This is a genomic window from Paenarthrobacter sp. NCHU4564 (assembly GCF_052156435.1).
Classification (GTDB): Bacteria; Actinomycetota; Actinomycetes; order Actinomycetales; family Micrococcaceae; genus Arthrobacter.
Genome location: NZ_JBQLIS010000021.1, coordinates 1 through 56,927 on the forward strand (window position 1 = coordinate 1; position 56,927 = coordinate 56,927).

At 64.9% G+C, this 56,927-nt stretch carries 51 protein-coding genes and 1 pseudogene (1 of these 52 running past the window's edge); 30 read left to right on the forward strand and 22 right to left on the reverse strand.

Features of this window, described 5'->3' with window-relative positions:
* Positions 1-159 precede the first annotated feature (159 nt).
* Positions 160-615: a type II 3-dehydroquinate dehydratase gene (gene aroQ / locus ACSVIE_RS17575; protein ID WP_426003979.1), complete on the forward strand. Its 456-nt coding sequence runs from the start codon at positions 160-162 to the stop codon at positions 613-615.
* Positions 616-735: 120 nt separating this feature from the next.
* Here the strand turns inward: aroQ and ACSVIE_RS17580 are convergent, their stop codons facing one another.
* The 4 genes from ACSVIE_RS17580 to ACSVIE_RS17595 all read right to left on the reverse strand — a co-directional run bounded on the left by ACSVIE_RS17580 (position 736) and on the right by ACSVIE_RS17595 (position 6,269).
* Positions 736-2,907, reverse strand: coding sequence for an alpha-galactosidase (locus tag ACSVIE_RS17580; RefSeq protein WP_442424684.1), 2,172 nt, complete (start codon positions 2,905-2,907; stop codon positions 736-738).
* Positions 2,908-2,992: 85 nt separating this feature from the next.
* A complete protein-coding gene (locus ACSVIE_RS17585; protein WP_442424685.1) occupies positions 2,993-4,333 on the reverse strand; it encodes an ABC transporter substrate-binding protein in 1,341 nt (446 codons plus the stop codon).
* Positions 4,334-4,363: 30 nt separating this feature from the next.
* On the reverse strand, positions 4,364-5,278 hold the full coding sequence (locus tag ACSVIE_RS17590; protein WP_426003975.1) for a carbohydrate ABC transporter permease: 915 nt from the start codon (positions 5,276-5,278) through the stop codon (positions 4,364-4,366).
* 28 nt (positions 5,279-5,306) lie between these two features.
* Positions 5,307-6,269, reverse strand: a complete 963-nt coding sequence (locus ACSVIE_RS17595; protein ID WP_426003974.1) for a carbohydrate ABC transporter permease — start codon at positions 6,267-6,269, stop codon at positions 5,307-5,309.
* Between the two features lie 199 nt (positions 6,270-6,468).
* Here ACSVIE_RS17595 and ACSVIE_RS17600 point away from each other — a divergent pair, with 199 nt between their 5' ends.
* Entirely contained in the window at positions 6,469-7,668 is a 1,200-nt protein-coding gene (locus ACSVIE_RS17600) for a Gfo/Idh/MocA family protein (RefSeq protein ID WP_442424686.1), read from the forward strand.
* A 14-nt stretch (positions 7,669-7,682) separates the two neighbouring features.
* Positions 7,683-8,702: a LacI family DNA-binding transcriptional regulator gene (locus ACSVIE_RS17605; protein WP_426003971.1), complete on the forward strand. Its 1,020-nt coding sequence runs from the start codon at positions 7,683-7,685 to the stop codon at positions 8,700-8,702.
* Positions 8,703-9,010: 308 nt separating this feature from the next.
* On the opposite strand, the gene ACSVIE_RS17610 is transcribed toward ACSVIE_RS17605, so the two are convergent.
* The 4 genes from ACSVIE_RS17610 to acs all read right to left on the reverse strand — a co-directional run bounded on the left by ACSVIE_RS17610 (position 9,011) and on the right by acs (position 14,220).
* Positions 9,011-10,375: an FtsX-like permease family protein gene (locus ACSVIE_RS17610; RefSeq protein ID WP_426003970.1), complete on the reverse strand. Its 1,365-nt coding sequence runs from the start codon at positions 10,373-10,375 to the stop codon at positions 9,011-9,013.
* Entirely contained in the window at positions 10,368-11,108 is a 741-nt protein-coding gene (locus ACSVIE_RS17615) for an ABC transporter ATP-binding protein (RefSeq protein ID WP_426003969.1), read from the reverse strand. Before ACSVIE_RS17615 ends, ACSVIE_RS17610 begins: the two co-directional genes overlap by 8 nt.
* A gap of 142 nt (positions 11,109-11,250) precedes the next feature.
* Positions 11,251-12,042 carry a DeoR/GlpR family DNA-binding transcription regulator gene (locus ACSVIE_RS17620; RefSeq protein WP_426003968.1) on the reverse strand — a complete coding sequence of 264 codons (792 nt, stop codon included), beginning with the start codon at positions 12,040-12,042 and terminating at the stop codon, positions 11,251-11,253.
* Between the two features lie 135 nt (positions 12,043-12,177).
* Entirely contained in the window at positions 12,178-14,220 is a 2,043-nt protein-coding gene (gene acs / locus ACSVIE_RS17625; RefSeq protein WP_442424712.1) for an acetate--CoA ligase, read from the reverse strand.
* Positions 14,221-14,689: 469 nt separating this feature from the next.
* Between acs and ACSVIE_RS17630 the strand changes: the two genes are divergently transcribed.
* Genes ACSVIE_RS17630 through ACSVIE_RS17640 form a run of 3 tightly spaced genes read left to right on the forward strand, consistent with a single transcriptional unit; the run spans position 14,690 to position 17,560 of the window.
* The gene (locus tag ACSVIE_RS17630; RefSeq protein WP_442424687.1) at positions 14,690-16,081 is read left to right on the forward strand and encodes a hypothetical protein; all 1,392 of its coding nucleotides are present in this window, start codon (positions 14,690-14,692) and stop codon (positions 16,079-16,081) included.
* A 10-nt stretch (positions 16,082-16,091) separates the two neighbouring features.
* Positions 16,092-16,886: an endonuclease III gene (gene nth, locus ACSVIE_RS17635; RefSeq protein WP_426003966.1), complete on the forward strand. Its 795-nt coding sequence runs from the start codon at positions 16,092-16,094 to the stop codon at positions 16,884-16,886.
* Positions 16,883-17,560, forward strand: coding sequence for an NUDIX hydrolase (locus ACSVIE_RS17640; RefSeq protein WP_426003964.1), 678 nt, complete (start codon positions 16,883-16,885; stop codon positions 17,558-17,560). The genes nth and ACSVIE_RS17640 overlap by 4 nt, the downstream gene beginning before the upstream one ends.
* Before the next feature lie 2 nt (positions 17,561-17,562).
* Here the strand turns inward: ACSVIE_RS17640 and ACSVIE_RS17645 are convergent, their stop codons facing one another.
* Both ACSVIE_RS17645 and ACSVIE_RS17650 read right to left on the reverse strand, forming a co-directional pair.
* Positions 17,563-18,456, reverse strand: a complete 894-nt coding sequence (locus ACSVIE_RS17645) for a CHAD domain-containing protein (protein ID WP_442424688.1) — start codon at positions 18,454-18,456, stop codon at positions 17,563-17,565.
* A gap of 54 nt (positions 18,457-18,510) precedes the next feature.
* Complete coding sequence (locus ACSVIE_RS17650) at positions 18,511-20,199, reverse strand: bifunctional 3'-5' exonuclease/DNA polymerase (protein ID WP_442424713.1); 1,689 nt, start codon at positions 20,197-20,199, stop codon at positions 18,511-18,513.
* Between the two features lie 131 nt (positions 20,200-20,330).
* On the opposite strand from ACSVIE_RS17650, the gene ssd reads away from it, so the two are divergent.
* From ssd to ACSVIE_RS17685, 7 genes and pseudogenes are all read left to right on the forward strand, one after another.
* Positions 20,331-21,449 carry a septum site-determining protein Ssd gene (ssd, locus tag ACSVIE_RS17655; RefSeq protein WP_442424689.1) on the forward strand — a complete coding sequence of 373 codons (1,119 nt, stop codon included), beginning with the start codon at positions 20,331-20,333 and terminating at the stop codon, positions 21,447-21,449.
* Entirely contained in the window at positions 21,446-22,741 is a 1,296-nt protein-coding gene (locus ACSVIE_RS17660; protein ID WP_442424690.1) for a TadA family conjugal transfer-associated ATPase, read from the forward strand. Before ssd ends, ACSVIE_RS17660 begins: the two co-directional genes overlap by 4 nt.
* Entirely contained in the window at positions 22,738-23,511 is a 774-nt protein-coding gene (locus ACSVIE_RS17665; RefSeq protein ID WP_442424691.1) for a type II secretion system F family protein, read from the forward strand. Before ACSVIE_RS17660 ends, ACSVIE_RS17665 begins: the two co-directional genes overlap by 4 nt.
* Entirely contained in the window at positions 23,508-24,125 is a 618-nt protein-coding gene (locus tag ACSVIE_RS17670; RefSeq protein WP_426003959.1) for a type II secretion system F family protein, read from the forward strand. The genes ACSVIE_RS17665 and ACSVIE_RS17670 overlap by 4 nt, the downstream gene beginning before the upstream one ends.
* Positions 24,126-24,389: 264 nt before the next feature.
* A pseudogene (locus tag ACSVIE_RS17675) lies at positions 24,390-24,539 on the forward strand (DUF4244 domain-containing protein); the annotation flags it as partial.
* Positions 24,536-24,934 (forward strand): TadE family type IV pilus minor pilin, encoded by a 399-nt coding sequence (locus tag ACSVIE_RS17680; RefSeq protein WP_442424692.1) that lies wholly within the window; start codon positions 24,536-24,538, stop codon positions 24,932-24,934. The pseudogene ACSVIE_RS17675 and the gene ACSVIE_RS17680, both read left to right, overlap by 4 nt.
* Positions 24,931-25,344: an Rv3654c family TadE-like protein gene (locus ACSVIE_RS17685; protein WP_442424693.1), complete on the forward strand. Its 414-nt coding sequence runs from the start codon at positions 24,931-24,933 to the stop codon at positions 25,342-25,344. The genes ACSVIE_RS17680 and ACSVIE_RS17685 overlap by 4 nt, the downstream gene beginning before the upstream one ends.
* Positions 25,345-25,414: 70 nt before the next feature.
* Here the strand turns inward: ACSVIE_RS17685 and ACSVIE_RS17690 are convergent, their stop codons facing one another.
* Both ACSVIE_RS17690 and ACSVIE_RS17695 read right to left on the reverse strand, forming a co-directional pair.
* Positions 25,415-27,757 carry a DEAD/DEAH box helicase gene (locus tag ACSVIE_RS17690; protein ID WP_442424694.1) on the reverse strand — a complete coding sequence of 781 codons (2,343 nt, stop codon included), beginning with the start codon at positions 27,755-27,757 and terminating at the stop codon, positions 25,415-25,417.
* 80 nt (positions 27,758-27,837) lie between these two features.
* On the reverse strand, positions 27,838-28,533 hold the full coding sequence (locus ACSVIE_RS17695; protein ID WP_426003955.1) for a GNAT family N-acetyltransferase: 696 nt from the start codon (positions 28,531-28,533) through the stop codon (positions 27,838-27,840).
* Between the two features lie 149 nt (positions 28,534-28,682).
* On the opposite strand from ACSVIE_RS17695, the gene trhO reads away from it, so the two are divergent.
* Positions 28,683-29,579: an oxygen-dependent tRNA uridine(34) hydroxylase TrhO gene (gene trhO / locus ACSVIE_RS17700; protein WP_442424695.1), complete on the forward strand. Its 897-nt coding sequence runs from the start codon at positions 28,683-28,685 to the stop codon at positions 29,577-29,579.
* 42 nt (positions 29,580-29,621) lie between these two features.
* Here trhO and ACSVIE_RS17705 read toward each other — a convergent pair whose 3' ends face one another.
* Complete coding sequence (locus ACSVIE_RS17705; protein ID WP_426003953.1) at positions 29,622-30,155, reverse strand: hypothetical protein; 534 nt, start codon at positions 30,153-30,155, stop codon at positions 29,622-29,624.
* 44 nt (positions 30,156-30,199) lie between these two features.
* Positions 30,200-30,646, reverse strand: coding sequence for a hypothetical protein (locus ACSVIE_RS17710; protein ID WP_426003952.1), 447 nt, complete (start codon positions 30,644-30,646; stop codon positions 30,200-30,202).
* Positions 30,647-30,737: 91 nt separating this feature from the next.
* On the opposite strand from ACSVIE_RS17710, the gene ACSVIE_RS17715 reads away from it, so the two are divergent.
* The 7 genes from ACSVIE_RS17715 to proC all read left to right on the forward strand — a co-directional run bounded on the left by ACSVIE_RS17715 (position 30,738) and on the right by proC (position 39,631).
* Positions 30,738-32,384 carry a DUF7059 domain-containing protein gene (locus ACSVIE_RS17715; protein ID WP_442424696.1) on the forward strand — a complete coding sequence of 549 codons (1,647 nt, stop codon included), beginning with the start codon at positions 30,738-30,740 and terminating at the stop codon, positions 32,382-32,384.
* 68 nt (positions 32,385-32,452) lie between these two features.
* Positions 32,453-33,091 carry an ArsR/SmtB family transcription factor gene (locus ACSVIE_RS17720; RefSeq protein WP_426003950.1) on the forward strand — a complete coding sequence of 213 codons (639 nt, stop codon included), beginning with the start codon at positions 32,453-32,455 and terminating at the stop codon, positions 33,089-33,091.
* 99 nt (positions 33,092-33,190) lie between these two features.
* Positions 33,191-35,914: a type I DNA topoisomerase gene (gene topA / locus ACSVIE_RS17725; protein ID WP_426003949.1), complete on the forward strand. Its 2,724-nt coding sequence runs from the start codon at positions 33,191-33,193 to the stop codon at positions 35,912-35,914.
* Between the two features lie 86 nt (positions 35,915-36,000).
* The gene (locus ACSVIE_RS17730) at positions 36,001-36,435 is read left to right on the forward strand and encodes an SseB family protein (protein WP_426003948.1); all 435 of its coding nucleotides are present in this window, start codon (positions 36,001-36,003) and stop codon (positions 36,433-36,435) included.
* 89 nt (positions 36,436-36,524) lie between these two features.
* A complete protein-coding gene (locus ACSVIE_RS17735; protein WP_442424697.1) occupies positions 36,525-37,667 on the forward strand; it encodes a Ppx/GppA phosphatase family protein in 1,143 nt (380 codons plus the stop codon).
* Between the two features lies 1 nt (position 37,668).
* On the forward strand, positions 37,669-38,502 hold the full coding sequence (locus tag ACSVIE_RS17740; RefSeq protein WP_426003946.1) for a sugar phosphate isomerase/epimerase family protein: 834 nt from the start codon (positions 37,669-37,671) through the stop codon (positions 38,500-38,502).
* Between the two features lie 298 nt (positions 38,503-38,800).
* The gene (gene proC, locus ACSVIE_RS17745; RefSeq protein WP_426003945.1) at positions 38,801-39,631 is read left to right on the forward strand and encodes a pyrroline-5-carboxylate reductase; all 831 of its coding nucleotides are present in this window, start codon (positions 38,801-38,803) and stop codon (positions 39,629-39,631) included.
* A gap of 12 nt (positions 39,632-39,643) precedes the next feature.
* On the opposite strand, the gene ACSVIE_RS17750 is transcribed toward proC, so the two are convergent.
* The 3 genes from ACSVIE_RS17750 to ACSVIE_RS17760 are packed head-to-tail and all read right to left on the reverse strand — an operon-like array spanning position 39,644 to position 41,941.
* Positions 39,644-40,282 carry a potassium channel family protein gene (locus tag ACSVIE_RS17750; RefSeq protein WP_364164415.1) on the reverse strand — a complete coding sequence of 213 codons (639 nt, stop codon included), beginning with the start codon at positions 40,280-40,282 and terminating at the stop codon, positions 39,644-39,646.
* 43 nt (positions 40,283-40,325) lie between these two features.
* On the reverse strand, positions 40,326-41,759 hold the full coding sequence (locus ACSVIE_RS17755) for a TrkH family potassium uptake protein (RefSeq protein WP_426003944.1): 1,434 nt from the start codon (positions 41,757-41,759) through the stop codon (positions 40,326-40,328).
* Between the two features lie 44 nt (positions 41,760-41,803).
* On the reverse strand, positions 41,804-41,941 hold the full coding sequence (locus tag ACSVIE_RS17760; protein WP_426007640.1) for a hypothetical protein: 138 nt from the start codon (positions 41,939-41,941) through the stop codon (positions 41,804-41,806).
* On the opposite strand from ACSVIE_RS17760, the gene ACSVIE_RS17765 reads away from it, so the two are divergent.
* On the forward strand, positions 41,880-43,088 hold the full coding sequence (locus tag ACSVIE_RS17765; RefSeq protein ID WP_426007599.1) for an acetoin utilization protein AcuC: 1,209 nt from the start codon (positions 41,880-41,882) through the stop codon (positions 43,086-43,088). The two genes, ACSVIE_RS17760 and ACSVIE_RS17765, sit on opposite strands and share 62 nt — an antisense overlap.
* Before the next feature lie 4 nt (positions 43,089-43,092).
* On the opposite strand, the gene ACSVIE_RS17770 is transcribed toward ACSVIE_RS17765, so the two are convergent.
* Positions 43,093-43,563: a hypothetical protein gene (locus ACSVIE_RS17770; protein WP_426003943.1), complete on the reverse strand. Its 471-nt coding sequence runs from the start codon at positions 43,561-43,563 to the stop codon at positions 43,093-43,095.
* Positions 43,564-43,721: 158 nt separating this feature from the next.
* Here ACSVIE_RS17770 and ACSVIE_RS17775 point away from each other — a divergent pair, with 158 nt between their 5' ends.
* Entirely contained in the window at positions 43,722-44,270 is a 549-nt protein-coding gene (locus ACSVIE_RS17775; protein WP_442424698.1) for an ArsR/SmtB family transcription factor, read from the forward strand.
* Between the two features lie 203 nt (positions 44,271-44,473).
* Positions 44,474-45,811, forward strand: a complete 1,338-nt coding sequence (gene gdhA / locus ACSVIE_RS17780) for an NADP-specific glutamate dehydrogenase (RefSeq protein ID WP_442424699.1) — start codon at positions 44,474-44,476, stop codon at positions 45,809-45,811.
* Between the two features lie 77 nt (positions 45,812-45,888).
* Here the strand turns inward: gdhA and ACSVIE_RS17785 are convergent, their stop codons facing one another.
* A complete protein-coding gene (locus tag ACSVIE_RS17785) occupies positions 45,889-47,220 on the reverse strand; it encodes an alpha-hydroxy acid oxidase (protein ID WP_442424700.1) in 1,332 nt (443 codons plus the stop codon).
* Between the two features lie 77 nt (positions 47,221-47,297).
* Between ACSVIE_RS17785 and ACSVIE_RS17790 the strand changes: the two genes are divergently transcribed.
* Entirely contained in the window at positions 47,298-47,996 is a 699-nt protein-coding gene (locus ACSVIE_RS17790; protein ID WP_426003938.1) for a FadR/GntR family transcriptional regulator, read from the forward strand.
* A gap of 55 nt (positions 47,997-48,051) precedes the next feature.
* Here ACSVIE_RS17790 and ACSVIE_RS17795 read toward each other — a convergent pair whose 3' ends face one another.
* Entirely contained in the window at positions 48,052-49,080 is a 1,029-nt protein-coding gene (locus ACSVIE_RS17795) for a LacI family DNA-binding transcriptional regulator (protein ID WP_442424701.1), read from the reverse strand.
* 180 nt (positions 49,081-49,260) lie between these two features.
* Between ACSVIE_RS17795 and ACSVIE_RS17800 the strand changes: the two genes are divergently transcribed.
* The 5 genes from ACSVIE_RS17800 to ACSVIE_RS17820 are packed head-to-tail and all read left to right on the forward strand — an operon-like array spanning position 49,261 to position 55,138.
* Entirely contained in the window at positions 49,261-50,670 is a 1,410-nt protein-coding gene (locus ACSVIE_RS17800; RefSeq protein ID WP_442424702.1) for a Gfo/Idh/MocA family protein, read from the forward strand.
* Positions 50,671-50,699: 29 nt separating this feature from the next.
* The gene (locus ACSVIE_RS17805) at positions 50,700-51,686 is read left to right on the forward strand and encodes an NAD-dependent epimerase/dehydratase family protein (protein WP_442424703.1); all 987 of its coding nucleotides are present in this window, start codon (positions 50,700-50,702) and stop codon (positions 51,684-51,686) included.
* A complete protein-coding gene (locus ACSVIE_RS17810; RefSeq protein WP_442424704.1) occupies positions 51,683-52,588 on the forward strand; it encodes a 5-dehydro-4-deoxyglucarate dehydratase in 906 nt (301 codons plus the stop codon). The genes ACSVIE_RS17805 and ACSVIE_RS17810 overlap by 4 nt, the downstream gene beginning before the upstream one ends.
* Positions 52,588-53,706: a mandelate racemase/muconate lactonizing enzyme family protein gene (locus ACSVIE_RS17815; RefSeq protein WP_442424705.1), complete on the forward strand. Its 1,119-nt coding sequence runs from the start codon at positions 52,588-52,590 to the stop codon at positions 53,704-53,706. Before ACSVIE_RS17810 ends, ACSVIE_RS17815 begins: the two co-directional genes overlap by 1 nt.
* Entirely contained in the window at positions 53,687-55,138 is a 1,452-nt protein-coding gene (locus ACSVIE_RS17820) for an aldehyde dehydrogenase (NADP(+)) (protein ID WP_442424706.1), read from the forward strand. Before ACSVIE_RS17815 ends, ACSVIE_RS17820 begins: the two co-directional genes overlap by 20 nt.
* Before the next feature lie 150 nt (positions 55,139-55,288).
* Here ACSVIE_RS17820 and ACSVIE_RS17825 read toward each other — a convergent pair whose 3' ends face one another.
* Positions 55,289-56,404, reverse strand: a complete 1,116-nt coding sequence (locus ACSVIE_RS17825; RefSeq protein WP_442424707.1) for a M24 family metallopeptidase — start codon at positions 56,402-56,404, stop codon at positions 55,289-55,291.
* Positions 56,401-56,927, reverse strand: the 3' portion of a protein-coding gene (locus ACSVIE_RS17830; RefSeq protein ID WP_442424708.1) for a DUF6807 family protein. 1,504 nt of this gene lie beyond the right edge of the window; only the last 527 of its 2,031 coding nucleotides appear in the window; its start codon lies off the right edge, out of view; it ends in the stop codon at positions 56,401-56,403. The genes ACSVIE_RS17825 and ACSVIE_RS17830 overlap by 4 nt, the downstream gene beginning before the upstream one ends.

Here is a 56,927-nt window from a genome sequence, read left to right on the forward strand (position 1 = left end):
CCATGCTCCGCGACAGCACCCTCTACCAACCAAAACACCCATCAACAGCTTGACGAAAAACATAGGGGCACTCTCACATCATGGGCGTTTTCCGGCGTTCCTCGCTCACGTTCCGGGCACAATTCACGGACGCTGACTCACGGCTATAGATTTGAAGCCATGAGTGAAGCCAACGACGCTGCCCGTGGAACCATCCTTGTCATCAATGGACCCAACCTGAACCTTCTGGGCACCCGTGAGCCGGAGAAATACGGGACGTCCACTTTGGCCGACGTTGAGCAGTTGGCGCTGTCTGCCGCTGAGTCACACGGCTTTACGGTGGACTGCGTCCAGTCGAACCACGAGGGCGACCTCCTGGACGCGATCCACGCAGCGCGAGGCACCGCCGTCGGTATCGTCATCAACGCCGGTGCCTTCACGCATACGTCCGTGGCACTCCGGGATGCCCTTGCAGCGGTCCAGCTTCCCGCCGTCGAGGTCCATATCACCAACGTCCACCAGCGCGAGGAATTCCGCCACCACTCCTACCTGTCGGGGGTGTGCCAGGCGATCATCGTGGGCGCAGGAGTGCTGGGCTACAAGCTGGCTATTGATTACCTCGCGGACGCGCTCTGACGCTTGGCGTTTGGTGAGAGAGCGTCCGCCTAAAGCGGGCGTTTGGTGAGAGAGCGTCCGCCTAAAGCGTGCTTTTGGTGAGAGAGCGTCCGCCTAAAGCGTGCTTTTGGTGAGAGAGCGTCAGAGGGCTGTGACGCGGAGCAGGATGGCGTGTTCGGGCTGGAGGACAGGCATCGGCAGGCCGACCTCACCGAGGAACCGCCCGGACGCCTGGGCGCCGGAAGCCAGCCACGGCGCGGGCTGTGCTTCCATGAACGCGTGCCCGTAATCAGCATCCGCGGGACGGGGGAACAGCAACTCCACCCTGTAGTTCCGGCCAGCCTCGAGCCCGGGGATTGCCACCCTGCCCGGCATCTCCGCGAACCCCGTCCGGGTCCTGACCACAGCGAACAGCGCCGCCGTGGCACTATCCGCGGCACCGCCGTCGTGGTCTGCGGCAACGACGCCGTGCACCATCAGGGACTCATCGGGGACATCGGCCCGGACCATCCGTCCACTGTGGATGAGTTCCCGGTGTTCCTTGTACAGGGCAATGAAACGCTTGAGTTCCTGCCGTTCCGCCCCGGTTACCGTGCGGACATCCCACTCCATCCCGAAGTGCCCGAACAACGCAGTGATCGCCCGGAAGGACAGGTCATGGGTGCGGGCCGTGGTGTGGGACGTCGACGGACCGATGTGCGCGCCCACCAGCTCCGGAGGCACCACCATGCCCGTCCACCGCTGGATGGTCTGCCGTTCCAGGGCGTCGTTGCAGTCGGAGGCCCAGATGCGGTCCGTTCGTTCAAGGATGCCCAGGTCCACGCGGGCGCCGCCGGAGGAGCAGCTTTCAATTTCCACGGAGGGGTGGGCAGCCCGTAGCGCGTCGAACAGACGATAGGCGGCCAGGGTTTGCTGATGCACCGACGCGCGGCCGGCGTGGCCGTGCTCCAGCAGGTCCCTGTTTTGGTCCCACTTGAGGTAGCTGATGTTGTTATCGCGGAGCAAAGCGTCGATACGGTCGAACACGTACTGCCAGGCGGCGGGGTTCACCAGATCGATCACATGCTGGTGCCGCCACTCCAGGGGCAGCCGTCCGCCATCCTTGGGGGACCGGGCCGCGGGGCGCACGATCCATTCGGGGTGCTCCCGGGCAATGTCCGAGTCGAGGTTCACCATCTCCGGTTCCACCCACAGGCCAAAATCCATGCCGCGGGACGTTACCGCTTCGATGAGCGGAGTCAGGCCCCCAGGCCATAGTGTCCCGTCCACATACCAGTCACCCAGCCCGGCGTGGTCGTCACGTCGCCCGCGGAACCAGCCGTCGTCGAGCACGAAACGCTCAACCCCAAGATCCGCAGCGGACTCGGCCAGTTCGACCAACGTTTCCAGGTTGTGGTCGAAGTACACGGCTTCCCAGGTATTGAGGACCACCGGGCGGGGTCCGGAGACGTGATGAGGGCGGGAACGGAACCAGCTGTAGAACGCCTCGCTGATTCCGTCCAGTCCCCGGTCCGAGTAAGCGGCGAACAACGTGGGAGTCTGGTACGTTTCCCCGGGCTGCAGCACCACTTCCGCAGGACCCAGGAGCTCCGAACCGCCGAGCACGGTCCTGCCGTCAGCCAGTCGGTCGGCGAACTGCTCATGGTTTCCGCTCCAGGCCAGATGGGTCGCCCAGACCTTGCCGTGCCGGTTGCCGAAACCCGCAGTACCGGCGGCCAGCAACAGGGACGAATCGTGCCCCGTGCGGCCGTGACGCCCGGTGCGTACCCACGTTCCCTGCTGGATCGCCCTCCGCTGGGGGTGGCGCTCACGGCACCAGCGCCCGGTCAGGTCCAGGAGTTCGACCGCGTCCGGCGCCACCGGAAGCATGGTCGCCAACTCATCCACGTGGAAAGGCGACGTGCCGTGGTTGGTGAGTTCGTGGCGCAGTTCCAGCAGCCCGCCGGGATGCAAGGTGAGGTGGCTCGCGACGGTGATACCGGCGTCGGGATCCGTTTGAATCACGACGGCGGTGCGTCCGTCCGCGTCAGCGCTCACCGCGCTCAGGCGGACAGAGAAGTCGAGGCCTGCCACGCCGTCGGTGATCCGGTGCCCACGAAGCCCGGGCCGCCCCTGCCATGCCGATGATGCCTGGGGGAGGAGCCCGGTGGGGACGTTGGCGTCGATCGAGGACGGCGGGATGGGCTCGTTCAGGAGGGACAGGTCCGGGAGGGTATCGCCCAGGTCGGCTCCCCAGTGGACAATCTCAGCCTCTCCGCGGTGGGTGCTGATGACCAGGCTGGTGCCGGCGGAACGGAGGTGGAGCGGGTTCATGCGTGAAGTCTCATTTCCAAAAATTGTGGGGCCCGCTCTCCGCGCATAGCGAGGGAAATAACGCGCAAAGCGGGCCCCGCAAGGGTTACTTGAAGAGGTTGTTGACCTGGTTGTTGGCTTCCGTCAGCGAGGACGCGGGCTTCTTGCCGGAGAGCACGGCATCCATGGCCGGCTTCATGATGCCGTCAACCTTGGCGGCCTTGTCCGCGATCGGGAAGAGGAAAGTGGTACCGTCCTTCACGTGGGTGGTGAAGGCGGAGACGTCGGTGCCCTTGGCCTTGAACGCTTCTGCTGCCTTGTCGGATGAGGAACTGATGGCAGGGAAGACTACGGCCTTGCCGGCCACTACGTCCTGGCAGGCCGTGGAGCCCAGGTACTCAACCCATTTCACACTGGCGGCAGGATTCTTGGTACCGGCCCAGACGGAGTCGGCCAGGCCGTTGAACATGGAAGCACGTTTGCCGTTGGGACCCTTGGGCGTGGGGGCGATTCCCGTGGTGATGCCCTTGTAGGTCTGGTACTGCCCAATCAGCCAGTCGCCGTTGGAGTTGATGGCGGACTTGCCGGCACCGAAGTTGTCCGTCACGCTCGCGCCGACCGTGGTCTCGAGCTTGGGCATGTAGCCCTTGTCGATCAGCCCGGCCCACCACGCGATGGTTTCCTGGAACCGGGGATCGTCGTAGTTGAACCTGTTGCCCCACGGGTTCTTGTCCGTGGCAGTCCAGCCGGTGGTCGCGGTGAGGAAGCTCCACTCAGTCTGGCCCTGGCCCGAACCGCTGCCGGAGAGGCCCAATCCGTAGGTGGCCACGTTGTTCTTGTCGAAGCCGGGCTCGTCGCCGCGCTTGCCGTTCTTGTCTACCGTCAGCTTGGCAATGACCTTTTCATAGCTGCCGCCGTCCTTGGGGTTCCAGTCCAGGTTGGCCATCTGTTCGGCCGTGATTCCTGCGGCATCGGTCATCGCCTTGTTGTAGAACAGTCCAACGGTGTCCCAGTCCTTCGGGAGACCGTAGCGCTTGCCGTCCTGGCCCACCCAGAGCTCCGGGAGGCCCTTGGTGTACTGATCGAGCTTGATGCCGTCCTTCTCCACGGCCTCATCGAGGGGCAGCAGCTGCTTCTTGGCAGCGAACTCCGGGTACTTGGAGAGGTGGTTGGTGAAGACATCCGGAGCTGTTCCGGCGACAAACCCGTTGGTGAGGGTGGTCCAGTAGTCGTCCCAACCGCGTTGGGTGATCTTGACCTTGATGTCCGGGTTGGCTTTGGTGAAATCGTCGGCACACTGCTGGTACGCGGGGAGCTGGTTGGCGTCCCACAGCCAGTAGTTGATCTCGCCTTTGGCGTCGGAGGAACCCGCGCTGGACCCGCCGCAGGCGGACAGGGATAGTGCTATGGCCGCGGCAGCAGCGGCGACGCCGAGGGTTTTCTTCATGACGGACCTTTCAGTGTTCATACGGGGGAGTTATTTGATTCCGGAGAATCCGATGGAGTTCACAACCTTCTTGCCGAAGGCGATGAAGAGGATGAAGATCGGCAGCGCGGCCACCAGGGTTCCGGCCATGAGGCCCGACCAGTCGAGCGCGCCTTGCGGTGACTGGGATTTGAAGACACTCAAACCGACGGTGAGCACACGGACGCTCTCGTCCTGACCCACCAGCAGAGGCCAGAAGTATTCGTTCCACTGACCGATAAAGGTGAGCAGCGCCAGCGTGGCGATGGGGGCTGCGGCGTTGGGAAGCACAATCTGGAAGAAGATCCTGAGGTGCTTGGCGCCGTCGAGCATTGCCGCTTCCTCCACCTCGCGGGACATACCCAGGAAAAACTGCCGCAGGAAGAAGATGGCGAACGGGGTCATGAACAGGAACGGAAGCGTCATGCCGGCCATGGTGTTGAGGAGGCCCAGGTTCTTGATCATGAGGAAGTTGGGCAGCGCGGTGAAGATCGGCGGGACCATCATGGTGGTCAGGAACAGCCCGAAGACTTTGTTTCGCCCCGGCCAGCGCAGCCGTGCGAAGGCGTAGGCAGCCATCGCGCTGAAGAACACCTGGCCGGCCGTGGTGATGGTGGCGAAGATGACGGAGTTGCGAAGGTACAGCCAGAAATTGATCGCAGCACCGGATCCGCCTTCTGCAATGGCTTCTTCCGTGGTCTGCAGGCCGAGGACCCGCTTGAAGGCACCCCAGCTGAAGTCGGCGGGGAGAAGGTTGGCTGAGTTGGACGCCAGGGCGCCGTTGCTGGACAGTGCCGTACGCAGCATCCAGTAGAAGGGGGCAATGGTCACGGCGAGGGCGACGGCGACAATCACCCAGGCGCCGATGCGGCGCCAGTTGAGGGGCTTCCTGCGGGACGTTTCGCGGGGCAGGGTTGTAGTAGTCATGGTGGGGTTCCTTTGCTCCGGGTCCTTGCTAGTCCAGGTCCGATTCGTTGCCCTTGAGGAACTTCATCTGAAGGAAGGCGACCAAGGCGAGGATGACGAACAGGATCACGGACAGGGCGGAGGCGTAGCCGAAATCGGACTCGCCGAAGGCTTTCTGGTAGATGTACATCTGGATCACGCGTGATGCGTTGACGGGGCCGCCGTTGGTGGTGACGGCTACGGTGTCGAAGACCTGGAAGGAACCTATGACGGTAACCACCAGGACCAGGACCAGCACCGGGCGGAGCAGCGGCATGGTGACGCTCCAGAACGTCCTGGTGGGGGACGCGCCGTCGAGGTTTGCCACTTCGTAAAGGTTGTTCGGGATGGCTTGGAGACCGGCGAAGATCAGCAGGGCTGTGTATCCCATGTGGCGCCAGACGTTGACGAAAGCGATGGTGGGGATGGCCCATTGTTCGCTGCCGAAGAAGGCCACGCGGGGCAGCCCGATCCAGCTCATGACCTCGTTCACGATGCCCAGCTGGTAGTCCAGCATCCAAAACCAGACCAGGGCGACGATCACGTTTGCCACCAGGAAAGGAAGAAGCAGCGCGCCACGGATGAAGGTGGACTTGGCAACCCGGTGCATCAGGAGGGCCAGCCCAAGGGCGATCACTGTCTGGAAGCCGATGTTCAGTGCTACGTACTGGAGGGTGACGCCCATGGCGTTCCAGAACAGCTCGTCGCCGAAGATCGCGGTGTAGTTCTTGATCCCGATCCATGTGGGTTCGCCGAGGATGCTGTATTCGGTGAAGCTCAGGTAGATGCCGCGGATAGTGGGAATCAGGAAGAACGCCACGAAGCCGACGACGGCCGGGAGGATGAAGAGGATGGCGATCCTCAGGTCTCCCAGGCGGCTGGCCAGGCTGCGTTTGGCGGGTGCGCTGTTGGGCCCGTGGCTTCGCCGTGAGCGCTCTGATGCGCTGCCCGGCTGCTTGGTTAGCGTGGTCATCGTCGACTCTTATCTTGCTGTGATGTGAATTACAACGAGCTCGAATCTACACGAGTAGATTTCTGTTTGGCAAGACTTGCTGCTGGGAAATGTTCGGAATTGGTCTCTTTGTTGACTCGTGTAGATTCCGGTGCGAGACTTCCTTGCACGTGGGAACCATCACAACCAAGCCGCGTGGGCGGCATCAGAAAGGTAAACAATGACGTTTTCGATTGGCGTGCTGGGCGCCGGACAGTTCGGCAGCCAGTTCGCGCATCTGTTCAAGCTGCACCCGGGCGTGCGTGAGGTTTACGCCGTCGACGAGGTGCCCGAGCGCGCGGCAGCGGCGCAGGAGCGCTGGGGCCTGGACGGGGTGATGGCCGGCTTTGACGAACTCCTGGAGTCCGACGTCGATGCTGTCGCCATCTTCACGCAGCGGTGGACCCACGGTCCTCTGGTAGAACGCGCCCTCAGGGCAGGCAAGCATGTCTACTCGGCGGTGCCCATGGCCATTTCCGAGGAAGAGATCGCTCGGATTATCGAGGCCGTCAGGGAGACCAAACTCGTCTACATGATGGGCGAAACCAGCTACTACAACCCCGCCACCGTGTTTGCGCGCAAGCAGCAGGAAGCCGGCAAGTTCGGTCGCGTCTTCTACACCGAGGGCGACTACGTCCACGACATGGACCTCGGGTTCTACGACGCTTACCAGTACAGCGGGGGAGAGCGCTGGAAGGAAACCGCGAGCTACCCGCCCATGCTGTATCCGACCCATGCCATCGGTGGTGTCCTGGGAGCAGTTCCCGGACACGCAGTCAGCGTCAGCTGCATCGGCGTCAAGGACCAGCGCAACGACGGCGTCTTCGACAAGGACGTCAGCATGTTCGGCAACGACTTCTCGAATGCAACGGCGCTGTTCGAAATGAACGACGGCGGTGCGATGCGCACCAATGAGATGCGCCGCGTGGGGTACCCCTCACATATCCGCGAATCACGCTTCCGCTTCTTCGGAACTGAGGCCAGCTTCGAGCAACTCGCCACCACCACCGTGTGGCAGGACAAGTCTTCTGTGCAGGACGTGTCAGGGCAGGTGGAAACCAAACCGACCATGTCGGCTGATGATCCCTCGTTGGCCGACGTTGCTCCGGAACTTCGTGATGCCTTCATCTCCGGGCTTGCCCCGGTTCACGACCAGGCACGGCTGCCGCAGGAATTCCTTGGAGCTCCCAACGGCCACGAGGGCAGTCACCAGTTCCTGGTGGACGACTTTGTCACCGCCGTCAACAAGAATTCACTCCCGCCGGTAAATGCCTGGGTTGCTGCCCGCTACACACTCCCAGGGATCGTGGCACACGAATCTGCACTCCGGGGCGGCGAACGCCTGCCCATCCGCGACTTCGGCGATGCCCCTGCGATGTAGCTAGCATTTACCCCATGACCACATCAGCTGTACAAACCCCGCGCGGACCGGTGACCCGAAAAGACGTGGCCCGGTACGCCGGGGTGAGTACCGCCGTCGTGAGTTATGTGGTGAACGGTGGGCCTAAGAACGTCGCCCCGGCGACCGAAGCCAAGGTGCGCGATGCCATCCGCATCCTCGGGTACCGTCCGAATGCTGCCGCACGGGCACTGAAACTGGGCTCCAGCGAAACGGTTGGCGTCATAGTCCCGGACAACACCAATCCCTTCTTCACCCAGTTGGCCCACGCCGTGGAGGATGCTGCCGCAGAACTTGGATACGGCACGGTCCTTGCCAACTCCGACGGAAGCCTCAGCAAGGAACGCCAAAACATCCGGAACCTGGCGGCACGGCAAGTGGACGGGGTGTTCCTGGCGAGTTGTGTGTTCGATCCCGATCTTGGTGATCTGGAAGCCTCGGAGATCCCGTCGGTGCTGTTGAACAACGCCGGATCCCCACCGGGCTTCACGAGCGTCGGGGTGGACCTGGAAGCCGGAGGGCGCGCAGCGGTGGAGCACCTGATTGGGCATGGGCACACCAACATTGGCCTAGCCATTGGAACCAACACCGGGAACCAGTTGGACGGCCGCGAAGTGGGCTGGCTCGGGGCCCTGCGCGATGCCGGCTTGCCGGACGGACCCATGCTGCACAGCCCGTTCAGCCGTCCCGGCGGTTATGAGCTGGGCAAACGGTTCCTCGCCATGGCCAACCGGCCAACGGCGATCTTCGCTTCCAACGATATGCAGGCCATTGGCATCCTTCGTGCCCTCCACGAAGCCGGCGTGACGGTGCCCGAGGACATTGCCCTGGTGTCCTTTGACGGCTCGATCGATTCCGAGTACAGCTGGCCCGCACTCACCACGGTGGCCCAGCCGGTGAACGCCATGGCCGAGGCCGCTGTGCGTGCCCTGGTGGGGGAGGGCCGCGGGGGAGACCGGGAGCACCGCATCCTGCCCACGGAACTGATCATCCGCCAATCCTGCGGCTGCCCCTAGGACCCTCTCTCACCTATCGCCCTTTCCTGCCGGATCCTCTCTCCCCTATCGCCCGTTTCTGCCGGATCCTCTCTCACCTATCGCCCGTTTCTGCCGGATCCTCTCTCCCCTATCGCCCGTTTCTGCCGGATCCTCTCTCACCTATCGCCCGTTTCTGCTGGATACTCTCTCCCTCTCCTCAGGAAAGTGAGAGAGCGTCGGAAAAATCGTGCGGTTACGTGAGAGAGCGTTGGAAAAATCGTGCCATTACGTGAGAGAGCGTTGGGGGAACAGGGGGTGGAAGTGAGCGAGCATCCGGGGTTGGCGGATCAGGAGTCCATGCCCGCGCAGCGTTCGGGGCGGGCCAGCACCTGACCGATCTGGCCTGTGCCTGCTGCGACCGCCAGCCGGACCAGTGCGAACCCGGCCGCAAAGACGCCGCCAATTGTCAGGAAGACAACCGGCTGCGTCAGGAGCACGGCGCCCGCGAGCGGCAGGACCAGCAGGGCCGCAGCAGCGGCGGAGATGCCCGCCACCAGGAACAGGGGCGACATCACAGCCCGCACCCGGGCGGCGACCATAAGTTCGCGGGGCATGCCCATCCGGTCCAGGGCCACCAGCATGGATGCCCGGTCCAGAACTGCGGCCGCCTGGTTCACACCCGCCGAGCACGCCACCATCAGGAACGAGCCCAGCAACGTGATCATGACGCCGGTATTGATGTCGCGCACCAGCAGGGCGGTCTCATGGGCAGCATCGCCGCCCATGGTGTCCGCCACGGCCATGCCCACCCCCACAAAGACCCCCACAAAGCTGGTCATCGCAACGCCCCCTACCTGTCGCCACGACTCCTTCGGACTTTCGAGCACGGTCCGCGCGGCGAGCAATTGCTCGGGTCGCTTGGCTCGTTTCAGCTGCGACGACGCCCGCAACCGCAGGACCCACGGACCCATGAGGTTCAGTGCCAGCAGCGCCAACCCGAAGCAGCCTCCCAGCACGGAGAGGATCACAATAAACGTACCGAAACTGCTGAGCATGCCCATGGCTGCTACTCCGGCGAGCACCACCACCACTGCCACCAGCCCGCGGACCCAATGGGCGCCGTCGGGGGTCTGCCGGGTCCGCACCCCCAGCGGCGTCACCACCACTTTCCGCAGTCCCAGCGCCGCGCTGACAGCGGCCAGCGCGCAGACACCGGCGATGCACGCCGCCATGGCTGGCAAGGACAGCCAGGCATATGATCCGATCGCCTGTCCGCGGAACTGGATCAGGCCAAGGAATGGCGCGGCGCACGCGTAGAGGGCGGCGCCCGCAATGGCACCGATGGCTGCGAGGATTGTCGATTCAATGACTGTCAGCCAGACGACCGTTGCGCTGTTGGCACCCAGCAACCGCAGGGACGCCAACCGGGCATCACGACGGCGGGCGGCCAGCTGTGCGGCCGAGGCGCCAAGGGTCAACAAGGGAACGATGAGCAGGACGACGGCGACGACCGCCAGCGCCTGGTAAGTTCCGGCGATGTCGTCGGACCATGACCAAAAGACCTGGGAACCGCCGGCAACAGTAAGAAGCAGTGCGGTGACGGTGCCGAAGGCCACGATCGGCAGCCCGGCATCCTTGAGGCCGGATTCGCGGAGGCTTCGGCCCTTGGCGAGATAGGGAGTGAGACGGACGGCCGTGACCAGACTAGACATTGAACGCGCCTTTGAAGTTGTGGACAGGCTGGGGTGCCACAGGGACCGGCCCACCGCTGTCGGCCACAATCCGGCCGTCCCGCAGTTCCACCACCCGCCGGCAGCGGGTGGCGACGTTGGGGTCGTGGGTCACCACCAGCAGTGTCCTGCCGTTGGCCGACGCGGAACCCAGCAACACGTCGAGCACCTCCGAGGACGTCGCCGAGTCCAGGGCACCGGTTGGTTCGTCGGCGAAAACCACCCGGGCGCCGGTTACCTGGGCGCGGGCGATGGCCACCCGCTGGACCTGCCCGCCGGACAGCTCACCCAATCGTCGCTTTTCCATGCCTGCCAGCCCCAGAGCGGCCAGCCACTCGGCGGACCGGGACTCGGCGGTGCGGCGGTCGGTACCGTTGAGCATGAGGGCCAGGGCCACGTTTTCAAGGGCGGTGAGTTCGGGCAGGAGCATGCCTTGCTGGAAGACAAAGCCGAATTCCTCGCGGCGTAGACGGGAGAGGGCAGCGTCCGTCATGGCACCAAGGTTCAGAGGCCCGGCCGCCGAACCCAAGGTGACCGTACCGGCGTCGGGCTTCAAAATCCCGGCGAGGCAGTGCAGAAGGGTGGTTTTACCGGAACCTGACGGACCGATGATGGCGACCGATTCGCCGGCGTTCACGGCGAAGTCCACGTGGTCCAGTGCGACGCTGCCGGGGTAGTGCTTGGAAAGCTGCTGGGCTTGAAGAATGGCGTTCATATACCCAGCATCCCCGGACCCCGGGTGCCGGGGCGTCAGTCCGGTGGCTGAAGTCTGCGGCCCGGCCTCCACCCGCGGTATGAGACCCAACTGGGTGACATTTGTGCGCGTTTTGAGCCCTCAAAACGCGCACAAATGCGACTTAGTTGGGTATTTTGGCGGTCCTGAGCTTTGCGACGTTCTCTTCAAGCAGCCGCCGGGCATCGTCGCCCAACAGTGAATCCGTGATGAGTTCGTCGGCTTCCTCCAGCGGCGCGATCGAGGCGATTCCCACGACCCCCCATTTGCTGTGGTCCGCCAACACCACGGTGCTGCGGGCCGATGCCATGAACGCCCTGTCCGTTTCGGCCTCCAGCAGGTTGGGCGTGGTAAAGCCGGCCCGGGCGTCCATGCCGTGGACACCGAGGAACAGCGCGTCCAGATGAAGCTGCTTCAGGGACGATGTCGCAATAGGACCGACCAGGGCATCGGATGGGGTGCGTTCGCCGCCGATCAGGATCACGGTGGACCCGAAACGTCCGGGCCCGGATGATGCTCCATGGAACAGTTCGGCAATCCGCACAGAGTTGGTGACCACCGTAATTCGGGGACCGTTGACCAATTCCTTGGCCAGGGCCCAGGTGGTGGTTCCCGCGCTCAGCCCGATCGCCATGCCCTCCTGCACCAGCGAGGCCGCCTCCACGGCGATTGCGTGCTTTTCGGCGGTCAACTGGGTGGACTTGAGCTCGAACCCGGGTTCGTGGGTGCCCGCGTCGCCGGGCAGCTTGGCTCCGCCGTGGATGCGTTCAACCCGTCCGGCTTCCTCCAAGGCCTCGATATCCCTGCGGACGGTCATGGGGGAGACCCCCAGCAGCAGGGCAAGGTCCGAGACGCGGACAACCCGTTCGCGCTGGACTGCATCAATGATGGCGGTGTGGCGTGCTGCCTGGAGCATCGGGGCCTTTCGGGGAGCCTCGTCGGGTCTGAGTCTGGCTACAGTCTAGGCTCCCGGCGGCTGTATTAAACCCCGACGGCGCCGCTCACCTCGTGTGGTGGGCGGCGCCGTCGCGTTCCAGGAAAGGCCGGGACGCTACTTCCGCAGCGATTCGGCGATCTGCGTCATGATGGACGGGTCGGCCAGGGTGGTGGCGTCGCCGGTGTCACGGCCTTCTGCAATGTCTTTGAGGAGGCGGCGGACGATCTTGCCTGATCGTGTTTTGGGCAGTTCCGGAACGATCAGCAACTGCTTGGGCTTGGCGATCGGGCCGATTTCCTTGCCTACGTGGTTGCGCAGTTCCAGCACGGTTTCGTCACCGTTGTTTACGGCGTCGCCACGGAGGATCACGAACGCCACGACGGCCTGGCCGGTGGTCTCGTCCGCGGCGCCGACCACTGCCGCTTCGGCCACTGCCGGGTGGGATACGAGGGCGGATTCGATTTCCGTGGTGGAGAGGCGGTGGCCGGAGACGTTCATGACGTCATCCACGCGGCCCAGGAGCCAGACGTCGCCGTCTTCGTCCTTCTTGGCCCCGTCGCCGGCGAAATACATGGCCTCGAAACGGGACCAGTAGGTGTCCTTGAACCGCTCCGGGTCGCCCCAGATGCCGCGCAGCATGGAGGGCCAGGGTTCGCGGACCACGAGGTAGCCGCCTTCGCCGTTGGCCACGGACGCGCCGTTCTCGTCCACCACGTCCACGGCGATGCCGGGCAGCGGAACCTGCGCCGAGCCGGGCTTGGTAGCCGTGACGCCGGGCAGCGGGGCGATCATCTGGGCGCCGGTTTCGGTCTGCCACCAGGTGTCCACGATCGGGGCCGGATTGGTCTTCTTGCCTCCGTTGCCGCCGATGACCTCCCGGTACCACATCCACGCTTCGGGGTTGATGGGTTCGCCCACGGACCCGAGCACGCGGATCGAGGAGAGATCGTACTTGCCAGGGATCTCCCGGCCCCACTTCATGAAGGTACGGATTGCGGTGGGGGCGGTGTAGAGGATGGAGACCTTGTATTTCTCCACGATTTCCCACCAGCGGCCCTGGTGCGGGGAGTCCGGCGTGCCCTCGTACATGACTTGTGTGGCGCCGTTGATGAGCGGGGCGTAGGTGACGTAGGAGTGGCCGGTGACCCACCCGACGTCGGCGGTGCACCAGTACACGTCCGTTTCCGGGTGCAGGTCGAACACGGCCTTGTGCGTGTACGCAGCCTGGGTGAGGTACCCGCCGGTGGTGTGCAGGATGCCCTTGGGCTTGCCGGTGGTGCCGGAAGTGTAAAGGATGAACAGCGGGTGCTCGGAATCATGCCCGACGGCGGTGTGTTCAGTCCCAGCCGCGCCTACAGTGTCGTCCCACCACAGGTCGCGGCCCTCGACCCAGTTGAGGTCCTCGCCGTTGCGCTTGACCACGACCACGTTGTTAACTGAGTGGCCCTCGCCGTTTTCCATAGCAGAGAGGGCCTCATCCACCGCAGGCTTCAAAGCGCTGGGCTTGCCGCGGCGGTACGTGCCATCGGCGGTAACCACGAGCTTGGCTTCGGCGTCCTCGATCCGGGAGCGCAGGGCGTCGGCGGAGAACCCGCCGAACACCACCGAGTGCACGGCACCGATCCGGGCGCAGGCCAGCAGGGTGATGACGGCTTCGGGGATCATCGGCAGGTACACGGCCACGCGGTCGCCCTTGGCCACGCCCAGGGCCTCGAAGGCGTTGGCGGCCTTCTTCACTTCCTGGGTGAGTTCGGCGTAGGTGTAGGTGCGGGTGTCGCCGGGTTCGCCCTCGAAGTAGATCGCGACCCGGTCACCGAGTCCGTTCTCCACGTGGCGGTCCAAAGCGTTGTACGCCGCGTTGACCTCTCCACCAACAAACCACTTGGCAAAGGGCGGGTTGGACCAATCCAGTGCCTCAGTGAAGTCCTTGTCCCAGCTCAGCAGCTCACGGGCCTGCTTGGCCCAGAAAGCGGGCCGATCGGCTTCTGCCTTGGCGTACTCGTCAGCGCCCACAACAGCGTCCGCCGCGAAGTCAGCCGACGGCGCAAACTTGCGGTTCTCATGCAGAAGGTTTTCAAGTGCCTCGGTGTGCGCGGCCCCACCCTGGGCCGTTGTAGCAGCAGCGGTGGCAGTGGATCCGGTGGTGTCCTGGGACATGGTGAACCTCATCATTCATCGATCTTTGCTGCGCGGACGCCGCCGGAGGACCCGCGCCGCCGCCGGGGCTCGACGTCGGGCGATCCAGCGGAGGTTCCGCAGAGTGCTGTCCGCCACCCACCCTATCGCTTCACAAGGTCCTACGTGTGCCTGGTCACAAATGTGCCAGCAAGCGGTACGGATTTGGCGACGAATGGCACCAGGGGAGGTGGGGAACCGCTTACATGACGACGACGGCGGGAGGCGCCGCTGCTGCTGGCGGAGCTGAACCAGTGCCTGCAACTGCGAGGGAGCTTGGAGTTTGCTGTGGGCGAAGTCGTAAGGGCCCTTTCAGCTAGAACACTGTCAGTGGCGTGGCATAGGCTGAACAAGTCCCGGGACGCATCAGAGGCGTGTCCGGTGTGCCGCGGAACAGTGCGGTTCAACCGGTCCGGACTGCCCGGGACACCGCCGTACGAAGGAGAAACAGATGAACCAGCTGAGCCCGGGCCCACACGACGCACATCAGGCGGGACAGGACACGAAAGCTGGAAAAGCCACCAACGGCAGCACGTCCAACCCAACTGCGGCACCGGCGGCCAACCCCGGTAAATACGACGCCGTTGCCGGCCCCTTCACAGTCCGGGACCTCACGGTGTTTGGCTCCGCGCTGCTCATGTTCGTAGCCTCGCTCCTGCCGATGTTCGGCGGCCGGTTCAACCTCTGGAATGTGGGCAACCTTTTCTTCCTGCTGCTGGGCATCCTCCTGCCGTTGACCGTGGTGGCACTGTTTGCCGCACGGCGGCTCCAGCCCAAGACCCACGTTCGGATCGGCTCCCTGTCCGTTGACCAGTTTGCGTCGGTCACGGCTGCGTTCGCGTTCCTCCTGTTCTTCCTCACGACGGCGGTGTCCTTCAATGGCAGCGTCCTGCTGGGCCTGGTGGGATCAGTGGGTCTCTTGGCAGCAACTGTTCTTGGCCCACACCTGCCTTTCCTTTCTGCCGACTTCAAAGGCCGTGCCGATGAACCCGCCCACGTGGTGGCGCGGCAGGCCGTCCAGCCCACCCGCAAGCCCCCTGCTCCCAAGACTCCCAAGCCCGCAGCCGGCAAGGTGGGCGAAAATGCTGCTCCCGTTTCCACCGGCCTTGGTGCTTCCGCTGGATTCGGTACCCCCGCCGGTGCCGCTGCTCCGGCTGGGACCGGGGCGCCCGCCGTCGTGCATTCTGCTGACGCCACCAGCGCATCGCCGCAGGAAGCCGACGCTCGCCAAGGAGCTCCGGCAGCTCCCACGCCTCAGCCGGCAGCCCCGGCCGGAGCCGGCGGAAGCGCCGGGAATATCGGAACCGCCGCGAACCCGCCCGTAGCGCAGGAACCCCGGGCACCACAGCCGGTTGCAGAACAAGCACCTCACGCGGGTGCATCTCCCGCGGCGGCGGGTGCAACCCAGGCCGCCGCGTCCCGGGATGCGTCAGGCACGCCACGCGAGGAGGCTCCCGCTGCTGCGGATGCTGCAACCACCCAGCACGCTCAGCAGCCGGCCGCCCAGCAGCCCGCCCAGCAAGGCACCGAACGTCCGTGGGCAGCAACCATGGCTACCCCGATCGTCCACGGTGGACCCCGCTCCCATGAGTCCATCGGGGCCACGGTCGACCCAGCCAGCCGCCCCGACGACTCCAGCCCTGCCCCGGCCTACGAGGCTTTCTGGTTCGCTGTAGCCCAGCCGCGCACGGCCTATGACGAACGCACCGGTGCACCGGCCTTCGTCATCGAGCCCGGTGGCTGGGTCCTGGCACTGGAAGACCGCGGACACGAGTTCCTGGTCCAGGACACCGACGGCAAGATCGGCGTCCTGCGGGAACTGAGCAACATCGAACGCGGCTAGGCAGCGCACTGTGGCCATCGCTGAAGCTGGTTCGCCGCTGGCGCTCAAACGCCGGGCACGCAAAATCAACAGGGTGCTTGCCGAAAAGTATCCGTACGCCCACGCAGAGCTGGACTTCCGCAACCCCTTCGAACTCGTGGTGGCCACTGTCCTCTCCGCGCAGACCACGGACGTACTGGTCAACCAGGTCACCAGGATTTTGTTCGCCCGCTACCCGGACGCCCGGGCCATGGCCGAGGCAGATCCCGTGGAGCTGGAAACCATCCTCCAACCCACCGGGTTCTTCAGGGCGAAAGCCCGGAACGTCCTGGCCTTGAGCAACAAGGTGGTGGATGACTTCGACGGTGAGGTTCCCGGCAGGTTGGAGGACCTGGTCACCTTGCCGGGCGTGGGACGCAAGACGGCCAACGTGGTGCTGGGAAATGCCTTCGGTGTTCCCGGCATCACGGTGGACACGCACTTTGGGCGCCTGGCACGCCGGTTCGGTTGGACCGTGTCGGATGATCCCGTGAAGATCGAGTTCGACGTCGCTGAACTGTTCGAGCCACGGGACTGGACCATGCTGTCGCACCGCGTGGTGTTCCATGGGAGACGGGTGTGCCATGCGCGGAAGCCGGCCTGCGGTGCCTGCCCGGTGGCTAGCCTTTGCCCCAGCTATGGGGAAGGGGAGACCGATCCTGTCAAAGCCGCCAAGCTGCTGAAGTACGAGCTCGCACCCGGAAACGAGGAACTACTGGAGAAGCTTCTGGCCGAGACCCATCGGGCGGCCGAGATCCGGATGGAATCCCAAAGGAGGCCCGGATGACGGCGCTTGATGACCTGAAGGCGCTGGTGGAGCGTCTTGCATCGGGCGGGCAGAGGCATTCAGCCTATTGGTCCCAGCTGCCTGTCAGTGCCGAAACCACCAGGCGCGCGGCCGTCCTCATGCTCTTTGGGGTCCTGGACGACGTCCCCGCAGAATCGGACCGGCCCACTGCTCCCGCAGACCTCGACGTCCTGTTGCTGGAACGGGCCCACACCCTGGACGACCACCCCGGCCAGGTTGCCTTTCCGGGAGGCAGCGTGGATCCGGAGGACGAGTCCGTGGTTGCAGCGGCCCTTCGCGAAGCTGTGGAAGAGACCGGCCTGGACGCCGCGGGGGTCCGGGTGCTTGGACTGATTCCCGAACTCGGGCTGATCCGGAGTAACTTTCGGGTGACCCCGGTCCTGGCGTGGTGGGACGCCCCGTCTCCCGTGAGGGTGGTGGACTACGCGGAGTCCGCGCAGGTGTTCCGCGTGCCGGTGCGGGACCTCCTGGATCCTGCCAACAGGGTCACGGCCGCCATCAGCCGGTTCGGCCGCACCTACACCAGTCCAGGATTTACCGTCAATGGGGTCCTGGTGTGGGGCTTCACGGGGATGGTTCTCAGCGGGTTGTTCGACGAACTGGGCTGGACTGTTCCCTGGGACGAAACCCGGCTCCACCACATCGACCTCTAGCTCTACACTGCGGGTGCCGGAGCGTCCGCCAGCGGCACGTGGGGAGACAGGACGTCAACCGGGGCGGGAATCGGGGCATCCCGCAGCAGCCGGTGCAGGCCCGCCTGGGCTTCACCGAGCCGCCGCGATTCCATGGCGCGGAGCTGTTCGACGTCCGCCGGGTTGATGGTGGGGGTGAGTCCGGCCAGCCAGGCAAGTCCGGCAACGCTGTCGTGGTGTTCCCCCAGGATGCGCTGTAACGCCATGGCCGGCTGGACGATGGCTGCGGCCCGGGGTCCCAGCGCTTCCGCGACAGCTTCGGCAGCGTAGCGCAGTCCTTTGACGTCTTTGCGCGCTGCATGCAGGAGTTCATGGTGTTCTTCGGTGTTGACCTTCGTGGACATTGCGGCGCCCAACCGCTCCTGGACTTTTCTCCATTGCTGCTGCAGCAAGCGCGTCGCATCCTCCGGGCCGGGCTGCGGTTTGGTCGAGGGCAAGGGAAGCAAGGCAGCGCGGGCAGCAGCCAGCAGGTCGTCGTTCCGTGCGTCCCGGCCGACCGTTGCAGCCATCGTGTTGCTGGACGCCACCAGTTCCGCCACCGCTTGGTGCAATGCCGCGCCGCTGAGCCAGTCGGCGTACGCGTCCAACCATAAGGTGAACCGCTGGGCAAGGACATACGCGTCGCGGGCCTCGCCCAGGGCCCGGGCCAAGGACCGGATTCCGTCCCTCAAACCACGGGGGACATCGGGCAGGAGCGGCTGGTAGCAGGACATCACCGAGCGCAGGCGCCGAAGGGCAAGGCGGGCCGAGTGGACGGCTTCCTGGTCCGCGGCCGCGATCAGGGACATGCCCGCCTCCAGCTCCGACAGTTGAAAACCAACGTAGGAAGCCACCGCATCACGGATCTCCGACCCCACGAGCCAAGTGTCCTCCCGCCCGGGGCGGCGGACAAGGCACAAGCGGGTCCGTGCCTACTTCGCCTTGTCGTAGGAATCGACGACGGCGACACTCACCGGAAATTCCACCGGTATCCGGCCGAACAAGAGTTCCTTGGCAGCATGCGCCGCTTCCTCGATGGCCGCGATACAGGCTTCCACTGCGTTGTCGGGGGCGTGCACCATCACCTCGTCGTGGAGGAAGAAAACGAGTTCACCGGAGGGTGACCCCTCCGCGCGCAAGGTGCGCAGCCGCCGTCGTAATTCAGCCAGCCAGCATGCCGCCCACTCAGCCGCGGAACCTTGGACCACGAAGTTTCGGGTGAACCGTCCACGGGAGCGGGCCAGGTTGTCTGCGCGTCGCTGTTCTTCCGCAGTGGTGGACTGCTGGCTTCGCAGCCACCCGGGGGAGGGAGGTGGACTGCTGCGGCCCAGCCGGGTGGTTACGGTGAGCCCCGCTTCGCCGTCCCGGGCAGCCTGCTCCACGTACCCAACCGCCCGCGGGTAGGTTCGGGCGAGCTGGGGCATGAGCCTGCCTGATTCGCCTGTCGTGGCTCCATAGATGGCCCCGAGCAAGGCCACTTTTGCCTTGGACCGGTCACCGCCGAACCCTTGGGCGGCGATGCCTGCGTAGAGGTCCTTGTCACGGGCAGCGGCGGCCATTTTGGTGTCCTGGGCCAACGCCACCAGGACACGCGGCTCGAGTTGGGAAGCGTCGGCAACAATGAGTTTGTGGCCTGGATCGGCGTGGACTGCCGCGCGGATGTTCCGTGGAATCTGCAACGCCCCGCCACCGCGCGAAGCCCAGCGGCCGGACACCACCCCACCCACCACGTATTCGGGGTGGAACCTCCCGCTGTGTACCCAGGCGTCAAGCCAGGCCCAGCCGTTGGCGGTGTGGAGCCGTGACAGTTTCTTATAGGCCAGCAGGGGCGGAATGGCGGGGTGCCGCGATTCCTTGAGCTCCCACTGGCGGGTGCTTTTGACCTCGATCCCGTTCCGGTGCAGCGCACGCATCAGGTCCTGGGGAGAATCGGGGTTCAACGCCGGAGAATCCAGGATGCTGCGCAATTCCCTGCACAGGGTTTCCAGCGCGGGAGGTCGCTGGCCCAGGGGCGGGCGGGGTCCCAGCACCTCGGTGAGAATCTGTTCGTGGAGATCTTCCCGCCACGGGACTCCCGCGTGCTGCATCTCCGCGGCCACGATCGCAGCCGCGGACTCGGCGGCCAGCAGCAACTGAAGCCGCTGCCTGCAGCGGTCATCCCCGGTGACGAGCGAAACCGCTTCCTGCTGTGCCGCAAACTCGGCGCGTAGATCGTCCAGGCCCATGCCCTTGGGTTGGGGCAGGTCCTCGAAGAGGGCATCCTGCAAGGCCGGCACCGGAGGCGGCTGGAGTGCACGCGGAGGAACGGTGTCGTCGTCCTGGGTGATCTTCGCCGCGCTGCGGGCGTACTGCGTGTCTGCTGTGAAGCTGGAGTACGCCAGAATTGCTCCACACAGGGTGAGGTCATGGCAGCGCTCCACCTCGACGCCCTGTTTCAGCAGACCCGGGTACCAGTCCTGGATGCGTTCCCAGACCCAGCGGGGCCGCTGGCTTTCCAAGTCAAGAACGACGGCGGCCAGCTCACTTCCGGTGACCACGCGGACATCCGCTGTGGCCTTCCCGGCAGGAGAGACCCGTTGTATGGCTGCACCGTCCTGGTGGGGGGCGAGCAGCAGATACATGTCCTCCATTCTGCCTTGTTCCCGGAGCATGGCAGGTCGACTGCTCCCCAACAGCCGCTCCGGCCGCAGTCTTATCCACATGAGGGGATTCGGGCCTGTCCTCAGCCGTGTCCGGCCATGAGAGTGGCTTCATGAACAAGCGACATCGTCGGCAAAAGCACGGCCCCAACCAAACAGAGGAAATCCAGCACCCAGGGAACTGGACGCCGTCCGGTGGCGCCGACATCCTGCTGGTCACCGGCAACCCCCATCTGGAGGAGGAAGCCACCAGGATTGTCGCAGCAGCCGGCGGGAATTTGCGTGCAGTACCGGACATCGGAGACGCAATGCACGGGTGGGACCATGCTGATGCTGTGCTGATCGGCAGCGATATCCGGGAGATCCCGCCCCACAGGCAAGTCCCGGCGATCCTCCTGGGCACGGCCGCCGAGGGGGACGGACTATGGAAACTGGCCGCCGCAGTGGGGGCTGACAGGGTAGCTGTCCTGCCCGAAGCCGCCGGCTGGCTGGCCGAGCACCTGAGCCTGTCGGGGTCCCCGGAGCCCGGCGGAAGCGTGCTCGGGCTCATAGGCGGCAGCGGCGGGGCCGGAGCCACCACTGCCGCAGTGTGGCTGGCCCAAGCAGCAGCAAGCCACGGTATCAGGACGTTGCTCATCGATGGCGACCCGTGGGGCGGTGGCCTGGAATTGGCCGTCACTGCAGACGAGCCGCCCGGCCTGCGGTGGCCCGACTTCACGGGCACCCGAGGCAGCATCGATCCCTCCCAGTTCCACGACTCTTTGCCGGTGGCCGGAGGGTTCGCGTTCCTGTCCTGGCCGGGGACGAGGGCACCTGTGGTAACACCCGATCCCGCTGCCGTGGCTGCCGTGATGGACGCCGCCCGCAGAAGCTTCGAAGCAGTGGTGGTGGACATCGGGCGGTCCGGGGACGGTCTCCGGACCCTGGCCTGGGATTGCGACCGGACGCTGCTTCTCACCTTGGCGCACCTCAAGCCTGCGGTTGCCGCCTCAAGAATCCTTGCGGAACTGCCGCCGGTGGATACCGCGCTCCTCGTCCGCGACGGCAAGCCGGCCGCCATGGATGCCGATGTCATCGCGGGATCCCTCGGCCTGCCCCTGCTGGGCACTGTCCCGGGGATCCGCGGCGTGGCAGCAGCAACCGAGCAGGGGCGGCTGCTGGAACTGGGGCGGAGGAAACCGGTGCTTGCCTTTGCCGGAGAGGTCCTTGAACTGAACGGGCTCCTTCCATGAACCGGCCACTGAACGCCGGGGGCTGGCCGGCGGGTCGTGTTCCGGAAGGGTACCGCCGTCCGCAGAACCGCAGGCCGGATGCGATCCTGCTGGAAGCAGTGCGTGAATCCGTCCTTGCCGGCAACGGACCCGTGACGCCCTCTACTGTGGCGGCAGCAGTCCAAGCCAGCGGACGTCTTCTGGGAACTGCGGGAGCCCTTGAGGCTGCAGAATCCATCAACGCCGAGTTGAACGGTCTGGGACCGCTGCAGGGCCTCGCCAAGGATCCTTCCGTCACGGACATCTTCGTCAACGGGCCGGACTCCGTGTGGCTGGACAAGGGACGGGGGATCGAACGATCCAACGTACGGTTCGAGTCGGAACAGCAGGTCAGATCCCTGGCTACCAGGCTCGTCTCCGCCGGAGGACGGCGGCTGGACGACGGCTCGCCCTGCGTCGATGTCAGGCTCGACGGCGGTTATCGCGTCCACGCCGTGTTGTCGCCGATCTCAACCGCGGGAACCCTGTTGTCCATCCGCATCCGGCGGGAGGACACGTTCAGCATGACAGAGCTGCGGGAGGGCGGCATGTTCGGCCCGGACGTGGAACACATACTCCGAGCCATCATGGAACGTCGGCTCAGCTTCCTCATCAGCGGTGCCACGGGTTCGGGCAAGACGACGTTGCTCTCCACCATGCTGGGGCTTAGCCACCCATCGGAGCGCCTCGTGGTGATTGAGGACGCCTCGGAGCTGAACCCGGTCCATCCTCATGTGGTGTCGCTCGAATCCCGCCACGGCAACCTGGAGGGCGGGGGCGCCGTGGACCTCGGCGAACTGGTCCGGCAAGCGCTGCGCATGCGTCCTGATCGCTTGATTGTGGGGGAGTGCCGCGGACCGGAAGTGCGCGAACTCCTGACGGCACTCAACACCGGACACACGGGCGGGGGAGGAACCATCCACGCCAATACGGCACAGGACGTACCCGCCCGGCTGGTTGCCCTGGGCGCACTCGCCGGCCTTGGTGCCGAGGCTGTGCGGCTGCAGGTCTCCAGTGCCCTGGACGTCGTGATCCACGTGGAGAGAACCCCGCATGGCCGGCGGGTCGGTTCCATCGGAGTTTTGGTGGAGACTCCGCATGGCCAAACTGTGGAAACGGCTGTCCGGGTTTCGGCGTCCGGTGTTTCCTGGGAAGCCGCGTGGCCCTGCCTGGCTGACCGGCTCGGTCTCCACGGTCGGGGGCCGGGCGGTGCAGCACGAACAGTTGAGGGGTCCAATGATGCCAACAGCGCGGATCTGGCGCGGTACACGTGAGCATCATGCTGCTCCTGGTCCTTTCCCTGGCGGCGTGGCTGCACGTGAGCGGCTCCGGAACTTCACGCCGGCGCATGCAGGCGGTGTTGGACGCCTCTACCGAACCCGGCACCGGATCCAGACGCTGGTCCCTGACCCGTCCAAAACCGCTGTTCCGGAGGCCGCCTGACAACGGTTCCGTGCCCCTGGTGGTCCTCGTTCAACAGCTTGCAGCGCTTCTTCGCGGTGGCCGTACTCCATCACGCTTATGGGAGGAAATATGGCAGGTACACCAGCTGCGCCCGGAGGTCGGCGGCGGCCACCGGATTTCCGGCAACTCCTTGAAAATTCTGGGTGCGGCCAAAGCAGCATCTGTTGTCGGGAACTCCGCGGCGCAGGCCATCCGAAGCAGGGCGGCCGGGGTGTACCCACGCCAGGGCAATGCCGAGCGGCGAATCTGGATGGAGCTGGCAGCATGCCTGGAAGTGGCCGAAACCAGCGGCTGTCCCTTGGCTGACCTGCTGACACGGTTCGCAGCGCAACTGGAAGCCGAGGAGGATGCCGAGGCCGCCCGGCAAACTGCGCTGGCTGGTCCCAAAGCCACCGTGCGGCTCTTGTCCTGGCTACCGGTGTTCGGGCTGGTCCTGGGCACGGCCTTGGGCGTTGATCCTGTGGGAATCCTGCTGGAGAACATTTTTGGAATCGCCACCTTGGGTACAGGGCTCCTGCTGACAGTAGCCGGGAGGGTATGGTCCTCACGGCTTGTAACTGCTGCGGCCGGACCAACGTGATACCCGAATACCCGGTGGTGTGCTTGGTGGTTGTCCTTGGTGCTGCGGCCTTCCTGGCCTTCCACCCAGGAGGCATGACGGCCTCGGTCCGGCGACGTCTGAAATCGTCGTTGGCTTCCCGCCGCCACGCGGTTGAGGCCGTTCACCACGCCGGCCAGGACCTCCCTGAGGCTCCCGGGGACGGTCTCCGCGATCCTGCCATGATGCTGGAACTGGTGGCCTCCATGCTGGACGCAGGTGCGGGTCTTGGACGCGCATTGGAGCTGGTCGCCCGCAGCGGAACTCCCGAGGTCGCCAGTTCCCTGCGGCCTGTGGTGGCCGCCCTGGCCATCGGGACCGACTGGCAGACGGCATGGGGAAGTTCCGTAAAGCCCGCGCCCGAAGTCGTCCGGCTCAGGAATGCGCTGGCTTTCGCCGCCATGACCGGTGCGCCTTCGGCGGCCATTCTCTACGCACAGGCAGCAAGGGAACGGCGGGAACAGTTCCGGGCAGCAGAAAAGCGGGCGGCTGCCCTCGGCGTCAAGCTCGTCGTGCCTTTGGGGCTCTGTTCCCTTCCGGCGTTCATCTGCCTGGGCATTGTCCCCGTGCTGATCGCGATGATGCCCGCAGGATGATGCAGCACCATGATGCCCGGCCTGCCCCACTGTTCCTCCACACACAGCATGGGCGGACGGTTTATCCACTTCACCCAAGCAACCCCTACAGGACCCGGTGAAGACCCGGAAGAGTCAATGATGCCGGACGATTCACCGGTATTCCCTCTGGAAGGACAGACAATGACAACAGCCAATTCCAACTCCGCCCTTTCCGTACGGCCCTGCCAGGGCCGGTGCTTTGCGGCGATGACCAGGCGGCTTCGATCCAGGTTCGGGTGCGCAGGGTCCGAAGCCGGGATGGCCACGGCGGAATACGCCATCGCAACGCTTGCTGCTGTTGGACTGGCGGGCCTGCTGGTGGTCATCCTTCGCAGCGAGGAAGTCCGCGGTTTCCTGCTCACCCTGATCCGCACTGCGCTGTCGCTGCCATGACCCCTGCGTCGAACGGCCCCCTCAACCAGGACGGTGCCGTGACGGCCGAATTCGCCGTCGCGTTGCCGGCCGTGGTCCTCCTCCTGGCATTCCTTCTCACGGGCGGTGCCGCGGGTATCACCCAGTTCCGACTGGAGGAAGCGGCACGGGCTGGTGCCCGTGCCCTGGCCCGCGGCGACAGCACCGACCAAGCCCAGTCCATCGTCCGGCGACTCGCTGGTGACACAGCAACCGCGGTGGTCGGGGTAAGCGACGGCTGGGTCACGGTGACAGCATCGGCAGCGCCCGGCGGTGCGTTGGGCCACATGATTCCGTGGACCCTGACGGCAACGGCTACGGCCCTGACCGAGAACGCCCCGGAACCGGCGGGTTCAGGAGATGTGGCCGGTCCATGAAACGGGCGTGGAGGGTTATCCACCGGCGGTGGCGGGGGCCGGGCGGCCGGACCAAGGAAAAATATAGCCCTGCGCGGGAGCGCGGAGCGGGAACACTACTGGCCCTGGCGCTCGCGGTGGTGGTCATGGCACTGGCTGCCGGACTGTTGCTCCTGGTGAGGGCCGGCATTCTGGCATCGCAGGCTGCAACGGCGGCGGACCTGTCAGCGTTGGCGGCGGCCGACGCTGCGCGGGGCCTTGCCGAAGGCGATCCGTGCACGGTCGCAGCTGCCGTCGCGGCCAGGCACGGAGCGGGGCTGACCGGGTGCACGGTGACGGGCGGGGAAGTTGTGGAAGTCTCCACTGAGTTGGAGGCTGCCTTCTCCCTGGGAGCAGCCACAGGGCGCTCGCGGGCAGGACCGCCACCATAAACGCGAGTGCACGCCTGCCGCCGTAGAGGCTCAGGGGAACCGACGTAACAGTTCCGGCATCAGGAAGAAGCTAAACGGCTTCCTTCAGCAAGACGTCGAGGAGCGTGATGGCGGCTGCCTTGTCCAGCGGGTTGTTCTTGTTTCCGCACTTCGGAGACTGCACACAGGACGGGCAGCCGGCATCGCACTCGCAGGCCTTGATGGCCTCACGGGTGGCCGTGAGCCAGACCTTGGCTTTCCCGAACCCCCGCTCGGCAAAGCCTGCACCACCGGGATGGCCGTCGTACACAAAGATGGTGGGGACTCCGGTGTCCGCGTGAAGGGCGGTGGATACGCCCCCGATGTCCCAGCGGTCACTGGATGCCACCAGCGGAAGGAGCCCAATGGCAGCATGCTCTGCGGCGTGCAACGCTCCCGGAAACTGTGCCTCGACCAGGCCGGCGCCGTGAAGGGAGCGGTTGTCCACCACGAACCACACGGCCTTGGTGAACAAGTCACGTGCCCCGAGGTCCAAGGGTTCCTCACCCAGGATTTCGTTGGAGATCAAGGCCTTGCGCTGGAAGGAGACAACTTGGGTGGTTACCTTGACATCGCCGAAATGGACGGTGATGTCTCCCCACTGCATGGACTTCGATGTCTCCAGGACTTCGATCTGGGTGACGTCCCGTGCAGTCGTGTAGAAATCGGGGTTGACGCGCTTCACCATGACGCAATGGTCGGTTTCGTTCAGTTCCTCCACCAGATAGCTCTCGCCCTGGTGGACGTAGATCGCTCCGGTGTGCGCCTGGTAGTGGGTTTGGGGGGAATCCATGGTGCCCAGCAGCGACCCCGTTTCGGTGTCCACAATGCTCACCGGGCCACCGCCGTCGGCGCGGAGGTTGACCATGCCGGCGGCGCTCTCCGGATGGGTCCAGAACCACCCGGCGGGCCGCTTCCGGAGGTACCCCTGGATGACCAGCTTGTCGAGGAGGCCCTCTGCTGTGGGGCCGAAGAGTTCCAGCTCTGCTGGCCCGATGGGCAGCTCCGCTGCAGCAGCACACAGGTGCGGGCCCAGCACATACGGGTTGCCGGGATCAAAGACGGTGGCCTCAACAGAGACGTCGAAGATGGCCTGGGGGTGGTTCACCAGATAGGTATCCAGGGGATCGTCGCTTGCCACGAATGCGGCGATGGCATCCTGGCCTGCCCGTCCTGCCCGCCCTATCTGTTGGAAGAGCGAGGCGCGCGTGCCCGGCCACCCGGCCACGATCACTGCATCCAGCCCGGAGATGTCGATGCCCAGCTCCAATGCAGAGGTACTGGAAACGCCAAGGAGTTGGCCGGAGCGCAGGGCTTGCTCCACGGCCCTGCGCTCTTCCGGCAGGTAGCCGGAACGATACGCTGCCACGCGCCCGGGCAGGCTTGGATCCACGTCATCCAGCAGCCGCTTGGTGATGGAGGAGATGGACTCAGCGCCGCGGCGGGATTTGATGAAGGCTATCGTCCTGACCCGTGCAGATACCAGGTTTGCCAGGATGTCAGCGGTTTCGGCCACCGCGGTCCTGCGCTGCTTGGCGCCGTTCTCCCCTTTGACGTCAGTCAAGGAAGGCTCCCACAGCGCAACCGTGGTGGACCCGTGGGGGGACGAATCTTCGGCGACCTCACGCACCGGAGCGCCAATGAGCCGGCCAAAGGAAAGGCCGGGGTCGGAAGCAGTGGCGGAGGCGGCAATGAACACGGGCTCGGGGAAGGAATTACCCGCCCCGTAATAGGCGCAGATCCGTCGCAGCCGCCTCATCAGGTTGGCAACGTGGGATCCGAAAACACCGCGGTAGCTGTGGGCTTCATCCACAATCACGTAGCGGAGCCGGCGGAAGAAGCCAGCCCACCAGGCGTGGTTGGGAAGGATGCCAAAATGCAGCATGTCGGGGTTGGCAAGGACGAAGTTGGCGTGCTCACGGATCCACCGGCGCGATGCCATGTCGGTATCGCCGTCGTAGGTTTCCGCGCGTACGGTAGGAAGCCTGAGCGAGCGGACTGCCGCCAATTGGTCAGCAGCCAAAGCCTTGGTGGGGGAGAGATACAAGGTGACGGCGCCGTCGTCGTGGATTTTCCCGGGTTCTGCCTGGATCCGCAGCTCGGAGCGGTGGATGGCGTCCAGAGCAGGCAGCTGGTACGCCAACGACTTTCCCGAGGCCGTGCCGGTGGCGATCACCACATGCTGTCCGGAGTGGGCAAGGTCGGCGGCCTGGACCTGGTGGCGGTACGGTTCCCGGACACCCAGGGAGCCGTAGGCCTCCACAATGTCGGGGTGCACCCATGCCGGCCAGGGCTCGTTGATTGCTTTGCGGGCAGGGATCGTGTGGACGTGGCGCAGCTGGTCGGGGTCCGGCGTCCGGCCCAGCAGGTTGATCGGGGAAGTTGTTGCAGCCACCTGATCATTGTTTCATTCCGCCGGGCATGCCATCTTCGGCCGGGCGCGAGCCACAGGGGGCGCGGTCCGCCGGCACGAGGCTAGGCGACGGAGAGATCCGCGCTGTCGTTGGGGCTCGCGGACATCATCAGTACGTGGCACACCACGTCCCAGCCCAGGTGCGAATACAGTTTTTGGCCGTCCAGCGACGCCAGGAGCAAACCGTTCTGCACGTCGTGTTCGAATGCTTTGGCAGCCAGCGCCTTCATGATGAAGCTGCCAAGGCCCCGGCGCTGGAACGCCGGCTCCGTTACGATCTTGTCGAAAACCGCAGTCCCGTCCACAACGTAGACCCGGCCGCTCGCAGCGACCTGTTCGCCGGAGTGCACCACGGCGTGGTGTACGCCGTTGGATTCCGAGGTTGCCAGCTCCAGGTCGTCGTCGGGAAGCCATGGATCCTCGGAGTCCTGTGTCTCCATGTCCACCACCATCATGGTCTGGGATGCGGAATTGACCGCCAGGCCATGCTGCTCGGCGAGGTATTTGTAGTGCTGGACGTCGTTGGTCAGGATCGTCAGGATGCGGGTCTCCGCTTCCTTCGTTTTCGCGGCCAGGTCAGCGAACTCCTGGTCGGACGGGTCATGGGCGAAATACTCCCAGTCACCCGTCTTGTCGGCGCGCAACGCAGCGGGGAAGCGCCCCTCCTGGCGGGCTTCATAGCCCCGGCAGCCGGTCCAGCCGGCCACCCAGACTTCAAGGAGATGCGCGATGTCTTCAACCAAGGCGTCTGGACTCATGTAGAGAGAGTATGCCAGCGCACCATGAAGCAACAGGGGCCGGTGACCGCAGCAATGGGTGCTTATGGAATTGTGACTTCCCGTACCAGGCTGCCGGGTACCGCGGCGGGCAATCCGGAGGATTTTACTGCCCCCGGTACCCTTTAACAGTGGCTTTGAACCGAATTGTGCTTTTCTATGGCTTTACCCCCATCTCCGATCCCGAGGCGGTCCGGCTCTGGCAGCGCGCCTTGTGCGAGAAGCTGGGCTTGACCGGACGCATCCTGATCTCCAAGGACGGTATTAACGCCACGGTCGGCGGCGAACTGAACAACATGAAGCAGTACGTCAAGACCACTCGTGAGTACAAAGGGTTCCGGGACATCGACTTCAAGTGGTCCGAAGGCGGTGCCGACGATTTCCCCCGGCTCAGCGTCAAGGTCCGCGACGAAATCGTGTCTTTCGGCGCCCCGGGCGAACTGAAGGTGGATGACAACGGCGTGGTGGGAGGCGGCAAGCACCTCCAGCCTGAGGAACTTCACGCCCTGCTCGACCAGAAGAAGGCAGGAGGCGAGGACGTTGTCTTCTTCGATGGCCGGAACGCCTTCGAAGCGCAGATCGGCAGGTTCAAGGACGCGGTCGTTCCGGATGTGGCTACCACCCACGACTTCATCAAGGAACTCGATTCCGGGAAGTACGACTCCCTCAAGGACAAGCCGGTCGTTACGTATTGCACCGGCGGGATCCGCTGCGAAGTGTTGTCCAGCCTCATGGTGAACCGCGGGTTCAAGGAGGTGTACCAGTTGGACGGCGGAATCGTCCGGTACGGCGAAACGTTCAAGGACCAGGGGCTCTGGGAAGGCTCCCTGTATGTCTTCGACAAGCGCATGCACGTCGAGTTCAGTGACCAGGCCAAGACGATCGGACAGTGCGTGCGGTGCGAAGCTCCCACCAACAAGTTCGAGAACTGCTCAAATCCAAGTTGCCGCACCCTGACGCTGTACTGCGGCGAATGCGCTGCCAGCCCTGAAACCCTGCGGTGCCCGGAGGGATGCGACGCAGCCTGACACCCTGCAGCCTGGCACTGCCCCTGCAGCCTGGCACCGCCCCTACAGGCGGCTGACCCGGTAGGCGAAGTTGGCGTCCGACCTTGCCCCCACGGTGATCTCCAAGGCCCCGTCGACGTCCAGCTGCACCACGCTGACGCGGGCGTTTGCGCACCCCAGCGTCAGGTCAACCAGATCATTGCCCGCGAGTTTCACGGCAAAGGACATCCGCCGGGTGCCGCGGCATGCCAACGTCACGGCATAGGTTCCGACCGGCAACTGCATCGTCTGCTCGGTTTTGGACTCACCCGGGTTGAGGTAGCCGGTACTTGAATAAAACGACTGTCCCTGCGACTGCGGCAAGGCAGCCGTTGCCCATTCCTCAAGTTCCTCGCCGCTGACAGTTTCTTCCAAAGCCGGGTCCGGTGGAAGGACGACGTTGTTGCCCGCTGTCGCGGAGGGACTGGAGCCGGCGCGCGCGCCGTCGTCGTAGGTGTATTCGCAACCTGCCAGAGTGCAGCCCGCTACCAGATAAAGCACGACGGCGGTCCTCACCGGCCGCCGTGGCCTCACCGAGCCAGCCGCTGTGCCGCCCATGATCCGACTTTACGCCGGTGCGGCGGCCGCCAATAGGGGGTCGGTCAGTTCCCTGCTGCGGCGAGGTGGTAGGCGTACATCAAGGGGGCGTCCACGCTGCTGGTGGAGATGCTCACCGGGCCCGGAACCGGGACGTTGATCTTCACCACGTCGCGGTTCCCGTTGCATGCGGCAGCAGCATCCGCGAGGTTCTTCCCGGCCGACGAAACCGCAAAGTAGGCCTTGCCTCCGCCATCACAGACCATGGTGAGCGTGTACGTACCGGCTGCCACCGGCGCCGCGTCCTTGACCAGGGGGTCGCGGTTCAGGATTTTGCCCGAGTCTTCCAAGGCAACGTCGCCTTGGGCCACGGGAAGTACTGAGTCCCTCCACGTCGGCACATCGGCGTCCTCGATGTTGACCGGTGCCTGGCAAGCTGCGGCTGTGACAAGCACCAGCGCAGCTGCGGCCAGGGAGCACGCACGGCGTCCTGTGAAGGTTGAGTAGAGCATGGTTCCACGCTACCGGTTCCGTCGCGGCTGCTTTTCCACATACGAGGATCCGCGATCGGTGCACCGGAAGCAGCGCCCCTAGACTTGCAGGGTGACTCAGACCGCTACAGACTTCACCACCGGCAATGTCCCTGATGCTCCCCGCAGCGACCTCCCGGAGCTCCTCCTGGCCTTGTCCCGGGACCTGCGCGCCATTTCCTACACCGTGGACGGCGTGGCTGAAGCCCTGGGTCCGTCAGCCCATGCCGCCTTGGGCAGGGACCAGCTGATCCCGGCCCTGTTGGTCAGCGGGAGGTTGGCCGGATCGGATGACACATCAGTCCGGGCCCTGGCGGCAGTCGTCCAGTTGTGGTTGTTGGCTGTACCGCAAAGCGTTGATGCCATCGATGCCGCGTTGCCGCATGTCCGGACCCAGGGCCTGGCCGATCTGGGGCTCGTGGCGGTGGAATCCGGCGTGGTAACGGCCAAGGTGGATCTCCGCCCCTATGGCTGGGATCCCAACCAGGACGGCAGCGGAGGGGCTGAACTGTGGGTCGCCAGTGATCTCGCCGCCCACCAGGCCCCTGGAGTCCTGCGGCACGATCACGTCCTGGGTATTGGCCAGGCTTCCACAACCTTGGTGCAGGTGACGGTTCGCAAGCACAGCCGCCGGGCGTTGGACCTCGGTACCGGCTGCGGTATCCAGACGTTCCACTTGCTGCACCACTGCGAGCATGTCACCGCTACGGACATTTCCGAGCGGGCGTTGGCTTTCACCCGTTTCAACTTGTTGCTCAATGCGCCCCAACTCAACCTGGACCCCGCAAACCTGGAGGACCGGGTCAGCCTCCGTCTGGGATCGCTGCTGGAACCTGTGGCGGGCCAGCGCTTCGACCTTGTCGTGTCCAACCCGCCGTTCGTCATTACGCCCCGTGCTAGTGGAGAAACCCCGTCCGGGCAGTTCACCTACCGCGATGGCGGACTGCCCGGCGATGAAATCGTGGCGTCCCTGGTCCGGACAATGTCCGGCGTCCTTGAGCCCGGGGGCACAGCGCAAATGCTCGGAAACTGGGAAGTTGTCTCCGGCTCGGAATGGCACGACCGTCCAGCAGCCTGGCTTGAGGGCCAGGACATCGACTCCTGGTTCATTCAGCGGGAGCAGGTGGGGCCGGAGCAATATGCGGAAACGTGGTTGCAGGACGCCTCGGAAAACAGGGACCGCGCCCACTACCGGGAGTCCTATGCTGCCTACCTGGACGACTTCGCGTCCAGGGATGTGGGGGGCATTGGTTTCGGCATGATCTGGATGCGCCGCAGGGACGCGGCGCAGGCCGCCATCAAACGCTTCGAAGAGATCACCTACCCCATCGAACAGCCCATCGGACCGCATCTGGGAGCCGCTGTCGACCGTGCTGACTGGCTGGTGGGAGCCAGCCTCCCGGACACGCGGCTCGTGGTTGCCGGTGATGTCACTGAAGAACGCCACCAACGGCCCGGAGCGCTGCATCCAGGAGTGATCCTCCTGCGGCAGGGAGCCGGACTCCGCCGCACCAACCTCCTGAGCACCGAACTGGCCGGCTTCGTCTCTGCATGCGATGGTGAGCTGACTGTCCGCCAACTCGCCGGTGCCCTGGAGGCCATCCTCGGAAATGCCGAAGACATCGATCCCGCCACGTTCCGTGAAGGGTTGCTGGCAGGAGTGGAGAATCTCGTCCTTGACGGTTTCCTCATCCCGGCCCAGGAAAAGGAGACGCCGTGACTGCCCTGTACCCGCCGCGCCCCCTTCATGCAGGCCTCCGGCCAAGTGACGCTGATTACACTGAGGAAATGACTGCGAACAACGCGCCTTCCCCTTCGGCTGACGGCACCCCACGGCGCAAGCGGGCGGAAAAGACGGTGGTCATCACCGACCCCAAGGCCATCCGCGCCCTGGCACACTCCGCCCGGCTCGAAGTCATTTCGGAGCTCTATGCCACCCAGGTCAGCCACACGGCAACGGAACTGGCCGCGCGAACGGGCCTTACCCCCAGCGCCATGAGCTACCACCTGCGCGCCCTCCAGAAATGGGGGATCGTGGCCCCCGCAGAGAACGCCGGGGACGCCCGGGAACGCCGGTGGAAAGCCGCCGGCACCGACTTCACCATCTCCGGCGGCACTGTGGCAAGCCCGGAGATCGCGGTGGTGGATCTTGAACTCGATGCTTTCAGGCGGCGGGCCTCTGCCTTTGCCAGGGCCAGGGGAGAACGGCGCCAACGCGGCGAAACAGCGGAGGAACCGGCATCGGTGGTTCTGGCCAGTAACCTGTTGTACCTGACCAACCAGCAACGCAAGGAGCTTTCCGACCGGATCCGGGAGGTCCTGCGCGAGTACGAGCTCGAGGACCCCACCCGGATACCGCCCGGAGCCGAGCGGGTTGCTACCCTGTGGTCGATGATTCCTGACGACCGCCAGGCACCCGGGCAGTAAGGTTCCCGCTGACCCGGCAGAACGCAGGATTCTGCAATCTATGGTGAACTAAGCCAAGATGGGCACAAGCCCAATACACATTTTTTCTGTAGGAGCACCGTGCCCAGCAAGGCAAAAACCGGCAAGAAACTCGTGATCGTGGAGTCTCCGGCCAAGAGCAAGACCATCGCCAAGTACCTTGGCGAGGGCTTCATCGTCGAGGCATCCATCGGCCACATCCGTGACCTCCCGCAGCCGTCAGACCTCCCTGCAGAACTGAAGAAGACGTCGCTGGGCAAGTTCGCCGTCGATATCGAGAACGACTTCAAGCCGTACTACGTGGTTTCGCCGGATAAGAAGAAAAAGGTTGCCGAACTCAAAGCCCAGCTGAAAGACGCTGATGCGCTTTACCTCGCAACCGATGGGGACCGCGAAGGCGAGGCCATCGCGTGGCACCTCCTGGAGGTCCTGAAGCCCAAAGTCCCCGTGTACCGGATGACCTTTGGCGAAATCACCAAAGAGGCCATTCACCGCGCCATGGACAATCTGCGCGACGTCGACACCGCGCTGGTGGATGCCCAGGAGACCCGTCGTATCCTTGACCGTCTCTACGGCTATGAAATTTCCCCTGTCCTGTGGCGAAAGGTGGCCAGGGGCCTTTCGGCAGGCCGTGTGCAGTCCGTGGTGACCCGCATGGTGGTGGACCGTGAGCGCGAACGCATGGCGTTCCGTGCCGCTTCCTACTGGGACCTGACGGGCCAGTTCGGCGCGGATGCCGGATCCTTCAAGGCAAAGCTGGCCGCCGTGGACGGTGCCAAGGTTGCCAGCGGCAGGGACTTCAACGACAACGGCCAGCTCACCTCCTCCAACGTGGTGCATCTCAATGAGGAACTGGCCACCTCGCTCGCGGCAAACCTGGAGAAGTCGGACTTCCGGGTCCGGTCCGTCGACACCAAACCGTACACGCGGCGGCCGGCTGCGCCGTTCACCACCTCCACGCTGCAGCAGGAGGCCGGACGAAAGCTGCGCTTCTCGTCCAAGAGCACCATGCAGGTAGCGCAGCGCCTCTACGAAAACGGCTACATCACGTATATGCGTACCGACTCGTCCGCCCTGAGCGACGAGGCAGTCACGGCTGCCCGGCGCCAGGCGGCAGAGCTGTACGGCCCGGAATACGTTCCGCAGAGCCCCCGCATCTACGCCAACAAGTCGGCCAATGCCCAGGAAGCCCACGAGGCCATCAGGCCTGCAGGAGACTCCTTCCGCACTCCGGCCCAGGTGGCGCAGCAGTTGAGCGGAGATGAGTTCCGGTTGTACGAGCTCATTTGGAAGCGGACCGTGGCCTCCCAGATGGCCGATGCCAAGGGTTCCACGGCTACCATCCGGCTTGGCGCGGTCTCCGCAGATGGCCGGGACGCGGAATTCTCCGCTTCGGGTACCGTTATCACCTTCCCCGGCTTCCTCGCTGCCTACGAAGAAGGCAAGGACGAGAGCCGCGGCGACGATGATTCCGATGAAGCCCGCCGCCTGCCCAACGTAGCCAAGGATGATCAACTGTCGGCCTCGGAAATTGTTGCAGTAGGCCACGAGACATCGCCGCCCCCGCGGTACACGGAAGCCTCCCTGACGGCAGAGCTGGAAAAGAAGGGCATTGGACGCCCGTCCACCTACGCGTCCACGATTTCCACTATCCAAGACCGCGGCTACGTGAGGAAGCAGGGCTCTGCCCTGGTCCCCAGTTGGATCGCGTTCTCGGTGATCCGCCTGCTCGAGCAGCACTTCACCGATTATGTCGATTACGAATTCACGGCCGACATGGAAGGTGACCTGGACAAGATTGCCAACGGCCAGGAGGCCGGTGCAGCGTGGTTGCGCCACTTCTACTACGGCGAGGACGCCGACCCTGGCTTGCTGAGCATCGTGAACAACCTCGGCGAGATTGATGCCCGCGAGATCAACTCCGTGCCGATCGCAGAGGGCATCACGCTCCGCGTGGGCAAGTTCGGTCCCTACCTGGAAAGCAGCATCCCCACGGTTGATGAGAAGACCGGCGAGGTGGTCGAGTCGGCACGTGCCAACGTCCCCGAGGAACTGGCACCCGATGAACTGACGGCCGCCAAGGCTATTGAGCTCATGGAAACTGCGGCCCCGGAGGAACGCGTCCTCGGCACCGATCCGCACACGGGCCACACCATTGTGGCCAAGAACGGCCGCTACGGCGCCTACGTCACCGAGATCATCCCCGAGATGACCGAGGAACAACTGGCTGCGCAGCCGGTGGAGTACTACAAGAACGGCAAGCCCAAACCCCCCAAGAAGCCCGTCAAGGCAAAGCCGCGCACGGGTTCCCTCTTCAAGTCCATGTCCGTGGACACCGTGACCCTGGACGAGGCCCTGCAGTTGATGAGCCTGCCCCGGGTTCTGGGCGAAGACGCCGAGGGCACGCCGATCACCGTCCAGAACGGCCGCTTCGGTCCGTACCTGAAGAAGGGCACGGACTCCCGGTCCATCGGATCGGAGGAGGAAATCTTCACCATCACCCTGGACCAGGCGTTGGAAATCTACTCACAGCCCAAGCAGCGCGGTGCCCGTGCCGCCGTTCCGCCGTTGGCTGAGTTCGGACCGGATCCCGTCTCCGAGAAGAACATCGTGGTCAAGGAGGGCCGCTTCGGTCCGTACATCACCGACGGCATCACCAACATCACGGTCCCGCGCTCGACGTCACTGGAGGAACTCACCCGGGAACGCGCCGTCGAGCTTCTTGCCGAGAAGCGGGCCAAGGGACCGGTGAAGCGGACCACCACGCGGAAGGCGCCTGCCAGGAAGGCCGCTGCCAAGAAGTAGCACGCCGGCTGTCCGGACCCGGCATTCGTGCCGGGACGCGATTCCGGTGAATTGCGTCCCGGCCGGCATCATGGTCGAGTAGAAGCATGACTGAACAGACGGCTACGCCGGACAACCAGCCCCTGAACGACCTCGAGGCCAAGCTCGCCTTGGCTGACAACCCCGACGCCAATCCGGTGGACGTTATCCTCGCCTTCCTGAACAACGAGGTTTACCTGGTCAGCCCGGAAGCAGTAGAGGGACCCGATTCCTCCGTGGAGCCTCTGGTGCTTTCCAACGCCGACGGCAACCCCGTCCTTGCAGTCTTCAGCCACCCGAGCCGGGTGGACGCCCGTTTCCTGGAGGCGGCCCCGAACGTGCTCGGCACCATGGGCTCGGCCATCCTGGGCAACATCGGGGACGAACTGGGCCTGGTCATCAATCCGGGCAGCGAATACGGCTTCGAAATCGACCCCGAGGGCATCGCCAACATCCGACGCGATTTCAAGCGGGCGGACGAGGTCGGGGAGTCCGGGGAATAACCGGAACGCAGGCGGAGCGACATGCGCAACAGCGCGAAACGTCCAAGCCAAGTTGCTTCGCAGGCTTCGAATCGGTGAATAATGGCAGAATGCGTCTTGGCGTTCTAGACATCGGTTCCAACACCGTCCATCTGCTGCTTGTGGATGCGCATCCCGGCGCGCGCCCTGTGGCGTTCGCCTCGCACAAGAGGCCCCTGTCCCTGGTCCAGTACCTCGACGGCGACGGCAATATCAACGATGCCGGACAAAACGAACTCATCGAATTCGTCCTTGAGGCGTGGGAGTTTGCCGCCCGCCACAAAGCCGAAGACCTGCTCGCGTTCTGTACCTCGGCCATCAGGGAAGCGACCAACGGTGCCGAGGTCCTGGCGAGGGTCAAGCACGAAACCACCGTGACCTTGCAGGAACTGACGGGCAGCGAGGAGGCGTCCATGACGTTCTTCGCAGTGCGTCGTTGGTACGGCTGGGGTGCGGGTCCCATTCTGGACCTGGACATCGGCGGCGGGTCGTTTGAAATGGCTTTTGGAACGGACGAACTGCCGGAAATTGCCACGTCAGTTCCCTTGGGTGCCAGCCGCCTGACCAGGGACTGGCTGCACGACGATCCGCCAACGGCGAAAAGCGTCAAGGAACTCCGCCGCTACATCCGATCCACGCTGAAGCCCGTGGTTCCGACGTTCCACCAGCTGGGCAGGGCCAACCTGGTGGCGGGTACTTCCAAGACATTCCGGTCGCTGGCCCGTATCGCTGGGGCAGCACCCAGTGCCGCCGGCCCTTATGTGAAGCGGGAACTGCACGCCGCCGACCTTGGCCTCTGGGCGCAGCGCATCTCGGCCATGACGGTGGAGGACCGGCTGTACCTACCGGGGGTTTCCGACGCCCGGGCCCGCCAACTGCTGGCTGGCGCCCTGGTGGCCGAGGCCGCCTTGGAGCTCTTCGAGTTCCCCAAGATGGAGATCTGCCCGTGGGCGCTCCGGGAGGGGCTGATCCTGCGACGACTGGATCAATTGGTCTTCGAGGAAGCACTCGACCCGGCGCCGCACGTCGGTAAACGCAAGAAGGACAAGGCGAAAAAGAAAGCAGGCAAGCACACGGACACGCCAGCCACGGAGGAGAACCCGGTGCCGGTGAATACTCCGGCCCCCACGCCCATTCCGGTCCCGGTGAACAATACCGCGGTGGATACCACCGCCGTTGAGGCCACCCCGGTGGCAGGCGGGGTGGCCTCCTGAGATGAGTGCCGACGTCGAGCCCCAAGCAAACGGCCACCGCATCCCTGTGGCGCTGTCCAGCGCGTCCGTCTACCCGTTGAGCGTCCATGACGCCTTCGCCGTCGCGCAGGACCTCGGCTATGACGGCGTGGAGGTCATGGTCACCAACAATGCCGTGAGCCAGAATCCTGACGCGCTGGTGCAGTTGAGCCATCGGTACAAGCAACCGATCGTTTCCATCCACGCGCCCACCCTCCTGCTGACCCAGCAAGTGTGGGGCTCGGCCTGGAACAAGATCGAACGGTCCTGCCAGATGGCCACGGAGGTAGGTTGTGACACCGTGGTGGTTCACCCGCCGTTCCGCTGGCAGTCCAATTACGCAGAGAACTTTGCCCAGGGCGTCCGCGATATTGCTGCCACCTACCAGGTGCATATCGCAGTGGAGAACATGTACCCCTGGCGGGTCCGGGGACGTGAGGCGGTGGCTTACCTTCCGCACTGGGACCCCTTGGACCAGGATTACGACGCCGTCACGTGGGATTTCTCGCACGCCGCCACTGCGGGGGCCAACAGTTTGGAAGCAGTCCAGGCGCTGGGCAGCAAGCTGCGGCACGTCCACCTGACGGACGGCTCAGGCTCCGGCAAGGATGAACACCTGGTCCCCGGAACAGGAACGCAGCAGTGCGCCGATGTCCTGCAGCACCTGGCTTCGAACGGGTTCAATGGCGCCGTGGTGGCTGAGATTTCCACCCGGAAAGCCAAGGTGACAGGGGAGCGTGAAGAGATGCTCGCGGAAACCCTGCGGTTTGCGCGCCAGCACTTGAGCGTTCCGCTGGTCCGCAGCTTGGACAGCTAAGGGCAGTTGGCCTTCAGGCGGGCCCCATCGCCTTCAGGATTGCGGGGTCCGTCCGGGCTGTCCATTAAAAGCGAAAGCACCGGCGGCCGGATCGGGAAATGGGGGAAAACCCGCCCCGGCCACCGGTGCTGCTGGCGGACATCCCCATGCCCGCCTCATCACTCGCACCCTCAATGAGGTACTTACCAAGTTACAAAGCAAGGTTGGGTGCCGCCTGCAATAATCTTGGGAACTGGCTGGGAATCCGTCATCCGGAAGGCGTTAGACCGCCCCGACAGCCAACTGCAATGATGGATCCATGACCAACCGAATCGCATTCCTTGGCTGTGGATCCATGAACGAGGCAATTCTGGGCGGCCTGGTGGCCGCCGGAACGGACCCGTCCGACATCGTTGCCACCGTCCGCCGCGCAGAGCGGGCGGACGAACTCGCCCAGCGGCACGGCGTGATGGCGATCGCCGGCGAAGAAGATCCGGACAACAACAAGCTCGCTGCCAAAGGCTCCAGCCTGGTCATCCTGGGAGTGAAGCCGGTAGGCATCGCTGACCTTGCGCGCGAAATCAGCCCGGCCCTGTCCAAGGACACAATCGTGGTCAGCGTCGCCGCTGCCGTCTCCATCGCCCAGCTCGAAGCAGCGCTTCCGGAAGGGCAGCCGGTGATCCGCACCATGCCGAACACGCCCGCAAAGCTGGGCCGCGGCGTCGTATCCGTCACGCCTGGTTCGTCCTGCACTCCGGAGCAGCTGGAGAAGGCCAAGGCCGTCCTGGCCGGTGCCGGCAAGGTGGTGGAGGTTCCCGAGGACCAGGTTGATGCGTTGTCCGCGATCAGCGGTTCCGGACCGGCGTACGCGTTCTACCTGGCCGAGGCCATGGCCGCGGCCGGCGTCGAGCTCGGCCTGGACGCTGAACTGTCCGTGATGCTCGCCCGCGAGACCGTTGCCGGTGCAGGCTTCATGCTCGCCGAGCCGGGAGCAGACCCCACCTCGCTGCGTGTCGCCGTCACCAGCCCCAACGGCACCACTGAGCGCGCCATCGCGACTTTCGACGACGGCGGGATCCCCAGGATCATCGCCGACGGCGCCCGCGCCGCAGCCGCCCGGGCAGCCGAAATCACCAAGCAGCTCGGCTAGCCAGGCACCACGTCAGGGGCGTGCTGCGAAGCGCTCCAGCAGGTCCACGTGTCCGGACACGATCAGCATGTCGTGCCCGGACACTTTGGTTTCCGGACGGGCATAGGTGAAGTCCTCACCCGGGGTCTTCACGCCCACGATCGTCACGCCGTACTTGGACCGCACCTTGGATTCCTCCAGCGTGAAGCCGACCGTCTCCTTGGGCGGGTACATTTTGACGATCGCGTAGTCGTCGTCGAACTCGATGAAGTCCAGCATGCGCCCGGACACCAGGTGCGCCGCACGGACTCCGGCATCGGCCTCGGGGTAGATCACGTGGTTGGCGCCGATGCGGCTGAGGATCTTGCCGTGGGAGGGCGTAATGGCCTTGACCCACAGGTGCTGGATACCCAGGTCCACCAGATTGACCGTAATGAGCACGGAGGATTCGATCGATGTGCCGACACCCACCACAGCCGAGCTGAACTCCTGCGCGCCCAGCTGCCGCAGGGCATCGATGTTGGTGGCGTCGGCTTCCACCACGTGGGTCAGCACGGGTGCCCACTTCTGGACCAGCGACCTGTCCCGTTCGATCGCGAGGACTTCCCGGCCCTGCTTGACCAGCTGTTCGGCCGTTGCCGACCCGAAACGGCCCAGGCCGATCACCAGCACTGGCGCATTGTGGGCTGGCCGGTTGGGGGCAGCCCCTGTGTTACTAGCCAATGATTGGCCTCTCTTCCGGGTAGTGGTACAGCTGGCTGCGTTGGTGCAGGGCCAGGCCTGCGGCCAGGGTGACGGTGCCCAGGCGGCCGGCGAACATGAGTGCGGTCAGGACGTAAACGCCCGACGGCGGCAGCTCGGCACTGAGGTTGGTGCTCAGTCCCACGGTTGCAAAGGCGGAGATGGTCTCGAAGAGCACCCGGTCCAGTGAGGCGCCGCTGATGGACAGGAGCAGGAAAGCGGCGACGGAAACCAACGTGGCTCCGGCGACGATGACCGAGATGGCCACCCGCATGGTGCCCTGTGGGATGGTGCGGCCATAGACCTTGACGTCGGCGTCGCCGCGGGCTTCGGCCACGATGGCGAGGAACATGACGGCGATGGTGGTCACCTTGATTCCGCCGGCGGTCGACGCCGAGCCGCCGCCGGCAAACATCAGGGCATCGGTCAGCAGCATGGTGGTTGATTCCATGTGGTTCTGGTCCACCAGGTTGAAACCGCCGGAGCGGGTCATGACCGATGCGAAAAGGGAGTGGATGATCTTATCGCCCAGGCTCATATGCCCGATGGTCCGCAGGTTGTCCCACTCCATGAGCCCCCACAGGACTGTTCCCGCCACCAGCAGGATGAACGACACCTGGATGGTGAGCTTGGTGTGGAGGTTCCACTTCTTCCAGTTCAGGCCGTTCTGCTGCAGGACCATGACCACGGGAAAGCCCAGGCTGCCCAGGAAGACTCCGAGCATCAAGGGGACCAGGATCCACAGGTCGGTCTCGTACGGCACGATACCGTCCGAATGCGGGGTGAACCCTGCGTTGTTGAAGGCCGAAATCGAATAGAAGACTCCGTGCCACACCGCCTGCCAGAAAGGTTCGCCCAGGACCATGAACCGTGGAATGAGGGCCAGGGCCAGGGCGGCTTCGATGACCACCGAGGTGATGATCACGATCCTCAGCAGGGTACCGACTTCGCCGAGCCTGCCGGCGTTGTTCATGGCTTCCTGCGCGATGAGCTTGCCCCGGACACCCAGCCGTTTGCTCACCATGAGGGCCAGCAGCGAGGCCAGGGTCAGTGTGCCAAGGCCGCCCACGAAGATGCCCACCAGGATCACCAGCTGCCCAAAGAAGGACCAGTGCGTGGCCGTTGACACCACGGTCAGCCCCGTGACGCACACACTGGATACGGCGGTGAACATGGATTGGTGCAGGGGGGTTGTTTCACCCGATGCCGCCGAGGCGGGGAGGGACAGAAGCCCGGTGAAGAGCAGGATGACCATGGAGAAGGCCACCAGCGCCAGGCGTGCAGGGGAGGAATTGGCGATGTTGTCGATGAAGTCCCGGGCGCGGGTGAAGATCCACAGACCCTCACGCTCGGGCTGGCCGGGTTGCCAGTTGGCCGGGGTCCGGGACCGCGACTGGCTTTGGGACATGGCGATCTTCCTCGGTTGAACATACTTTCCTACGTAGTAAACCACTATTCGCCCGGCGTAACCCGGCGCTGGGGCCGCACGGGCTCGGGTAGCCTGTTCAGGGTGAACTCCAGGCCTGGGATGACTGCTTCCAGCATTACCCGTTCCGCACTGCCAACGACGGTGGTGTGGGATCCGGCCATGACTGCCTACAATTTCGGTCCAGGGCACCCCATGGCTCCGCAGCGGCTGGAGCTGACGGCCCGCCTGGCCGGGTCCCTGGGACTCTTCGACCACAGCCATGTGGCGGTTGAGGCACCCAGGGTGGCTTCCGACGTCGAGCTTTTCACTGTCCACAGCCGCGCCTATGTGGAGGCTGTGCGCCGTGTCAGCGATGATCCGCTGGAACCTGAAGAGGACCGCGGACTGGGGACCGAGGACGATCCCGCGTTCGCGGGCATGCATGAAGCCAGTGCGCGGTTGGCCGGCGGCTCGCTGGTGGCGGCCGAGTCGATCCTGGACGGCACGGCCGTGCGGGCCGTCAACTTTGGCGGCGGAATGCACCATGCGTCGCGGGAGCGGGCCAGCGGCTTCTGCGTCTACAACGACGTCGCGCTTGCGATCCAGCGATTGCTCGACGGCGGTGTGCAGCGGATCGTCAGCATCGACGTCGACGCTCATCACGGCGACGGGACACAAAGCATTTTCTGGAACGATCCCCGGGTCATGACCATATCGCTGCACGAATCCGGGCTCACCCTCTTCCCCGGGACGGGCTTCGCCAACGAAACCGGCGGCCCCGATGCGCCGGGAACGGCGGTCAACGTGGCACTTCCGGCGTTCACCGGTGACGCTGCGTGGCTGCGGGCTTTCCACGCGGTGGTGCCACAGCTCGTGTCGGCGTTCGCTCCGGAAGTGATCGTCAGCCAGCACGGCTGCGATTCACACCGTCTTGATCCGCTGACGCACCTCAACCTGAGTGTTGACGGACAGCGGGAGGCGGCTGCCGCCGTCGGGGGCTTGGCCGCTAAGCACTGCGATAACCGGTGGATCGCCACCGGCGGCGGTGGCTACGACATCACGGGAGTCGTCCCCAGGGCGTGGACCCACCTGATAGGTATGGTGACGCAGCGTCCGGTTCCCCTGAAGACACCGGTTCCACAGGCCTGGCGCGACTACGTCCGGGAAACCTACGGCGCCCAGGCCCCGGAGCTGATGGGTGACGACGTGGACATCTGGTGGCGTTCCTGGGAGGTCGGCTATGACCCGGCGGACCAGGTTGACCGGACCGTGATGGCCACGCGCAAGGAAGTCTTCCCGCTGTACGGGCTGGACCCATGGTTCGACTGAGCGCCTAGCTTTCCTCGGTTTGGAACACCACCCCGGCTGCGCCCACCAGCCAGCCCAGGAGCGAGAGGGCGAACGCCCCGATCAGGTCGGTCGATGCTTGTCCCTTGAAAAGCCACACCACCAGCACGAGCATCCCCATGGTCATGTAGACCATGATGGCGAAGATCACCCTGCCTGAAAGCCGGGTTGCCACGGCGCCCGGACTGACCAGCTGGTTCGGCTCGCCGGCCGCGGCGCTGTCCCTTTTGACTTCCGAGATCGTGAAGCCCAGTGCCGACGCCGTCAGCGAACTCAGGGATGTCGACAGGACCCCCGCAGCCGTGACCAGGGCGCCGTTCAGTTCCGGCCGTTCTGCGCCACCGGAAGGCACCCAGGTGCCCACACGGATCAGGACGGTGGCCCACACCAGGACAAACAGGGCCAGGAACACTGCGGCGATGATGTTGAAGATGTGGCGCCGGAACAAGTCAGTCATTGCCATGCACCCCGTGCGTTGGGCGGCCGGGGCCTGGGAGCCCGGACAAACCGTGTTTTCGTTGTAGCACCGGCCGGGGGAGTGGTCAACGATCCTTTGCTTCGTCGCCGACGGAAACAGTGATGCCTTTTGGCGTATATGTCGCTAGGGTGGGAGGCATGGTGACTGACGACGTATTTGCCGTCATTGCTGAGGCAACCAGGCGCGAGATCCTGGTCTCCCTCCGCTCTGGGGACAAAGCAGTAGGCGAACTGGTGGCGGAACTGGAGGCCAGCCAGCCCACGATCTCCAAGCACCTCAAAGTGCTTCGCGAGGCCGACCTCGTGAGCATGCGGGCCCAGGGCCAGAAGCGCTACTACGCGTTGAATCCCAAGCCCCTTGCCGGCGTCGCCTCCTGGCTGGAAACGTTCGACGTCGGACCCAGGCCTCCCGCCGCCGTCGCGCCTGTTGCAGGGGCTGCTTCCGATGTCCAGCCGGCAGCTCCGGCGCTTGCGAATCAACCGTCGGCCCAAGCTGCCGACGTTCGTCCGGAAGCGTTGAGCCAAGCGGTCGTAGCGCAGGCCGGTGAGACCCCCGTTTCCGTTGAATTGCAGTCGGACGACACTGTGCCGCAGCAGATCGGACGCACGGTAGGCCGGGCAGCCACCAAGGCCGCGGACCTGCTGGCCAACCTTCCCAACCTCCCCAAGTTTGGACGGAAGCGATAGCGGTCTAACGTGATCCTCACCACATTGTGAGGTTTTGTTAACTTCCTGTTTCCTTGTGTTTCCGGGGTTCTTGGACAGTTGTGTTAACTCCCCGGGCCGGGGTCACAAAGCCATCGGATGGAGATCCTACCTTCGTTGGTGCAACCATGAGCGGGACTGGATCGTCTCGCCGCGGGTCGGCGCACTAGTGGATAGGAAAAGTCATGGATTCGAGGCTGGAAGCCGTCCGGGACACCGTATTGGCGCGGAACCCGGGCGAAAAGGAATTCCACCAGGCCGTCACCGAGGTCTTCGAAAGCCTGGGGCCGGTCCATGACCGCCATCCCGAGTTCCTGGAGGGCGCGGTCCTGGAGCGCCTGTGCGAGCCGGAGCGCCAGATCATCTTCCGCGTCCCGTGGACCGACGACGCCGGACGTGTCCACGTCAACCGCGGTTTCCGTGTGGAGTTCAATTCCGCGCTCGGACCCTACAAGGGCGGGCTGCGGTTCCACCCGTCCGTCTACCTGGGCATCGTGAAGTTCCTCGGCTTTGAGCAGATCTTCAAGAACGCTTTGACCGGCATGCCGATCGGCGGGGGCAAAGGTGGTTCCGACTTCGATCCCCGTGGCCGTTCGGACGCCGAAATCATGCGGTTCTGCCAGTCGTTCATGACTGAGCTGTACCGCCACATCGGCGAATACACCGACGTTCCTGCCGGTGACATCGGGGTGGGCGGCCGCGAGATCGGCTACTTGTTCGGCCAGTACAAGCGCATCACCAACCGGTACGAATCCGGTGTCCTCACGGGCAAGGGAATTTCCTGGGGCGGTTCGCTGGTCCGGCCGGAGGCTACCGGCTACGGCACGGTGATTTTCGCGCAGGAGATGCTGAAGACCCGCGGCCAGTCGTTCGATGGCCAGCGTGTTGTGGTGTCCGGTTCGGGCAACGTGGCCATCCACGCCATTGCCAAGGCACAGTCGCTCGGGGCGACCGTGGTGGCCTGCTCCGACTCGGCCGGCTACATCGTGGACGAGGCGGGGATCGACGTCGGGCTCTTGAGTCAGGTCAAGGAAGTTGAGCGCGCCCGCCTGACCGAGTACGCCGCCCGACGCCAGGGGTCCAGCTACGTCGCCGGTGGTTCCGTCTGGGACGTCAACGGCACCGTTGCGCTCCCTTGCGCGACGCAGAACGAGCTCGACGGCGATGCTGCCGCCAAGCTGGTCAGCAACGGCCTGATCGCTGTGGCCGAAGGTGCCAACATGCCCTCCACCCAGTCTGCAGTGGCGGTCTTCCAGGAGGCAGGCATCCTGTTCGGGCCGGGCAAAGCCGCCAACGCGGGCGGCGTTGCAACCTCGGCACTGGAAATGCAGCAGAATGCCAGCCGTGACTCCTGGACCTTTGAACACACTGAGCAGCGGCTCACCGAGATCATGGTGGGCATCCACGACCGTTGCGCAGAGACGGCCGAAGAATATGGTGCCCCTGGCAACTACGTGGTGGGTGCCAACATCGGTGGCTTCGTGAAGGTTGCCGACGCGATGCTGGCGCAGGGCCTCATCTAACGCTCCTGGCACCCAACTGAGTCGCAGTTAAGCGCGTTTAGAGCCGTCTAAACGCGCTTAACTGCGACCTGGTTGGGCTAGCGCTGGAGCAGGCGGACGTGATCCGGGGTAAGGTCCGCTACCTTGCTGACTCCGAGCAGTGCCATGGTCCGCGTCATGTCTTTTTCGAGGATCTGGATGGTCCGGTCCACACCCTGACGCCCGCCGGCCATGAGCCCGTAAAGATAGGCCCGGCCGATCAGGGCGAAGTCCGCGCCCAAGGCCAGGGCTGCCACGATATCGGCGCCGCTCATGATGCCTGTGTCCAGCATGACCGCGGCCTTGCTGTTGTCCGCCTTCAGCGCAGCCGAGACCTCGGGCAGCAGGTGGAACGGAATGGGGGCGCGGTCCAACTGACGGCCACCGTGGTTGGACAGCACGATCCCGTCCGCGCCGTGGTCCACCACCTTCCGCGCATCCTCGACGGTCTGGATGCCCTTGACCACGAGCTTGCCCTTCCAGGTTTCGCGCAGCCAGTCGAGGTCTTCATAGGTCAGGGTGGGGTCGAACATGGAGTTGATCAGGTCGGCCACGGTGCCCGTGTAACGCGACAGCGAAGCAAAGGTCAGGGGTTCGTGGGTCAGGAAGTTGAACCACCAGGCCGGCCGGTAGGACGCATCCAGCACGGTCTTCAGCGTCAGCGCCGGCGGGATGGTCATGCCGTTGCGGACATCGCGCAGGCGGGCACCGGCCACTGCCGTATCCACGGTGACCATCAAGGTGTCGTTGCCCGCTTTAGCGGCCCGCTCGATCAATTCCAGGGAGCGGTCCCGGTCCGTCCACAGGTAGAGCTGGAACCAATTGCGGCCATTCGGTGCCGCCGCGGCGACGTCTTCGATCGAGGCCGTGCCCATGGTGGACAGGGTGTAGGGAATACCGGCAGCCTCGGCGGCCTGCGAGCCAGCGTACTCACCTTCGGACTGCATCATGCGCGTGAACCCGGTGGGTGCGATGCCGAACGGGAGTTTGGATTCCTGACCGAGGATCTCCGTGCGGAGGTCGATCCTGGAGACGTTGCGCAGGATTCCCGGCCGGAATTCGATGTCCTGGAAAGCCTGGCGTGCCCGGCGCAGGGTGATTTCCTCTTCCGCTGCACCGTCCGTGTAGTCGAAGGGCGCTTGCGGGGTCCTGCGCTTTGCCATATCCCGCAGGTCCCAGATGGTGCTTGCCCGCTTGAGCCGCGCAGCCTTGCTGAATTCGGGCTTCTTGAACTGCATCAAGGGGGCCAGGTCCGACACCTTGGGAACGCGCCGCTTCAGGGCCGGAGGCTGTACGACGGCGGGACCCGGCTGCGGCGTGCGGCTGACGTTCTGGTCGCTGCCGGCGTCGGCGGGGGCTGCGGTGATTTTGGGATCGAGGGTGTCGGTCATGCGGTTCTCCCTTGAATTCGTGTGGTCTAACCACACTGTAGGACATGTGGTCTGACCACATCAACTACTATTTCGGTATGCGTACGCACGAACTTGTCCTCGAATGGATCGAGAAGCAGCTGTCCAGCGGCGAACTGGCCCTCGGAGGGCGCTTGCCCGGCGAAAGGACCATGGCCGAACAGTTGCAGGTTTCCCGGACCTCGGTCCGCGAGGCCGTCCGGATCCTTGAGGCGATGGGTGTGGTCCGGGCTGGGGTGGGCTCGGGAAAGGACGCAGGCACCATCGTTATTGCCGAACCGGGGTCGGCCCTGGGGTCCACGCTCCGACTGCACGTGGCCACCAGGCACTTCCCGGTCGCAGACATCGTGGAAACCCGCGTCCTCCTGGAATCGTGGGCTGCCGAACGTGCGCAGGCCGGCGGGCCCGCGCTGGACGAGGCTGCGGACATGCTGGCGCAGATGGAGGAGGCTTCGGACATTGAGTCGTTCCTGGCCCTCGATGCGCGGTTCCATGTGGCCCTGGCCCGGGCGGCAGGCAATGCGGTGGTCAGTGCCATGATGGCCTCCCTGCGCGGGGCCATTGAGAACTATGCCGGGGAACTCACGGGCAACCTGCCGGACTGGAGCGCCACGTCAGGAAGGCTTCGGGCTGAGCACCGCGCCATCCTCGCTGCCGTCAACGCAAACGATGGCAGCAAGGCAGCGGAGCTTGTGGCCGCCCACATCCGGGGCTTCTACACGGAGGCCGGAGTGGATGCCAATCCCTCGCCGAGATGACACTTGATGACAATGTTCCACGTGGGCATTGCCATTAAGTGCCAACTCGCTGGGTTCAAACTGACTTCAATGCCGGGGCGGCAGTGCTCTTGCGGATTTCCATCCGGGGAGCGAACTCATCCTGCTGCAGGGCGGGAGTTTCGCCGCCCTGCTGGATCTGTTCCCGCATCCTGCGCCAAGCCAGGCTGCCGAGCTCGTTGATGGGGACCGCTGCCGTGGTGAGCGGGGGAGTGGTGTATTTGGCGAACGGGATATCGTCGAAGCCCGTGACGGAGATGTCCTCCGGCACCCTGATGCCACGCTCATGCAGGCCGCTGAGGAGGCCCATGGCCACCAGGTCGTTGAATGCCAGGATGCCTGTGGCGCCGCTGGCGATGATGGCTTCCGTGGAGTCGTGGCCTGAATCGAAGTTCGAGCCGCCATGCAGCATCTGGAGCTCAATGTCCGGATGGTCCGAGCGGAACTGCGCCAGCCCCACCAGCCGCTGGCGGTTGGAGGCGCTGTGTTCCGGGCCTGACAGGTATGCCAGTCGTTGGTGGCCCAGGGATACCAGGTGTTGGGCGAGTTCCTGGATGCCTTGCCCATAATCGACGCTCAGGCTCGGGGTGGTGGTGTTGATGGTGGTCCGGTTGATCAGGACCAGCGGGTGGAGCGTGGGTGCCAGTTCTTCAAGTTCGGCATCGGGCATGCGGGGTGCGCAGAGCACCACGCCGTCACAGCGCCGCCGTGCCTCTCCGGCCAGGATCGCTTCTTCGCTGGTCACTTCGGAGGAGTCTGCGATCAGTACGCGGTAGCCGTCCTGCGCGGCAGCGATGCTCAAGCCGCGCAGAATGGCCTGGAAGGTGGGGTTGGCCAGGTCCGGCACCACAATGCCGATGGTGTCCGTCTTGCCCAGCGCCAAGCTGCGGCCCACAGGATTGGGCTGGTACTTCAACTCGGCGGCAGCTGCCCGCACGCGCTCGGCAATACCGGGGTCCACCGCGGCGTTGCCGTTCATGACGCGCGACACGGTAGCGTGCGACACGCCCGCTTTCTCCGCGACGTCGGCGATGCCAACGCGCCTGTTGGTATTCCTGCGTGCCATCCTGCCCCTTCCAATTGGCTTGTCCCGTGCTGCCCCGCCCTTGGGGTGATGGTTGACGCGACCGCCAGAGTCTTGATACAAAGCTTATAACGCTCTGAGAAAACGCTTTCTCATGATTCTTCCCAGAACAAGCCGGGCCGTCAAGCGGTTCACTCCTGCCTTTGGAAAGGGGCATCCTCCATGGTCAACGTCGACACCGCCGAGACCCACCCAACCGCCACCACAGCCACCCCTGGGACCGCCGGCCAGCGCACAAGGATTGCGCTTATCGGCACCGGCGGACGTTCGGAAATGTACATCCGGGCCATCTTCGGCCAGCACGCCGATGTCGCCGAACTCATCGCCTTGTCCGACGTCAACCCGGGCCGTGTGGAGTTCTACCAGGGACTCATCCAGGAGCTCGGCGCACCGGGCCCGGTGGCCACCTTTGAGCCGGGCAAGCTGACAGAGTTCATCCAGGACAACGGCATCGAGCGGGTCATCGTGACCACTCCTGACTACACGCATGCGGACTACATCGTTGAAGCGCTCGAGGCCGGTGCCGACGTCGTGGTTGAAAAGCCGCTGACCATCGACGTTGAAGGTTGCCGCCGCATCACCGCAGCCGTGGCCGAAACCGGCCGCAACGTAGTGGTCACGTTCAACTACCGCTATTCGCCGCGTAACTCGGCCCTCAAGGAGATCATCCAGAACGGTGTGATCGGCAAGGTGACCTCCATCGACTTCAGCTGGGTGCTGGATACGGTCCATGGAGCCGACTACTTCCGCCGTTGGCACCGCGACAAGAAAAACTCAGGCGGCCTGCTCATCCACAAGGCGTCCCATCACTTCGACCTGGTCAACTGGTGGATCAACGACGTTCCGGAGCGCGTTTTCGCCTCGGGCGGGTTGCGGTTCTACGGCGACAAGAACGCCAGCGAACGCGGCCTGGGCGCACGCCCTGAGCGCGGCACCGTGGACGGCCTGGAACGGGATCCGTTCCGATTGGACCTGCGCGACGACGAACGCTTGAAAGCCTTGTACTACGACAACGAGAAGTTCGACGGATACCGCCGTGACCAGGACGTCTTCACCGAGGGCATCACCATTGAAGACAATCTGGCCCTCGTGGTAGATTACCAGGGTGGCCCCACGCTGAGCTACTCGCTGAACGCCCACAGCCCGTGGGAGGGCTACCGCGTCACCGTGAACGGAACGGAGGGCCGCGCCGAACTCGAGGTGGTGGAGCGCGCCGCCGTCGAATTCAGTACGGACAAGAAGACGGTCGTTGACCCCAGCGCCACTCCCATCGAGGAAGAAGACGCCGTGCGCCGCAACGGTGAGCGGCTCGTGGTGCAGCGCCACTGGGAAGCAGCCTACGAGGTACCGATCATCAACGGGGAGGGTGGACACGGCGGCGGCGACAACCTGCTGCTTTCGGACCTCTTCAACGGCCCCGGTGTCGACCCACTGGGCCGTCCCTCCGGCTACATCGACGGGCTCCGTTCCGTCTCGGTGGGCATCGCCGGAAACCAGTCCCTCGAATCAGACGTGCCGGTCCGCATCAGCGGACTGGGACTCGGCGTCGACCTCGGCCGCGGCCAGGCATAGCCGCAGTCCCGTAGACGAAGGAACATCATATGAGCACGATTTTTGTCACCGGCGGGTCCGGACGGCTCGGCCGCAGTGTGGTGGCCGGCCTGGCCGCCGCAGGACACGGAGTGATCTCCGTGGACCGCGACGCCATCCCCGCAGACCAGCTGCCGGCCGGCGCCACACAGCGGACCGCAGACCTGCTGGCGCCGGGCGAGGCGGCGCGGCTGATCCAGGAAACAACCCCCGACGCCGTCATCCACCTCGCTGCTATCGCGGTACCTTTCAGCGCGCCGGAGGATGTCATCTTCAGCACGAACACACGGCTCGCCTATGCGGTGATCAGTGCTGCCACCGACGCCGGGGTCCCGAAGATCGTGACGGCAAGCAGCCCCACCGCCCTCGGTTACGGCTCACCGGCAGGTTGGCTGCCGCCGTCGTTCCCTTTGGACGAGCAGACGCCGCCCAAGCCGTGGAACGCCTACGCACTGTCCAAGCTCATCGCCGAGCAGACGGTCCAAATGTTTGCCGCCGCGCAAGGGGACAAGATCCGGTACGCGGCCTTCCGTCCCTGCTACGTGATCTCGCCCGAGGAATGGGAGGGTGCGCCGACCCAGCAGGGCCACACGGTCCGCGAACGCCTGGACGATCCCGCGCTGTCCGCCCCGGCGTTGTTCAACTACGTGGATGCCCGGGACGTTGCGGAATTCCTGGACGTGCTCCTGGCCAAGATGGACACCATTCCCAACGGGCAGACCTTTTTCGTCGGCGCCAAGGACGCCTTGGCTACCGCACCGCTGGCCGAATTGTTCCCGCGGTTCCTGCCGGGCAGCGGTCCTCTGACGGAACACCTCACGGGCACCAGCCCTGCCTTCTCCGTGGGCAAGGCGCGCGAACTCCTGGGCTGGGAACCGAAGCGCAGTTGGCGCACCGAGCTTACCCCGGCCTATGAGGGCGAAGACACAGCATTACTCAATGACGAGACCCACCGCGGCCTGGTGCCTGCGGGAGCAACCAGCAAGGAGACAGCATGAATTTCGACGGCGTACTTTTCTTCCCCGTCACACCCTTCACCGAGGACGGCTCCGTGGATGTCGCCCTCCTGAAGGAGCACATCGCATCGCGCCTGCCGTTCGGTCCGGGCGGGGTGTTCCCGGCCTGTGGGACGGGTGAGTTCCACGCCCTGTCCCTCGACGAGATCCGCACCGTGGTGACTGCCGCCGTCGAGGTCGTTGCAGGTGCCGTCCCGGTCGTTGCCGGCGCCGGTGGCCCCTTGGGCCATGCGATCGCCGCCGCCAAGGTTGCCGAGGAAGCGGGCGCCGATGCCCTTCTGGTCCTTCCTCCGTATCTCGTCACCGGACCCACCGACGGCGTAGTCGCCTATGTTGAAGCCGTTGCCGCAGCCAGCAGCCTGCCCGTGATCGTGTACCACCGGGGCACGGCCAAGTTCACGGCCGCTGCCATGACCCGCCTGACGGCCAACCCCAAGGTGGTGGGCTTCAAGGACGGAATCGGCGACGTCGGCCTTGCCCAGGAAATCGTCTCCGCCATCAACGCAAGCGGACGCACGGATTTCGCACTGTTCAACGGCCTCCTGACCGCCGAACTGACGCAGGGCGCCTACCGTGGCCTGGGCATCCCGCTGTACTCCTCGGCAGCGTTCGCCATGGCTCCCGAGATCGCGAAGGCCTACTACGACGCCTACGTTTCCGGTGATGAGGAACGCCGCAACGCCCTGCTTGAGGGTTTCTACGGACCGCTGGTCAGGCTCCGCGACCAAACACCCGGCTTCGGCGTCTCGCTCATCAAGGCGGGTCTGCGGCTGTCGGGACTGCCCGTTGGCTCCGTGCGTCCGCCGCTGGTGGACCCCACCGAGGAACAGCTGCTGGAGCTCAAGGCAATCCTCGCCAAGGGCCACGAGCTGGCCGGCAACTGATGACGAGCCGAATCACCGGGCTCTCCACGCGCCTCATCACGGTCCCGCTGCTGCGCAGCTGGGGTGTGGAGGCGCCGGAGAACCACGTGATTGTCACCGAACTGACTACCGACGACGGCGGTACCGGCCACGGTTTCTCCTGGACGCCGACCATTGGCCCCCAGGCGGTACAGGCCCTCCTGGACCACGACATCGCCCCTTTCATTGCCGGACTCGAAGCCAACCCGGAGATCGTGTGGGACCAATTGTGGAAGCGCCTGCATGAGGCCGGCGGCGGAGGGCTGACCACCATTGCGATCGCTGGCATGGACCTGGCCTTATGGGACCTCAAAGCCCGACTGGCCGGCACGTCCGTCACAGGGCTCCTGGGGCAGCGGCAGGAATCCGTTGAAGTCTACGGTTCCGGCGTAAACCTGCATTACACCTTGGATGAACTCGTGGAGCAAGCCCGGCGATGGGTCGCTGCAGGACACCACGCCGTGAAGATCAAGGTGGGCAAGCCGGAACTCCGTGAAGACGCCGAACGCGTGGCAGCCGTCCGCGAGGTCATTGGACCGGACCGGCTGCTCATGATCGACGCCAACCAGCGCTGGGACCTTGCACATACTTTCCGTGCACTGGATGTCCTGGCCGGCTACGGGCTGGAATGGTTGGAAGAACCGATCCGTGCGGATGATCTATGGGCCTACCGGAGGCTGCGCAAGCACTCACCGGTGCCCATCGCGTTGGGGGAGAACGTCCACACCATTTACCGGTTCCGCGACTTCATCGAGGCAGAAGCCGTGGACATCATCCAGCCCAACATCGTCCGGGTCGGTGGCATTACCCCGTTCCGGCGGATTGTTGAGCTGGCCAGGGCCAACAGCATCAGGGTCGCTCCGCACCTCCTTCCCGAACTGTCCGGGCAGCTGGCTCTGACCTTGGCCGAGGCCGTCAGCGTGGAAGACGTGGAGGACGCCTCCTTCCAGGCACTCGGCATTCTTGACGGCCCATCACCGATCAGGATCCGCAACAGCCGCCTCAGCAGTACCGGACGCCCGGGCCTGGGCTTCGAATTCTCTGCCGGCCGTCCGGCACCCACGACCGAAGGACACCACATTGAGTACAGCAACTCTTGACCTGACGGCAGTAACTGCTGCCGCGGCGGCCGCCGCCAAAGTCACCGCAGCAGCGTCCGACGCCGATCGCGCAGCCTGGCTGACCGCCGTCGCGGACGCCTTGGACGCCAACGTGACGGAGCTCGTTGCCATTGCAGACTCCGAGACCAACCTGGGGACGGTCAGGCTCACCGGCGAAGTTGCACGGACCAGCGGCCAGCTGCGTTTGTTCGCGCGCGTCATTACCGAGGGTTCGTACCTCGAAGCCGTGATCGACCACGCCGACCCCCAAGCCACCCCGCCCAAGCCCGACCTGCGCCGCATCCTCAGGCCCGTTGGCCCCGTAGCTGTGTTCTCGGCGTCGAACTTTCCGTTCGCGTTCTCTGTGGCTGGCGGCGATACCGCCTCCGCGCTCGCTGTCGGATGCCCGGTGATCGTCAAGGCCCATTCCGGGCACCTTCGTCTGTCCGAGCGAACGGCGGAAATCGTCAGCGAGGCCTTGGCCGAGGCGGGCGCCCCGGAGGGCATTTTTGCTTTGGTGAGCGGTCGCGAGGCAGGTACGGCGCTGGTCCAGGACCCGGCCATCAAGGCGGTAGGCTTCACCGGTTCCATTCCCGGCGGACGCGCCCTGTTTGATCTTGCGGTCTCACGGCCCGAGCCCATCCCGTTCTACGGCGAGCTTGGCAGCCTGAACCCCGTGGTCATCACGGCTGCGGCCCTGGCGGAACGTGGACGGGAACTCGCCGCGGGGCTCGCAGCTTCTTTCACCATGGGCGCGGGACAGTTCTGCACCAAGCCCGGCCTCATCTTCATCCCCGCCGGGACGGACTTCGCTGCGGACCTGGCCGAGGCGGGCAAGGACAAGCCAGCGGCTGCCATGCTCACCGAACGCATTGCCGAGGCCTACCCCCATGGGCTCCGCAACGTGGCCGGCCAGCCCGGTGTCACCGTGGTCAGCGGCACGTCGGACCAGGACGCCTTGGCCGATGGCGCAGCGCCCGTGGTCTTTTCCACCACAGCGGCCAACGTGCTGGAGCGGCCGGAAGAGCTCTTGGAGGAGTGCTTCGGGCCGACGACGCTGCTCATTGAGTACGCCGACCAGGCTGAGTTGTCCCAGGCCCTTGCGAAGGTCCCGGGAAGCCTGACTGCGACCATCCATGCCCAGCCCGGCGAGGACATCGGGGCGCTCCTTGAGCAGCTCAGCGGCCTGGCCGGACGCGTGCTGTTCGCCGGCTGGCCGACCGGCGTCGCAGTGAACTGGGCCCAGCAGCACGGCGGTCCGTACCCGGCCACGACCTCGCTTTTCACATCGGTGGGAGCGACGGCGGTCCGCAGGTTCCAACGCCCCGTGGCGTACCAGGACGCGCCTGAAAGCATCCTGCACCCGGCACTGCAGGAAGCCAACCCGCTGGGTAGCCCACGCCGCGTCGACGGCACGCTAACCCTCCCCTGACCCACACCGGCGGCTACCCAACTGGGTCGCAGTTAAGCGCGTTTTGAGCCGTCAAAACGCGCTTAACTGCGACCTACTTGGGTGGGGGGACGCGAAAGGGGCGGGTCACCGTGACGGTGACCCGCCCCTTTCGTTTGTTCGGGATGAGGGCTACGGACGCAGCGTCAGAGGACGACGGCGGCCGTCCACTTCCGCTGCAGGCCACCGATCGTCAACGCTGAGGACCTGAATGCCGCCCTCCGTGAGCAGCACAGTGTCCTCGATCTTCACGCCCGGCCCGGAGGGGTTCCATGTGAAGGGTTGGTTGAGGACGATCGTGTCTGTCACGTCGGCGGTGACCCGGGGATCCCGTCCCGCGTAACCCGCAGGGCCGCCCTGGTGGTGCTGATTCCATTGGTCCGCGCCGAAGCCGTGCCGTTCGTAGGCTGTCTGGATCTCTGCGAAGACATCGTTGAGCCGTGCACCCGGCACGGTGGCCCGGAAGATGTCCGCCTCCACTGCAGCGATGCGGGCCTCAGCGTCCAGTTCCTGGCGGGTGCCGGCGTCGAACGCCACCCAACGGGTCACGTTGGCAACCAGGCCGTCGCGCCGGGCGCAGACCACGGCCATGGCCCGGCGGCCAAGGGGAGCATGCGTTGCCAACGGGTGGCGGAAGTCGCTGCGGCCTGAGCCGTTGCAGAGCAGGACCAGGGGCTCGGCCCCGACCGACACGATCCGGGCAGCAAGCCCGGCAACCAGCTCAAACTCGGTGGTCTCCGGTGTTGCCCCATAAAGGACATCCGTCATGGCCGCAGCTGCATCTGCGGACAGCTGCGCGTACCGGGCTGCCTCCGCAGGGAGCAGTTGCTGCCGGGCTGCACGGAGTTCGGCTGTCACCGCGGATTCGAACAGGGGGTTGCCGTCGCCTGCCAAGGCTGCCGCAGTGGCGTGCAAAGGACCGTGCCAGGGAACCGTGTGGAGGCTGACTCCTTGGGGCAGTTCCTCGGCGGCAATCCGGCCGGCCTCATTGTTGAAGGTCACAAGGTGGTCGCCTTCCCGGTCCACGAGCAAAGCCGCAATGGGATCGCCTGCCAGGCTGATGTGGACGCGGCTGCCATCGAGGTACCAGGTGAGCGCCGTGTGCGTGGTCAGCAGCAGCGAATCACGTCCTGCGGCATCGAGGATGTCCAGCACCCGCCGGCGTTTTACCTCGCGGTCGGCGGCGTTGCCGGGCGCGGTCCGCGGTGCGGCGCCGGACACGGTTGTGGACTGAGCTGGAGCGGTCATGCCGATTCCCCCATGTGAGTGATGAGCTGTTCTATGTCTTGTGTTGCCAGGAAGCCGTCAGCGATGAGGACGGTGACCGTGCGGCGGACGGGATTGCCGGGTTCGGCCTGGACCGGTTTGTCCCATGCCAGGGACAGTCCGACGCCCGGATAGCCCGAATGCCGCACGAACCATGGGTCAGGGGCCTGCGGCGCAGCAAGGAAAACGAGCGTTGCGGGGTGGCCAAGGTGCCCACTGCCGGCGTCGAACGTTCCCGACCATGCCAGCCACGGCGCGACGCTCCCATGCACGGCGTCCTCACCGCGGGCGTCTACGGTCCAGATGGTGGCGTCGGCGACCTTCGGCAGCCGCCAGAAGAAGCCGCCGTAGCCGCCCTGCGGCCTGCCGTTCGAACCGGGGCTGCCGAGCAGCACCGTCCGGTTTACGGCCGGTTCGAGGCTGAAGTCCAAGGTCAGCGTCCACGCGGAATGCCCGACGGCGGACCACCGCCACTCGCGCTGTTCGCTGAGTATCCGGGTGCCGT

Bases quoted from the DNA above. Each gene is read 5' to 3' on its own strand.
- ACSVIE_RS17735 (WP_442424697.1), top strand. From the start codon at position 36,525: ATGCGTCTTGGCGTTCTAGACATCGGTTCCAACACCGTCCATCTGCTG.
- ACSVIE_RS17590 (WP_426003975.1), bottom strand. From the start codon at position 5,278: ATGACTACTACAACCCTGCCCCGCGAAACGTCCCGCAGGAAGCCCCTC.
- ACSVIE_RS17685 (WP_442424693.1), top strand. From the start codon at position 24,931: ATGAAACGGGCGTGGAGGGTTATCCACCGGCGGTGGCGGGGGCCGGGC.
- ACSVIE_RS17620 (WP_426003968.1), bottom strand. From the start codon at position 12,042: ATGCTCCAGGCAGCACGCCACACCGCCATCATTGATGCAGTCCAGCGC.
- ACSVIE_RS17710 (WP_426003952.1), bottom strand. From the start codon at position 30,646: ATGCTCTACTCAACCTTCACAGGACGCCGTGCGTGCTCCCTGGCCGCA.
- ACSVIE_RS17730 (WP_426003948.1), top strand. From the start codon at position 36,001: ATGACTGAACAGACGGCTACGCCGGACAACCAGCCCCTGAACGACCTC.
- ACSVIE_RS17765 (WP_426007599.1), top strand. From the start codon at position 41,880: ATGACTGCTTCCAGCATTACCCGTTCCGCACTGCCAACGACGGTGGTG.
- ACSVIE_RS17650 (WP_442424713.1), bottom strand. From the start codon at position 20,199: ATGTATCTGCTGCTCGCCCCCCACCAGGACGGTGCAGCCATACAACGG.
- ACSVIE_RS17825 (WP_442424707.1), bottom strand. From the start codon at position 56,404: ATGACCGCTCCAGCTCAGTCCACAACCGTGTCCGGCGCCGCACCGCGG.
- ACSVIE_RS17760 (WP_426007640.1), bottom strand. From the start codon at position 41,941: ATGGCCGGATCCCACACCACCGTCGTTGGCAGTGCGGAACGGGTAATG.
- acs (WP_442424712.1), bottom strand. From the start codon at position 14,220: ATGTCCCAGGACACCACCGGATCCACTGCCACCGCTGCTGCTACAACG.
- ACSVIE_RS17785 (WP_442424700.1), bottom strand. From the start codon at position 47,220: ATGACCGACACCCTCGATCCCAAAATCACCGCAGCCCCCGCCGACGCC.
- ACSVIE_RS17790 (WP_426003938.1), top strand. From the start codon at position 47,298: ATGCGTACGCACGAACTTGTCCTCGAATGGATCGAGAAGCAGCTGTCC.
- ssd (WP_442424689.1), top strand. From the start codon at position 20,331: ATGAACAAGCGACATCGTCGGCAAAAGCACGGCCCCAACCAAACAGAG.
- ACSVIE_RS17695 (WP_426003955.1), bottom strand. From the start codon at position 28,533: ATGAGTCCAGACGCCTTGGTTGAAGACATCGCGCATCTCCTTGAAGTC.
- ACSVIE_RS17660 (WP_442424690.1), top strand. From the start codon at position 21,446: ATGAACCGGCCACTGAACGCCGGGGGCTGGCCGGCGGGTCGTGTTCCG.
- ACSVIE_RS17705 (WP_426003953.1), bottom strand. From the start codon at position 30,155: ATGGGCGGCACAGCGGCTGGCTCGGTGAGGCCACGGCGGCCGGTGAGG.
- ACSVIE_RS17615 (WP_426003969.1), bottom strand. From the start codon at position 11,108: ATGAACGCCATTCTTCAAGCCCAGCAGCTTTCCAAGCACTACCCCGGC.
- ACSVIE_RS17770 (WP_426003943.1), bottom strand. From the start codon at position 43,563: ATGACTGACTTGTTCCGGCGCCACATCTTCAACATCATCGCCGCAGTG.
- ACSVIE_RS17580 (WP_442424684.1), bottom strand. From the start codon at position 2,907: ATGAACCCGCTCCACCTCCGTTCCGCCGGCACCAGCCTGGTCATCAGC.
- ACSVIE_RS17585 (WP_442424685.1), bottom strand. From the start codon at position 4,333: ATGAAGAAAACCCTCGGCGTCGCCGCTGCTGCCGCGGCCATAGCACTA.
- ACSVIE_RS17800 (WP_442424702.1), top strand. From the start codon at position 49,261: ATGGTCAACGTCGACACCGCCGAGACCCACCCAACCGCCACCACAGCC.
- proC (WP_426003945.1), top strand. From the start codon at position 38,801: ATGACCAACCGAATCGCATTCCTTGGCTGTGGATCCATGAACGAGGCA.
- gdhA (WP_442424699.1), top strand. From the start codon at position 44,474: ATGGATTCGAGGCTGGAAGCCGTCCGGGACACCGTATTGGCGCGGAAC.
- ACSVIE_RS17630 (WP_442424687.1), top strand. From the start codon at position 14,690: ATGAACCAGCTGAGCCCGGGCCCACACGACGCACATCAGGCGGGACAG.
- aroQ (WP_426003979.1), top strand. From the start codon at position 160: ATGAGTGAAGCCAACGACGCTGCCCGTGGAACCATCCTTGTCATCAAT.
- ACSVIE_RS17805 (WP_442424703.1), top strand. From the start codon at position 50,700: ATGAGCACGATTTTTGTCACCGGCGGGTCCGGACGGCTCGGCCGCAGT.
- ACSVIE_RS17595 (WP_426003974.1), bottom strand. From the start codon at position 6,269: ATGACCACGCTAACCAAGCAGCCGGGCAGCGCATCAGAGCGCTCACGG.
- ACSVIE_RS17605 (WP_426003971.1), top strand. From the start codon at position 7,683: ATGACCACATCAGCTGTACAAACCCCGCGCGGACCGGTGACCCGAAAA.
- ACSVIE_RS17720 (WP_426003950.1), top strand. From the start codon at position 32,453: ATGACTGCGAACAACGCGCCTTCCCCTTCGGCTGACGGCACCCCACGG.
- ACSVIE_RS17640 (WP_426003964.1), top strand. From the start codon at position 16,883: ATGACGGCGCTTGATGACCTGAAGGCGCTGGTGGAGCGTCTTGCATCG.
- ACSVIE_RS17775 (WP_442424698.1), top strand. From the start codon at position 43,722: ATGGTGACTGACGACGTATTTGCCGTCATTGCTGAGGCAACCAGGCGC.
- ACSVIE_RS17600 (WP_442424686.1), top strand. From the start codon at position 6,469: ATGACGTTTTCGATTGGCGTGCTGGGCGCCGGACAGTTCGGCAGCCAG.
- ACSVIE_RS17680 (WP_442424692.1), top strand. From the start codon at position 24,536: ATGACCCCTGCGTCGAACGGCCCCCTCAACCAGGACGGTGCCGTGACG.
- ACSVIE_RS17740 (WP_426003946.1), top strand. From the start codon at position 37,669: ATGAGTGCCGACGTCGAGCCCCAAGCAAACGGCCACCGCATCCCTGTG.
- ACSVIE_RS17815 (WP_442424705.1), top strand. From the start codon at position 52,588: ATGACGAGCCGAATCACCGGGCTCTCCACGCGCCTCATCACGGTCCCG.
- ACSVIE_RS17610 (WP_426003970.1), bottom strand. From the start codon at position 10,375: ATGTCTAGTCTGGTCACGGCCGTCCGTCTCACTCCCTATCTCGCCAAG.
- ACSVIE_RS17795 (WP_442424701.1), bottom strand. From the start codon at position 49,080: ATGGCACGCAGGAATACCAACAGGCGCGTTGGCATCGCCGACGTCGCG.
- ACSVIE_RS17810 (WP_442424704.1), top strand. From the start codon at position 51,683: ATGAATTTCGACGGCGTACTTTTCTTCCCCGTCACACCCTTCACCGAG.
- ACSVIE_RS17755 (WP_426003944.1), bottom strand. From the start codon at position 41,759: ATGTCCCAAAGCCAGTCGCGGTCCCGGACCCCGGCCAACTGGCAACCC.